The 40,556-nt window shown below is 72.5% G+C and carries 33 protein-coding genes (1 of these 33 running past the window's edge); 25 read left to right on the top strand and 8 right to left on the bottom strand.

Going from position 1 to position 40,556, the window contains the following annotated elements:
* The first annotated feature begins 73 nt into the window (after positions 1 to 73).
* From AB0E14_RS19160 to AB0E14_RS19150, 3 genes are read left to right on the top strand one after another with little or no spacing between them, the layout of a single operon-like run.
* Positions 74 to 964 carry a hypothetical protein gene (locus AB0E14_RS19160; protein WP_362418886.1) on the top strand — a complete coding sequence of 297 codons (891 nt, stop codon included), beginning with the start codon at positions 74 to 76 and terminating at the stop codon, positions 962 to 964.
* The gene (mycP, locus tag AB0E14_RS19155; RefSeq protein WP_362418883.1) at positions 961 to 2,157 is read left to right on the top strand and encodes a type VII secretion-associated serine protease mycosin; all 1,197 of its coding nucleotides are present in this window, start codon (positions 961 to 963) and stop codon (positions 2,155 to 2,157) included. Before AB0E14_RS19160 ends, mycP begins: the two co-directional genes overlap by 4 nt.
* Before the next feature lie 30 nt (positions 2,158 to 2,187).
* A complete protein-coding gene (locus AB0E14_RS19150) occupies positions 2,188 to 2,922 on the top strand; it encodes an SseB family protein (protein WP_362418880.1) in 735 nt (244 codons plus the stop codon).
* 234 nt (positions 2,923 to 3,156) lie between these two features.
* On the opposite strand, the gene AB0E14_RS19145 is transcribed toward AB0E14_RS19150, so the two are convergent.
* Positions 3,157 to 3,516 carry a DUF1844 domain-containing protein gene (locus tag AB0E14_RS19145; protein WP_362418877.1) on the bottom strand — a complete coding sequence of 120 codons (360 nt, stop codon included), beginning with the start codon at positions 3,514 to 3,516 and terminating at the stop codon, positions 3,157 to 3,159.
* A 331-nt stretch (positions 3,517 to 3,847) separates the two neighbouring features.
* Between AB0E14_RS19145 and infC the strand changes: the two genes are divergently transcribed.
* The 11 genes from infC (at position 3,848) to AB0E14_RS19090 (ending at position 23,414) form a co-directional block, all read left to right on the top strand.
* The gene (infC, locus tag AB0E14_RS19140) at positions 3,848 to 4,549 is read left to right on the top strand and encodes a translation initiation factor IF-3 (RefSeq protein WP_362418874.1); all 702 of its coding nucleotides are present in this window, start codon (positions 3,848 to 3,850) and stop codon (positions 4,547 to 4,549) included.
* A 125-nt stretch (positions 4,550 to 4,674) separates the two neighbouring features.
* Positions 4,675 to 4,869 (top strand): 50S ribosomal protein L35, encoded by a 195-nt coding sequence (rpmI, locus tag AB0E14_RS19135; RefSeq protein WP_019884943.1) that lies wholly within the window; start codon positions 4,675 to 4,677, stop codon positions 4,867 to 4,869.
* A 107-nt stretch (positions 4,870 to 4,976) separates the two neighbouring features.
* Positions 4,977 to 5,363, top strand: coding sequence for a 50S ribosomal protein L20 (rplT, locus tag AB0E14_RS19130; protein WP_362418871.1), 387 nt, complete (start codon positions 4,977 to 4,979; stop codon positions 5,361 to 5,363).
* Between the two features lie 176 nt (positions 5,364 to 5,539).
* Positions 5,540 to 6,379: an RNA methyltransferase gene (locus AB0E14_RS19125; protein WP_362418868.1), complete on the top strand. Its 840-nt coding sequence runs from the start codon at positions 5,540 to 5,542 to the stop codon at positions 6,377 to 6,379.
* An 82-nt stretch (positions 6,380 to 6,461) separates the two neighbouring features.
* The gene (locus AB0E14_RS19120) at positions 6,462 to 7,610 is read left to right on the top strand and encodes a PAS domain-containing sensor histidine kinase (RefSeq protein WP_362418865.1); all 1,149 of its coding nucleotides are present in this window, start codon (positions 6,462 to 6,464) and stop codon (positions 7,608 to 7,610) included.
* Between the two features lie 138 nt (positions 7,611 to 7,748).
* Positions 7,749 to 8,876, top strand: a complete 1,128-nt coding sequence (gene pheS, locus AB0E14_RS19115; RefSeq protein ID WP_362418862.1) for a phenylalanine--tRNA ligase subunit alpha — start codon at positions 7,749 to 7,751, stop codon at positions 8,874 to 8,876.
* The gene (gene pheT / locus AB0E14_RS19110) at positions 8,876 to 11,404 is read left to right on the top strand and encodes a phenylalanine--tRNA ligase subunit beta (protein WP_362418859.1); all 2,529 of its coding nucleotides are present in this window, start codon (positions 8,876 to 8,878) and stop codon (positions 11,402 to 11,404) included. Before pheS ends, pheT begins: the two co-directional genes overlap by 1 nt.
* Before the next feature lie 206 nt (positions 11,405 to 11,610).
* Positions 11,611 to 19,992 carry a hypothetical protein gene (locus AB0E14_RS19105; protein ID WP_362418856.1) on the top strand — a complete coding sequence of 2,794 codons (8,382 nt, stop codon included), beginning with the start codon at positions 11,611 to 11,613 and terminating at the stop codon, positions 19,990 to 19,992.
* A gap of 244 nt (positions 19,993 to 20,236) precedes the next feature.
* Positions 20,237 to 21,226, top strand: a complete 990-nt coding sequence (locus AB0E14_RS19100; RefSeq protein ID WP_362418853.1) for a PP2C family protein-serine/threonine phosphatase — start codon at positions 20,237 to 20,239, stop codon at positions 21,224 to 21,226.
* Between the two features lie 259 nt (positions 21,227 to 21,485).
* Entirely contained in the window at positions 21,486 to 22,832 is a 1,347-nt protein-coding gene (locus tag AB0E14_RS19095; RefSeq protein ID WP_362418850.1) for a transcriptional regulator, read from the top strand.
* Between the two features lie 51 nt (positions 22,833 to 22,883).
* Positions 22,884 to 23,414 (top strand): NUDIX hydrolase, encoded by a 531-nt coding sequence (locus AB0E14_RS19090; RefSeq protein WP_362418847.1) that lies wholly within the window; start codon positions 22,884 to 22,886, stop codon positions 23,412 to 23,414.
* 78 nt (positions 23,415 to 23,492) lie between these two features.
* Here AB0E14_RS19090 and AB0E14_RS19085 read toward each other — a convergent pair whose 3' ends face one another.
* Positions 23,493 to 24,353 carry a 3-hydroxybutyryl-CoA dehydrogenase gene (locus AB0E14_RS19085; RefSeq protein WP_362418844.1) on the bottom strand — a complete coding sequence of 287 codons (861 nt, stop codon included), beginning with the start codon at positions 24,351 to 24,353 and terminating at the stop codon, positions 23,493 to 23,495.
* 180 nt (positions 24,354 to 24,533) lie between these two features.
* On the opposite strand from AB0E14_RS19085, the gene AB0E14_RS19080 reads away from it, so the two are divergent.
* The gene (locus AB0E14_RS19080; RefSeq protein ID WP_362418841.1) at positions 24,534 to 25,790 is read left to right on the top strand and encodes a family 10 glycosylhydrolase; all 1,257 of its coding nucleotides are present in this window, start codon (positions 24,534 to 24,536) and stop codon (positions 25,788 to 25,790) included.
* A gap of 18 nt (positions 25,791 to 25,808) precedes the next feature.
* Here the strand turns inward: AB0E14_RS19080 and AB0E14_RS19075 are convergent, their stop codons facing one another.
* Both AB0E14_RS19075 and AB0E14_RS19070 read right to left on the bottom strand, forming a co-directional pair.
* The gene (locus tag AB0E14_RS19075) at positions 25,809 to 26,003 is read right to left on the bottom strand and encodes a DUF1918 domain-containing protein (protein ID WP_361963526.1); all 195 of its coding nucleotides are present in this window, start codon (positions 26,001 to 26,003) and stop codon (positions 25,809 to 25,811) included.
* 96 nt (positions 26,004 to 26,099) lie between these two features.
* Complete coding sequence (locus AB0E14_RS19070) at positions 26,100 to 27,116, bottom strand: DMT family transporter (protein WP_362418838.1); 1,017 nt, start codon at positions 27,114 to 27,116, stop codon at positions 26,100 to 26,102.
* On the opposite strand from AB0E14_RS19070, the gene AB0E14_RS19065 reads away from it, so the two are divergent.
* The 3 genes from AB0E14_RS19065 (at position 27,115) to AB0E14_RS19055 (ending at position 30,610) form a co-directional block, all read left to right on the top strand.
* Entirely contained in the window at positions 27,115 to 28,551 is a 1,437-nt protein-coding gene (locus tag AB0E14_RS19065) for a PLP-dependent aminotransferase family protein (RefSeq protein ID WP_362418835.1), read from the top strand. The two genes, AB0E14_RS19070 and AB0E14_RS19065, sit on opposite strands and share 2 nt — an antisense overlap.
* 267 nt (positions 28,552 to 28,818) lie before the next feature.
* Positions 28,819 to 29,394, top strand: a complete 576-nt coding sequence (locus AB0E14_RS19060; RefSeq protein WP_362418832.1) for a histidine phosphatase family protein — start codon at positions 28,819 to 28,821, stop codon at positions 29,392 to 29,394.
* Positions 29,395 to 29,443: 49 nt separating this feature from the next.
* The gene (locus AB0E14_RS19055; protein WP_362418829.1) at positions 29,444 to 30,610 is read left to right on the top strand and encodes a methyltransferase; all 1,167 of its coding nucleotides are present in this window, start codon (positions 29,444 to 29,446) and stop codon (positions 30,608 to 30,610) included.
* 24 nt (positions 30,611 to 30,634) lie between these two features.
* On the opposite strand, the gene AB0E14_RS19050 is transcribed toward AB0E14_RS19055, so the two are convergent.
* Both AB0E14_RS19050 and AB0E14_RS19045 read right to left on the bottom strand, forming a co-directional pair.
* Positions 30,635 to 32,236 carry an ABC-F family ATP-binding cassette domain-containing protein gene (locus tag AB0E14_RS19050; RefSeq protein WP_362418826.1) on the bottom strand — a complete coding sequence of 534 codons (1,602 nt, stop codon included), beginning with the start codon at positions 32,234 to 32,236 and terminating at the stop codon, positions 30,635 to 30,637.
* 162 nt (positions 32,237 to 32,398) lie between these two features.
* Positions 32,399 to 33,274, bottom strand: a complete 876-nt coding sequence (locus AB0E14_RS19045) for a DUF2071 domain-containing protein (protein ID WP_362418824.1) — start codon at positions 33,272 to 33,274, stop codon at positions 32,399 to 32,401.
* A gap of 167 nt (positions 33,275 to 33,441) precedes the next feature.
* Here AB0E14_RS19045 and AB0E14_RS19040 point away from each other — a divergent pair, with 167 nt between their 5' ends.
* Together AB0E14_RS19040 and AB0E14_RS19035 are read left to right on the top strand one after the other, a co-directional pair.
* The gene (locus AB0E14_RS19040) at positions 33,442 to 33,879 is read left to right on the top strand and encodes a helix-turn-helix transcriptional regulator (RefSeq protein WP_362418821.1); all 438 of its coding nucleotides are present in this window, start codon (positions 33,442 to 33,444) and stop codon (positions 33,877 to 33,879) included.
* A 39-nt stretch (positions 33,880 to 33,918) separates the two neighbouring features.
* Positions 33,919 to 34,335 (top strand): VOC family protein, encoded by a 417-nt coding sequence (locus AB0E14_RS19035; protein ID WP_362418818.1) that lies wholly within the window; start codon positions 33,919 to 33,921, stop codon positions 34,333 to 34,335.
* Between the two features lie 2 nt (positions 34,336 to 34,337).
* Here AB0E14_RS19035 and AB0E14_RS19030 read toward each other — a convergent pair whose 3' ends face one another.
* A complete protein-coding gene (locus AB0E14_RS19030) occupies positions 34,338 to 34,823 on the bottom strand; it encodes a DUF3291 domain-containing protein (protein WP_362418815.1) in 486 nt (161 codons plus the stop codon).
* Between the two features lie 32 nt (positions 34,824 to 34,855).
* Entirely contained in the window at positions 34,856 to 35,554 is a 699-nt protein-coding gene (locus AB0E14_RS19025; RefSeq protein WP_362418812.1) for a helix-turn-helix domain-containing protein, read from the bottom strand.
* A 112-nt stretch (positions 35,555 to 35,666) separates the two neighbouring features.
* On the opposite strand from AB0E14_RS19025, the gene argC reads away from it, so the two are divergent.
* The 5 genes in view from argC to AB0E14_RS19000 are tightly spaced (at most 7 nt apart) and all read left to right on the top strand, a layout consistent with a single transcriptional unit that may run on beyond the window.
* Complete coding sequence (argC, locus tag AB0E14_RS19020) at positions 35,667 to 36,695, top strand: N-acetyl-gamma-glutamyl-phosphate reductase (protein WP_362418809.1); 1,029 nt, start codon at positions 35,667 to 35,669, stop codon at positions 36,693 to 36,695.
* Positions 36,692 to 37,858: a bifunctional glutamate N-acetyltransferase/amino-acid acetyltransferase ArgJ gene (argJ, locus tag AB0E14_RS19015; protein ID WP_362418806.1), complete on the top strand. Its 1,167-nt coding sequence runs from the start codon at positions 36,692 to 36,694 to the stop codon at positions 37,856 to 37,858. The genes argC and argJ overlap by 4 nt, the downstream gene beginning before the upstream one ends.
* Positions 37,855 to 38,763, top strand: a complete 909-nt coding sequence (gene argB / locus AB0E14_RS19010) for an acetylglutamate kinase (protein ID WP_362418803.1) — start codon at positions 37,855 to 37,857, stop codon at positions 38,761 to 38,763. Before argJ ends, argB begins: the two co-directional genes overlap by 4 nt.
* On the top strand, positions 38,760 to 40,022 hold the full coding sequence (locus tag AB0E14_RS19005; RefSeq protein WP_362418800.1) for an acetylornithine transaminase: 1,263 nt from the start codon (positions 38,760 to 38,762) through the stop codon (positions 40,020 to 40,022). Before argB ends, AB0E14_RS19005 begins: the two co-directional genes overlap by 4 nt.
* A 7-nt stretch (positions 40,023 to 40,029) precedes the next feature.
* Positions 40,030 to 40,556, top strand: the 5' portion of a protein-coding gene (locus AB0E14_RS19000; RefSeq protein WP_362418798.1) for an arginine repressor. The gene runs 10 nt beyond the window's last position; the window shows 527 of its 537 coding nt (coding positions 1–527); the start codon lies at positions 40,030 to 40,032; its stop codon lies beyond the right edge, outside the window.

The following is a 40,556-nucleotide window of genomic DNA, read 5'->3' as shown; positions in this document are numbered from 1 at the left end:
GGCCGGCGCCCCCGCGCCCCGCACAGCGCCCCCCTCTGCGCCCACGCCCCGCACTGCACCCCACTCCGCACCCATGCCCCCGCCCGCCGCAGGCGCTGCCGCCGCCACGCCCCCGCGCGCGCAGACCTATGGGACGTACGGCGCCTACCGGGCCTTCACCGCACCGCCCGAGACGCCCGTCGAGACCACCACCCGCCTGCGGCCCATCCGCGAGCGCCGCGTCGGCCGGGTCGTCGCGGCCGGGGCCTGCCTCGTCCTCGGCGTCGGCCTCGTCGGCGGCGCCCTCGCCGGAGCCGTCCTCGCCGCCACCGACGCCGGCGCGCCCGCCGAGCCCATCGGCTACACCGAGGCGGCCACCCTCTGGCACAGCGTCCCCGTCGACACGCTCTTCCCCCGCACCCTCGCCGGTCCCGGCAAGGGACCCGGCGCCGCCGACCGCACCTGGACCCGCGTCGTCGTCGCGCCCGACACCCCCTGCACGGCGGCCGTGCTGCCCGCGAGCGTGCTCACCACGCTCCGCCCCCTCGGCTGCGACCGCGTCCTGCGCGCCACCTACACCGACGCGACCGCCTCCAGCGTCATCACCGTGGGCCTCGTCTTCACCCAGGCCGATCCCACCGCCACCCGCACGCTCGCGACCCGCTCCGCCGCCGCGCTCGCCGCCGACGTGCCGCCCGCGCTCGCCGGCCCCGGCACCGTGGCCGCCCGCTTCGGCCCCGCGCAGCGCGCCAGTTGGTCCACCCACGCCCTCACCGACCTCCCCGTCGTCGTCACCGCCGTCTCCGGCTTCGCCGACGGCCGCGCCGTCGCCGCCCCCGAATCCGCCGCACGGGCCATGGCCGAACGGCAGACCAGCCCCGCCGCCCAGGCCGGCCTCGGCCACGAGGCCAAGGGCGTCGCCGACCAGATCGAGCGCGCCCTGCGCGCCACGGTCGCCACGGCAGCGAAGGACGCCGACACGTGAACCGGACCCTCCGCAACCCCCGCGCCCTCGCCGCGCTCCTCGCCGCCGCCTTCGCCGTGCTCCCCGCCACCACCACACCGGCGTACGCGGACACCATCCGCGCCCGCCAGTGGGGGCTCGAAGCCATGCACACCACCGAGGCCTGGCGCACCACCAAGGGCGAGGGCATCACCGTCGCCGTGCTCGACACCGGTGTCGACGCCCAGCACCCCGACCTCGTCGGCTCCGTCCTCCCCGGCAAGGACCTCGTCGGCTTCGGCGCCCAGCGCGGCGACCGCGCCTGGGCCCGCCACGGCACCGCCATGGCAGGCATCATCGCCGGGCACGGCCACGGAGCCGGCCGTCAGGACGGCGTCCTCGGCATCGCGCCCAAGGCCGAGATCCTGCCCGTCCGCGTCATCCTCGAAGGCGCCGACAAGTCCCGCGACAAGGCCCGCAAGACCCGCGGCACCGCCCTGGCCGAAGGCATCCGCTGGGCCGTCGACCACGGCGCCGACGTCATCAACCTCTCCCTCGGCGACGACTCCAAGTCCGCCCACCCGGACGCCGGCGAGGACGCCGCCGTCCAGTACGCCCTCGCCAAGGGCGTCTCCGTCGTCGCCTCGGCCGGCAACGGCGGCGAGAAGGGCGACCACATCTCGTACCCCGCCGCCTACCCCGGGGTCGTCGCCGTCACCGCCGTCGACCGCTGGGGCACCCGCGCCTCGTTCTCCACCAGCCGCTGGTACGCCACCGTCAGCGCGCCCGGCCTCGACATCGTCATCGCCGACCCCGACCGCCGCTACTACTCGGGCTGGGGCACCAGCGCCGCCGCCGCCTTCGTCTCCGGCGCCGTCGCCCTCGTCCGCTCCGCCCACCCCGACCTGAGCCCGGCCCAGGTCAAGCAGCTCCTCATCGACACCGCCCGCAACCGGCCCAAGGGCGGCCGCAGCGACGAGAAGGGGTACGGCACCGTCGACCCGGCCGCCGCCATCGAGGCCGGCCTCCGGCTCAAGGCCGCCGACCCCAAGAACGCCGCCGCCGGCTACCGCGGCCGCTTCTTCGGCCCCGGCCCGCAGCCGCCCGCCGAGGACGACGGCAAGCCGATCGGCCTGCTCGCACCGGCCGCCGGCGGCCTCGGCGCCGTCCTGCTCGCCGCCGCGGTCGTCCTGTGGCGCGGCGGCCGCGCCACCGGGCCCCGCCCTCCGCGCTGACCGCCCCGACCCGGCGGTTAGGCTCGGTACGTGGCGCTCAAGAACATCCCTGACCCCGGTTTCTCCGACGACAACGGCACCGCCGACCCGCGGCTCGCCGAGGCCCTCGCGGCCTGGGCGACGGACAGAACCGCCCACGGCCCGGTGCTCGCCGCGCTGAAGGAGGCCCGGCTGCTCGTCCCCGTCGTCGCCGTCCTCGGCGAGGTCGAGGAGGACCCCGAGACGGGGCTGCGCCGCGAGAAGACCAGCGACATGGCCGTCCCCACGCTCACCGCCGGAGACCGCCGCGCGCTCCCCGCGTTCACCTCGATCGCCTCGCTCGCGCTGTGGGACCCCGAGGCCCGGCCGGTGGCCGTCCCCCTGCACCAGGCCCTCCAGGCCGCCGCGCACGAGAAGGCGGACACCCTCGTCCTCGACCTCGCGGGCCCCGTCCCCTACGAGCTGTCCGGCCGCGCGCTGCTCGCCCTCGCCGAGGGCCGCACCAGCCTGGACCCGCTGGACGACCCGGCGGTACGGGAAGCGGTGCGCAACGCGGTCGCCGCCGAGCCCGCCGTCCTGCGCGCCCATCTCGGTCCCGGCACCGCCGACGGCACCCTCGCCCTCGTCCTCGCCGAGGACGCCGCCCCGGCGGAGGCGGCCCAGCGGGTGGCCCGTGGCCTCGCCGCCGACGAAACACTGAGGGCCCGCCTGGTGCGCGGCCTCGACCTGGCACTCCTGCCGGCCTCGGCCACGCCTCCGGGCGAGCCCTTCTACGTACGGAACTGAAAAGGGGTACGGGAGCACCCCGTACCCCCGATCGAATCGGCGCAGCGGGCTAGCCGTACACCGGCCCCGTGGCTGCGATCTTCCGGGGGCCGACCCCCGTACCCCCGACGGGCCCTAGCCGTACACCGGCCCCGTGGCTGCGATCTTCCGGGGGGCGACCCCCGTACCCCCGAACTAGCCGTACACCGGCCCCGTGGCTGCGATCTTCCGGGGGGCGACCCCCGTACCCCCGAACTAGCCGTACACCGGCCCCGTGTACTTCTCGCCCGGGCCCTGGCCCGGCTCGTCCGGGACGATCGACGCCTCGCGGAAGGCCAGCTGCAGGGACTTCAGGCCGTCCCGCAGCGGCGCCGCGTGGAAGGAGCTGATCTCCGTCGCGCCGGCGTCGAGGAGGCCCGCCAGGGCGTGGACCAGCTTGCGGGCCTCGTCGAGGTCCTTGTGCTTCTCGCCGTCCTCGGTGAGTCCGAGCTTCACCGCGGCGGCGCTCATCAGGTTCACCGCGACGGTCACGATGACCTCCACCGCGGGGACCTCCGCGATGTCACGGGTCATCTCGTCGAAGTCGGGGGACTCGTTCTGGGGCGTCTCACTCATGCCCACACGATAAGCGGACCGGCGGCCGGCCCCGCGCCCGCTGTCTCTGTTCGCGAACAGAGACAGTCCCTGCTAACCTGGTGTAACGACCGGCCGGACACCTGTGTGCCCGGCCCACAAGTGGAGGCTCCGATCTCCCACCTGGCTGCCCTCGCGGGCGGCGGGTCACCGGTCAGGCGGTCCCCATCGTTCCGTACGGACGATGGAGCCGCCCGATGTGCGCCCCGCGGTTGACCGCGGCGGTGCTCCGGTATTTCCGTGGAGCCCCGCCTGTGTCCCGTCCGGGGCATTTTTCATGTACCGGCGCGGTTGGTCTACTGAACAGACAGACGTGTCCGTCCGCCAGGCGGTCGCGTGGTGCTACTTAGGAGGATCCATCAGCGCCGAGCCCCGCATCAACGACCGGATTCGCGTTCCCGAGGTGCGACTTGTCGGTCCCAGCGGCGAGCAGGTCGGGATTGTTCCGCTTGCCAAGGCCCTTGAGCTTGCTCAGGAGTACGACCTCGACCTCGTCGAGGTGGCGGCGAACGCCCGTCCGCCCGTCTGCAAGCTCATGGACTACGGGAAGTTCAAGTACGAGTCGGCCATGAAGGCCCGTGAGGCGCGCAAGAACCAGGCGCACACGGTCATCAAGGAGATGAAGCTCCGGCCGAAGATCGACCCGCACGACTATGACACCAAGAAGGGTCACGTCGTCCGGTTCCTCAAGCAGGGTGACAAGGTCAAGATCACGATCATGTTCCGTGGTCGCGAGCAGTCTCGCCCCGAGCTTGGCTTCCGGCTGCTGCAGCGGCTGGCGTCGGACGTCGAGGAGCTTGGCTTCATCGAGTCCAACCCCAAGCAGGACGGCCGGAACATGATCATGGTTCTTGGCCCGCACAAGAAGAAGACCGAGGCCATGGCCGAGGCGCGTGAGGCTCAGGCCGCGCGCAAGGCGGAGCGTCAGGGCGGTTCGTCCGACGAGACCGCTGCGGCTCCGGCCACGGAGGCTTCGGCCGAGGCTCCCGCCGAGGCCGAGAACCCCGAGGCGTGACCCGAGGGGCTGCCATCCAGGCAGCCCCGGGCCTCGCCCGGAACCACCACACGAAGAACTGACGCTCCCGGCTGACCCGGTGCCCGCACCGGGGGGAGCGCCACTGACGAGGAGATAACGGCGCGATGCCGAAGAACAAGACGCACTCCGGTGCCAAGAAGCGCTTCAAGATCACCGGCTCCGGCAAGGTGCTGCGCGAGCGCGCCGGCAAGCGCCACCTGCTCGAGCACAAGTCGTCCAAGCTGACGCGTCGCCTCACCGGCAACGCGGAGATGGCCCCGGGCGACGCGGCCAAGATCAAGAAGATGCTGGGCATCTGATCTTGATCTCCCGCCCTCGGCGACGAGGGCATCCGGCCAAGACCGGGACCCATCCGTTTTCCGGGTCGTGTGAGTACCCCCACGGCCCCGCTACAAGGAGTTAAGAAGTGGCACGCGTCAAGCGGGCAGTCAACGCCCACAAGAAGCGCCGGGCGATCCTCGAGGCGGCCTCCGGCTACCGCGGTCAGCGTTCGCGCCTGTACCGCAAGGCCAAGGAGCAGGTCACCCACTCGCTGGTCTACAACTACAACGACCGCAAGAAGCGCAAGGGCGACTTCCGTCAGCTGTGGATCCAGCGCATCAACGCCGCTGCCCGCGCCAACGGCATGACGTACAACCGCCTCATCCAGGGTCTGAAGGCCGCCAACATCGAGGTGGACCGCAAGATCCTCGCCGAGCTGGCCGTCAACGACTCGAACGCGTTCGCCGCGCTCGTCGAGGTCGCTCAGAAGGCCCTTCCGGCCGATGTCAACGCCCCGAAGGCCGCTGCCTGATCTCCAGGCCGCAGATCTTCTGCACCGGACCCGCAGGCCTTCGGGCCTGCGGGTCCGGTCGTGTTCGGAGCCCCGGGCCGGCCTGAGCCGGCCCGGCTCCGGCCACCCCGGACCCCGATCACCGCACCCGGACCCCGATCACCCCGCCCGGACCGCCGAAAAGAGCCACCGACCCCATGGGTACCCCCGAGCTGATCTCCCCGCGTTCGCCGCGTGTCGTCGCCGCCAGGCGGCTCGCCAAGCGCAATTTCCGGGGCAAGGACCGCCTCTTCATCGCCGAGGGCCCGCAGGCCGTCCGCGAGGCCGTCGAGCACCGCAGCGGCTCCGGTGAGCCCACCCTCGTCGAGCTCTTCACCACCGTCGAGGCGGCCGAGCGGTACGACGGGATCGTCGAGGCCGCCCGCGCGGCCGGAGCCCGGGTCCACTACGCCGACGCCGCGGTCCTCGCCGAGGTCTCCCAGACGGTCACCCCGCAGGGGCTCGTCGGCGTCTGCCGCTTCCTCGACTCGCCGTTCGAGGAGGTCCTCGCGGCCCGGCCCAAGCTGGTCGCCGTCCTCGCCCACGTACGCGACCCCGGGAACGCCGGCACCGTGCTGCGCTGCGCCGACGCGGCCGGCGCCGACGCCGTCGTCCTCACCGACGCCTCCGTGGACCTCTACAACCCCAAGTCCGTCCGCGCCTCCGTCGGCTCCCTCTTCCACCTTCCGGTCGTCGTCGGCGTACCGGTCGAGCAGGCCGTCGCCGGACTGAAGAGCGTGGGCGTACGGATCCTCGCCGCCGACGGCGCCGGGCAGGACGACCTCGACGACGAGCTGGACGCCGGCACCATGGGCGGGCCCACCGCCTGGGTCTTCGGCAACGAGGCCTGGGGGCTCCCCGAGGAGACCCGCGCCCTCGCGGACGCCGTGGTGCGCGTGCCGATCCACGGCAAGGCCGAGAGCCTGAACCTCGCGACGGCGGCCGCCGTGTGCCTGTACGCCTCCGCGCGAGCCCAGCGCACCCGAACCTCCCGCTGAGGGGCTCCAAAGCGTCACCCGCACCTAGTAGGGTGACGAATTCGGGGGCCCACTGCGGTACACGGAGGGGTGGGGAACGGGGATGACGGTCGGCACGGACAGTCCCGCACAGGCACGGAGCGCCGCGCCGGATGCCCCGGAGGGCCCGGACGGACCCTCCCTCGCGGCGCCGGGCGTCCACGGCATCGACCCCGACGAGCTGCCCGACGGTCTCGTCGTCGCCGACGCCACCGGGCACGTCGTCTGCTTCAACGCCGCCGCCGCCCGCATCACCTCCGTACCCCCCGGCGAAGCCCTCGGCCTGCCGCTCGACCAGGCCCTGCCGCTCGAGGACCTCAAGGGCCGCCGCTGGTGGACCCTCACCGACCCGTACGGCGGCCTCGCCACCCGGCGCGGCCAGCCCGAGCGCAACCTGCTCCTGCCGGGCGGCCGCGAGGTCCTCGTCTCCGCCCGCTACGTCCGCGAGCACCCCACCGGGCCTGTCCGGCGCGTCGTCGTCTCGCTGCGCGGCACCGAGGCCAGGCGCCGCACCGAACGCAGCCACGCCGAGCTCATCGCCACCGTCGCCCACGAACTGCGGTCCCCGCTGACCTCCGTCAAGGGCTTCACCGCGACCCTGCTCGCCAAGTGGGAGCGGTTCACCGACGACCAGAAGCGGCTGATGCTGGAGACCGTCGACGCCGACGCCAACCGCGTCACCCGGCTCATCGCCGAACTCCTAGACATCTCCCGGATCGACTCCGGACGCCTGGAGGTGCGCCGCCAGCCCGTCGACATCGCCGCCGCCGTCGGCCGGCACATCCAGGCCCACACCACCGGAGGCCAGTCCCCGGACCGCTTCTTCATCCGCGTCCGGCCCCAGCTGCCCGACCTGTGGGCCGACCCCGACAAGGTCGACCAGGTCCTCGGCAACCTCCTCGAAAATGCGGTGCGCCACGGCGAGGGAACCGTCACCATCGAGGTGGCACCCACCAGCGACACCCCCGACGGAGAGAAGGGAACGGCGGTCACCGTGAGCGACGAAGGCCCCGGCATCCCCGAAGAGTCGATGGGCCGTGTCTTCACCCGCTTCTGGCGGGGGAGCAAGCGTGGTGGCACCGGACTCGGCCTCTACATCGTCAAGGGCATCGTCGAGGCCCACGGCGGAACGATCACCGTCGGACGCGGTCCCCGCGGCGGCGCCGAGTTCCGATTTATCCTGCCCGTCGGCGCCCCGGCCTATCTCGCCTGACGAGATCTCGAGCCGCCCGGGCCGCCCACGGGCACATTCGCGTCCCCGCGCCCCGTTAGACTCGACCTTTGGCACGTTTGCGCCCTTGACGTCGAGCGGGGCCGCGCCCAAGCCAGCCAAACGGAAGCACGGGAAGAGATGTCCGCACCCAATAAGTCGTACGACCCGGTTGAGGTCGAGGCCTTGAAACCGGAAGAGATCGAGCGCATGCGGGACGAGGCGCTCGCCGCCTTCGCCGCCGCGGGTGACCTCGACGCGCTCGCGCACGCGAAGGTCGCGCACACCGGCGGCACCTCGCCGCTCGCGCTGGCCAACCGCGAGATCGGCGCGCTGCCGCCGCAGGCCAAGGCCGCGGCGGGCAAGCTCGTGGGCCAGGCCCGCGGCGCCGTCTCCAAGGCCCTCGCCACCCGCCAGGCCGAGCTCGAGGACGAGCGCGACGCCCGCGTCCTGGTCGAGGAGGCGGTGGACGTCACCCTGCCGTACGACCGAGTTCCGGCCGGCGCCCGCCACCCGCTGACCACGCTCATGGAGCGGGTCGCCGACGTCTTCGTCTCCATGGGGTACGAGGTCGCCGAGGGTCCCGAGGTCGAGGCGGAGTGGTTCAACTTCGACGCCCTGAACTTCGTCCCGGACCACCCGGCGCGCCAGATGCAGGACACCTTCTTCGTCCAGGGCCCCGAGGGCACCACGGGCGACGAGTCCGGTGTCGTGCTCCGCACGCACACCTCCCCGGTGCAGGCCCGCACGCTCATCGACCGGGAGCCCCCGGTCTACGTCGTCTGCCCCGGTCGCGTCTACCGCACCGACGAGCTCGACGCCACGCACACCCCGGTCTTCCACCAGATCGAGCTGCTCGCCGTCGACGAGGGCCTGACCATGGCCGACCTCAAGGGCACCCTCGACCACATGGTCCAGGCGCTCTTCGGGCCCGACATGAAGACCCGGCTCCGCCCGAACTTCTTCCCGTTCACCGAGCCGTCCGCCGAGATGGACATGCTCTGCTACGTCTGCCGCGGCGAGTCCGTCGGCAACCCCGACCGGCCCTGCCGCACCTGCGGCAGCGAGGGCTGGATCGAGCTGGGCGGCTGCGGCATGGTCAACCCCAAGGTGCTCGTCGCCTGCGGTGTCGACCCGGAGAAGTACAGCGGATTCGCCTTCGGGTTCGGCATCGAGCGGATGCTGATGTTCCGCCACAACGTCGAAGACATGCGAGACATGGTCGAGGGTGACGTCCGGTTCACCCGGCCGTTCGGGATGGAGATCTGATGCGGGTCCCGCTTTCTTGGCTGCGGGAGTACGTCGACCTGCCGGCGACGGAGACCGGACGTGACGTCCAGGCCAAGCTCATTTCGGCAGGACTCGAGGTCGAGACCGTCGAGCAGCTCGGCGCCGGCCTGACCGGCCCGCTGGTCGTCGGCCAGGTGCGCACCATCGAGGAGCTGACGGAGTTCAAGAAGCCCATCCGCTTCTGCACCGTCGACGTCGGCCAGGCCAACGGCACCGGCGAGCCCCAGGAGATCATCTGCGGCGCCCGCAACTTCGCCGAGGGCGACAAGGTCGTCGTGGCCCTGCCCGGCGCGGTGCTCCCCGGTGACTTCCGGATCGCCGAGCGCAAGACGTACGGCCGGGTCTCCCGCGGCATGATCTGCTCCGGCGACGAGCTGGGCATGGGCGACGACGGCTCGCACGGCATCATCGTGCTGCCGCCCGAGCTCGAGATCGGCATCGACGCCACCAAGCTCCTGGAGCTGTACGACGAGGTCCTCGACATCGCCGTCACGCCCGACCGCGGCTACTGCCTCTCGATGCGCGGTGTCGCCCGCGAGACCGCCATCGCGTACGGGCTGCCGCTGCGCGACCCGGCGCTGCTCGACGTGCCCGCGCCGAACTCGTACGGCTACCCGGTCCAGGTCACCGACCCGATCGGCTGCGACCGGTTCACCGCGCGCACCGTCGTCGGCGTCTCGCCCGAGGCGCGCTCCCCGATCTGGATGCAGCGCCGCCTGCAGAAGGCGGGCATGCGGACCGTCTCGCTCGCCGTGGACATCACCAACTACGTGATGCTGGAGCTCGGCCAGCCGCTGCACGCCTACGACCGCACCCGGCTCGACGGCCCCATCGGCGTCCGCCGCGCCGCCGCCGGCGAGACGATCACCACGCTCGACGGTGTCAAGCGCGTCCTCGACTCCGGGGACCTGCTGATCACCGACAACAGCGGGCCCATCGGTCTGGCCGGCGTGATGGGCGGCGCCCACACGGAGATCGCCGACCCGGTGACCGACCCCGAGACGGGCATCGTCACGGGCACCACCGAGATCGTCATCGAGGCCGCGCACTTCGACGCGATCTCGATCGCCCGCACGGCCCGCCGGCACAAGCTGGGCTCCGAGGCGTCCCGGCGCTTCGAGCGCGGCGTCGACCCGCAGGCCGCTTCCGCCGCCGCCCAGCGCTGCGTCGACCTGCTGGTGCTGCTCGCGGGCGGCACGGCCGAGGCCGGGGTCACCGAGATCCTCGCGCCGTCCGCGCCCCGCACGGTCACCATGCCGGCGGACCACCCGGACAAGGTCGCGGGCGTCGCCTACGGCCGGGAGACCGTCGTCCGCCGCCTCCAGGAGATCGGCTGCGACGTCTACGGCCAGGACGAGCTGGTCGTCACCGTCCCGTCGTGGCGCCCCGACCTCTACGTGCCGAACGACCTGGCCGAAGAGGTCATCCGGCTGGAGGGCTACGAGAACCTGCCCTCGACGCTGCCCAAGCCGCCCGCCGGGCGCGGCCTCACCGAGCGCCAGCGCACCCACCGCCGGGTCGGCCGCGCGCTGGCCGGCGCGGGCTACGTCGAGGCGCTGAACTACCCGTTCATCGGCGCGCAGGTCTTCGACCAGCTCGGCCTCGACGCGGACGACGCCCGTCGCCGCGTGGTCACGCTGGTCAACCCGCTCTCCGACGAGGAGCCCGCGCTCCGTACGACGCTGCTGCCGGGCCTGCTCGGCGCGCTGCGCCGGAACAACGGGCGCGGCAGCCACGACCTGGCGCTCTTCGAGACCGGTCTGGTCTTCCGGCCGGGCGAGCAGCCGGGGGTCGCCGTCCGGCTGCCCGTCGACCGCCGTCCCACCGCCGAGGAGATCGCCGGCGTCAACGCCGCGCTGCCCGCGCAGCCGCGCCGTGTGGCCGTCGTCCTAGACGGAGCACTCGAGCAGGCCGGTTGGTGGGGCAAGGGCCGCCCGGCCGACTGGGCCGACGCGATCCAGGCCGCGCGCACGGTGGCCGCCGAGGCCGGTGTCGAGCTGCTCATCAGCTCCGACCAGCACGCCCCGTGGCACCCGGGCCGCTGCGCCGCGTTCCACGTGGTCGTCGCCGGTGAGAAGGTCCTCGTCGGCCACGGCGGCGAGCTGCACCCGCGCGTCGTCAAGGCGCTCGGCCTGCCCGACCGCACGTGCGCGATGGAGCTGGACCTGGACCTGGTGGAGCAGGCCAACGAGGGCCCCCTGAAGGCCCCGGCCATCTCCTCCTTCCCGGTCGCCACGCAGGACGTCGCCCTGGTCGTCGACGCCTCGGTCCCGACCGAGACGGTCGAGGCGGCGCTGCGCGACGGCGCCGGTGAACTCCTCGAGGCCATCAGGCTGTTCGACGTGTACACCGGCGACCAGCTTGGTGAGGGCAAGAAGTCCCTGGCGTACGCCCTGAAGTTCCGTGCCGGAGACCGCACGCTGACGGTCGACGAGGCCAGCGCCGCGCGCGACGCGGCCGTCGCCCTGGCGACCGAGCGCACGGGCGCCGTGCTGCGCGGCGCCTGACGGCGGAAGCCGAGGGGCTGTGCCCGGTCACCCGACCGGGCGCGGCCCCTTTCCGCATTCCGGGATCATGACGTGTCGTCAGGTCGGTAGAATCGCCTTCCCGTCGCCGAGCTTCCCACTGCCGCCAACTGTCCGTTTCGCGGCTGCGGTTGTGCGCTGCATGACGCTGCGGGGAAGAGTCCGGAGTCCAGTGGGGAGCATCTACGGTGACTGCGATCGAGGGTACGGGCGGGGCCGAGGCCTCGGTGCCGGATGCTGCCGGTGAGGCAACGGCCCGGTTCATCCGGCACTCTCTGAGCGGCGGCGCCGGCATCGACCGGCAAGTGCTGAGATCGGCCGCACCCTTCGTCGTCCTGCTCCATCGTCGATCCGCCATCCTCGCCTCTGCCATTGCGCCCCCCGACCAGCGCGCGACCGAGAGCGCGCTGGTCGCGGAACTCGTGTCACAGCTCGGCACCGCCGCGCTGGAGGCCGAGGACATCGCCCTCGCTCAACTGGTGAGCTGGGCGCGGCAGGCGTGGTCCGGCCGCAGCTACGACGTCTTCGACGCGGAGCGGACGCTTCCGGCGCACCTGACGCACCGACTGTCGGAGTTGTTACGCTCCGCGCCTTCCCCGGTCATGCTCCAGGCCACGGGAACGAGGCTGCTCCGAAGTCTGGCCGAGGAACTGCGGGTCTGCGCGGACGAACACGTCAAGATCGATCGTCTTCTCGGCCCGGAACTCTTCACTCGACCCGTCACGAGCCTGCTCGACGGCCTCGCAGCCGGTGCCTCAAGGGACGAGGCGTTCCTGGAGCAGACTGCTGACGAACGGGTGAACCGGGCGCTCGACGCAGTCGGCGGCTCGGCAGTGCACTACCAAAGCGCTGCCGGCGCCGCAAAGTGGCGGCGGCTGACGGCAGCTGCCGACGAGGTCACCGAACGCGCGCGGCGCATCGCGGAACTCGCCGCCGAGTTCCGCTGGCGGCAGTTCGACGTGCTGGACCCGGACCAGCTGGGGCACGCAGATCTCGACCCCGAACTCGTGCCGGTCCTCCTGGCCGCGCTGGAGAGCGACCCGGCCCCGGGAGCGCCGCACACACCGGGCGGGGAATCCCTGCTTTCCTGGATCGCCGCCGAGGCGCTCGCCTCGGCCGACCCCCACCACCGTCACCAGATCGCCGTCGTCGCACGATTCACCGAAGTCGACCCGAAGTCACTCGAGGCTGCCCTGGCCCCGCTGGAACGGCTCCGGGAACGTGGCGAGGAACTGCTCCGCGACGCGGGCGAAGAGGGCACCCGGATCCTCGGTCCCCTGGGGGAGATGGTCATCGACGCGCTCGCCCGAGGTGACGTGGAGGAGGCCGGCCAGGGCGTCGAACTGCTCGCCGAGGCTCGCGCCGAGTTCGATGTCGCCCACGGGCTGGAGAGGATGCGTGCGGAGCTCAGTGGCCTCGCCACGCCCGACGCCGACGTAGCCCTGGATGTACGGACCGCGGAGACCTACTTCGCGAACGGCGAAGTGGAGGCCGCTGCGGAGTACCTCCGGCGCGCGGAGGACCGGTTCCGTGCCACGGGAATCACCGACGACGACGCGGAAGAGCGGTCCGACACCACGGACGCCCCGCCCGCCGGATCGCCGGAGGGGGACCCCGACCGGTCGGCGGAGCCCTCTCCGCCCGACGGCGCGGGCGTGCCGAACCAGCACGACGGCGCCATCGCCACGATTCAGGAGGGCTGGAGCCCGGATGCCTCCCCGGATGCCCGGGCGGCGGCGCGGGCGTCGCTGCGCCAGTTGGCCGCGGAAGGCTCTTTCCAGGAGGTGAGCCGGGTCGCGCGACGGCTGACCTTCACGGTCCCCGATGCCGCCGCGGAACTGTTGGAGGCCGCCGGCCCGCGATTCCCCCGGCAGACGCATCCCGCCATGTGGCAGTTGCAGGAGCAGGCTCTCCGCGCGGCCGGGCGGCACATGACCGCCGACGAAGTGTTCCACAGGGGACACCCGCCCCTGCCGCCGCCCGACCTGCTGTCCGCGCTTCCCGTCACGCCGGTCGCTCCGCTCCCTCCCTGGCTGACACCGCCGGACGGTGCCGCCCTCGCCAACCCGGCCATGGCCGAGGCTGTCCGTAGCGCCGCCGCGAACGAATCGGCCGACGCCGCCCGGGCCTTCACCACCGCCGCACGTACGGGAGCCAAGATCGCGCTGGGGCCGGCCGTGGGCTGGCACGTCGCGGCCGGCAGCCCGGCAGCCGCGCTGGAGGTCTACCGCGATCTCGCCCCACGGCAGTACATGAATGCCGCGGTCGCCTGGAACGTCGCCTGTGCCTACGCCGCCGTGGGTGCCGACCGTCTCGCCGTGGAGTCCCTGGGGGTGATGGCCCGGATCCTGCCCGGACGCCCGAACCAGGCGCAGAAGGCCGCGGCCGACGCCTACTGCGCGCGCCTGCGTGTGCCTTCCCCTCTTGCGGAAGTCGAGATCCGGCAGGTCCCGTCGACGCCGGGGATCCGCGAGCAGACGCGTGAGTCCGTCGCCAAGCAGATGTACGAGAGCGGGGACGTCCAGGGAGCCGCCCGGGAACTCGAGGACCTGCTGCGTGAGAACCCGTCGTCCCCCGGGGCGTTCCTCATGCTCCGCATCTGCCGGGAGACGGGCGACCTGCTGCGCGCCCAGGCGGTCGTCCAGCGCATCTCCGAAGCGCGCGGTGCACTGAGCTGGCGACACCACATCGAGCTGGCCCGCACCGCGCTGGACAGCCGGTGCGCGGACTACGACGTGGCCCGCCGCGAACTCGACCGGGCGCGGGAACTCCGTGCCACGGAGACCTGGATCGGGCCGCTCGAACAGCGGCTGAGGGAACTGACGACGGCCGGGACCACTCCCGACCATCAGGGCGCCGGTCTCCCCGGGACGGGGCAGCCCCGACCGGCGTGGTCGGGTGACCGGGGCGCGTCGAGCACCGGGTCGAGCAGGCCCGCGTACGGCAGTACGGAGCCGGCGGCCGTTGTGTCGGCCCTGCGCTCGGGCACCTTGCCGCCGCCGTCCGAGACGGAGCTGGGGGACTTGCACGACGCGGTCGCCGCCAGCCACGACGACTACCTCGTCCGCGACTTCGCCTTCTGGCTGATGGACTCGGGACGTCCCATGGAGGCCGTACGGCTCCTGGAACGCACCCTCGTCTGGACAGCACCCCAGAGGATCCCGCGCGTCCTGCTCGTCCGGGACCGAGCGGCCGCCGCGGCAGGTGCCCCGACGTCCGTACTCCGGCCGCCGAGCGCTCCCCGGCTCGTCGACGCCGGTCCGCCGGCACCGGGTCGGGCCCACCACCTCGACGTCCACCGCACACAGATCATCGGGCCGCCTGCCACCCAACCCGCCATCCGGGCCGCTCAGCAGCCGCTCCCCGGAGCCTCGGCCGACGACGTGGCCGATGCGTGGGTGTGGGCAGCCCGTTCGCACCCCGTGGCCACCGGCAACGCGCTGGCCGAGCTCACCGGCGCCGGGCGGGCAGAGGAGGCGCTGCGGTTGCACAGCGAGCTCGCCGACACCCGCTGGCTGGGTTCGGGGGCCGCGTGGAACCTCGGCTGCGCGTATGCGGCGACCGGCCGTCTGGAGGCTGCGGCAGCCACTTTCGAATATCACGCGCGCGTGTCGACCCGTCGGTACGACGACCAGCAGGCTGTCGGGCTTCGTGCGCTCTTCGCCGCCGTGGGGCGCCCCGTGCCCACACCGGCGACGGGCGGACCGGAAGCGATCCTCCAGCCGGTTGTCCACTCCCCGGCCGCCATGGGGCAGCATCCCGCGCGGCCGTCCGGAGTCTGGAACCCGACCCGACCGGCGTACGCGCAGACGCCGACGCAGACCTCCGCGTCCGTGCGATCCTCGCGCGCCCTGGAAGAGGCGGAGTCGAACGCCGCGCAGTTGATCGCCCAGTGTCGCACCGAACCGACCTCCCACCACTTCCGTCTCGCGGCTGACGCCGCCCGTCGCGCCATGCGGGCAGGCGGCTCGTCGACGGCGGGCCGTTACGTCGCGACCATGCGCGAACTGTTCACGTACCAGCCGGATCCGCAGCCGGACACGGCCGCCTCCTTGGCGATGGTGCTGGAGGCAGCGGAGCGGTACGAGAACGCCTGGGACCTGCTCACGGAATGGATCGGGCGCAGCGACGCCAACGCCGAACTGCTCGCCCCCGCCGTCCGGGTGGCAAGGCTGCTCGGTCGTGTCGAGCAGCTTCACCAGCTTCTGCTGACCCACGTCACATCCGACAGCGGCTTCGAACTGCACCTGAGCATCGCCAAACTGGCGCAGACCCTGAACCGCAAGGACGAACTCGTCCACCACGCCGAAGAGGCGCTGCGGCTCAACGCCAACTGCGCGGAGGCGGCGAGTCTCCTGCGCACTGTCGCGGGCGGGCTGCCCCGCCGCGACCACCAGCAGGCCGTCGGGTTGCGGCAGCGGCTCGCCGCAGCACAGACCACGCGCCGACAGGCCGTGGAGATGCTGCGGCACGAGTACGGTGATGCGCTCGCCGCGCTCCGTGTGCAGGCACTGTCGCGATTCCGGCCGGAAGTCAGCCGGAACACCTTGAAATCGTTGTTGGGCGCCACGTGGCGGGAAAGGGCCACGGACCTTCTCGCCGCTGCGGAGGACGACTGGGAACTCGCGGCGGACCTCGCGCGCAAGCTGCTCGACGAGTCCCCCAGGACGAGCTCCCTCATCCAGGCCGCCGCCGACTGCCTGATCGAGGCGGAGCGCTACGACGAGGTCCGTACGGTCGCGGCTCTGCCGGGCTCGGAGGCGAAGAGCCGCGAGATCCTCGTCCGCCTCGCCTGCGCGCAGGGCGACCACGCCGAGGTCGGACGCCTGATGTCCGGCGTCGAGGTGTGGCACAACGACAGGGCGACGCTCCTCGCGCACGTGGGCGTCCTGGCCGAACCGGACATGGGCGCAAGTCCGGCCGAGGCCGCCCGACTCCTCCTCGTACACGCCCGGTTGACGCCCCGCAGCGAGAACCTGGCTGGATTCGCGGCGCTGCTGGCCGACCGTGCCGGGCGCACGGAACTGGTCGACGAGGCGATCGAGCTCCTGCGACGGGAGGAGATGCCGCCCTCGCAGGCTCTGGTGGACAGCGCCCTCGCCGCCCACGTTCCCGAGGCGTTGAACTCGATCAGCCGGCCCCTCGGCGCGGACCAGCTGGGCGCGATCATCGCGTCCATGGGGGCCGACCGGGAACGCGCCGTCCGCTTCCTTTCCCACCCGGGCAGGAGGGGGACCGGTCCTGCCTACGTCACGGAACAGAGGGTCCGCAACCGCATCCGCGGCCGGATGTATGCCGAAGACGGCATGGTCGGCCGGGCGCTGGAGGCATACCGCAAGGCCCTGGAACTGGGCGAGGGCCAGGAGGCTGTCCTGCCGGACCTCACCGCACTGTGTGCGGAATGGGGTGCGCCGGATCCGTCCGGCGCGGCGGCGGGACTGCTCGCCGGCGGCACGGTGGGCGAGGTCTGGGACGAGGCCGACGTGACGCCGGATGCCGCCCACCTCCTGGCCGGGCTCGTGGAGCGGCCTGGACGGCCCGGTCCGGAACTGGCTGGAGCAGTGGAACAGGTGGCTCTGGCCTTCGCCGCCGGCGCCGCAGGCCCCGACGCCCTGCTGTGCCGACGGCTCGGGGAGCGTTGGCGGCGGCTCGTCGAGATGATCGAGGACGTCTACGCCCGGGGCGATGCGCCGCTGCCACCGATCAGCGCCGCGCCCATGGACGTGAACGTGACGATCAAGGAGGGAAGGGAGTGGGCACTCGCGCTCGCGTCTGCCGCGCTCCGCGACGCCGCACTCCACGTGCAGCAGGTCCTCCAGCAGGTCTGGGAGTCGGCGGGACACGAGCGACTGCGCGCCGACGCGGGCAACCAGGCTCCCCTCAGTTGGCGGGAGAACAGGACGACGAGGCTCGACGGCGGGCCGGTGGAACTCCGCCTGAAGCTCAGGGCCGGATCCGAGCCGCTCGCTTCGGTGACCGTACGGGTAAGGGGAACGAAGGTCGTCCACGTACTCGGCCGTATGGAGCCGGAGTCCGTCGCCTCCTTCTTCCTCGCTGTCCCCTGGCCGGGCGATCAGCTCGTCATCGACGCCGCAGGGGTCCTGCCCGACCAGAGCATCGGCCGGGCCAGGGAATTCGCGGTGAGAGTCGAGCCGATCACCCGCCGCGAGGGACTCTCCTCCCGTTTCCGGCCCGGCGATCCCGTCAACACCAGGATGTTCGCGGGCAGGGCCGCCGAGATGGACCGGTTGCGAGCAGCCTTCGGCGATGCCTGGCGCGAGTCCGTCCCGCTGGTGTGCATGACCGGGTCACGCAGGGCCGGCAAGACATCCCTGGTTCGTCAGTTGACCAGGCTGTGGGGTGGTACGCCCGAGACCCTGCTCCAGCCCGATCAGTGGCGTATCCCGCAGGTCTTCCCGGTGCTGCTGGACGGCCAGTCGGTGGACCCGTGCTCACTCCCACTGCTCACCTGGATCGCCAAGGAGGTGCGCGACCGGATCGAGGAGCATTACGACACCGACCCCGGCGTCCTCACCCTCCCCGAAGAACCCCACGCGGTCGAATTCCGGCGCTGGTGGCGAGGGGTGCGGCGGGCGGTCTGGCAGGACCGGAAGGTGGGACTGCTGCTCGTCGTCGACGAGTCCCAGGAAATCCTGCGCCGCTACGAGGACTCCGCGGAACTGTCCCGCAAGTTCGGTGATCTCCGACGGCTGCGCCAGGACGGCACGCTCGCTCTGCTTCTCGTCGGCTCCGACACGGCGGCGCAACTTGGGCGGCGGCTGGACGGCACACTGTCCCGTCAGGACCTCCTGCACCCCCTACCACTCGGACCGCTCGACCGGCAGGCCACGCTCCAGGTGATCCACCAGGGCTTCTCCGGGACAGGGGTGGATGTGCGGCCGTCCGCCGCCGAGCTGGTCTTCCAGTACACCGCGGGTCACCCCCAGCACGTTCACATGGTGGGGCGGGCCCTGTGCGAGCTCCTGGAGTCCACGAACCGCGCGGTCGTCGACGACGATCTGGTCGATGAGGCGTTCGACCGGATGACGCGGCAGGACGAAGCTGTGCTCGGGCTCCTCGATCCGTACGCTCCGTCGGAGGGAGCGTCGGACGTTCTCTTCCGGATCGCTCAGGAGCTCGACACGGACCCCGACGAGAAGGCCGTGAGGGCCGCACTTGTCGAGGAGGCACATCGCTGTCGGCTCGACGACTACCTCGACTACGGCCTGCTCGTGCGCAATGGCACCGATCTGACCTGGATCAACAGCGTCGTGGAGAGGTGGCTCGGTCGGCAGACCGCTCCCTGGGACGACGGCAAGGCAAACGTCCCCGAGCACGAGAAGGAGCTGCGTCCGCAGTACGAGGTCACGTTTCGCTACGAGGACTCGCCGGCGAACGCGTGCGAGGTCCTGCGCCTCCCCGTCCGGGACGTCACGTACATCGCCAAGCAGTATCCGGCTGCCTCGCAGCAGACCCTGCGACGTGTCGAGGAACTCTTCGACGGCCTGTCGGGAGTGGCGGTGGAGGGCCTGCCGGATGGGTGGAAGCGCAACGGCAGTTGGTTGCTCCACCGCAAGGTCGCCGGGCGGTCTTTGGCCGACTTCGTTCGCCAGGGCAGTGCTGTGCTCCCCTTCGAGGCGGCTCGCATGGTGATGGGGGCGTGCTACACGGTGCGCCAGGTGTGGGAGAGCCGGAAGACGTCACACGGCGACATCCGTCCAGGGAACCTCATCGTCGCCGAGGGCGGCGAAGGAGCGCGGATGTATGTCGTCGGCTGGGGGCACGGCGGCGAGTACCAGGACGGGCGGCTGGAGCAGCTGCTGCCGGGGACCCCATCCGGCTACTACCCCTGGGCCGCGCATGACGGGCGCACCCCGACGCTGGAGGACGACACCTTCGCACTCGCCGGGGTTCTCTACACCATGCTCAGCGGCACGGAACAACTGCCCTGGGACGGACCCGCGCCGGCGGACGGGGAAGCCTACAGTCTGCGCTTCCACCCCACGGTTCCGGAGCCGTTGCAGATGCTGCTCCACCGGGCACTCGGCACGTCGGTGGCGAACCGATACCGCTCGCCGGGCCAGCTCGCGGAGGCACTCAAGTCCATCCTGCCCTACGGACCGTCGGAGAAGAAGGCGCCGGAATCCAAGGTCAACCTCAGCAACAACATTTCCATCAACACGCTGGCGAACGCGGAAGGACTCAAAATGGGCGACAAGTTCGAGAATTCGGGCACGATGATCAACGCGGCCCTGGGCAAGGACATCGACAACAGCAACAACTCCTCGTCGCAGGGAGCCCCGGCCGTCTCCGCCACGGCGAGTCTGGCCGACCTCGTGACGCAGCTGAGGGCGGAACTGGACAGCATTCGACCGACGTTGGCGCCCGGTGACGCGGAGGACCTGGACGGCAACGTCAGTTCTCTTGCGGCCGAGGCGGCCAGCGAGACGCCGGACGCCCGCCGTGTAGGACGCCTTGCCGGATGGGTCCGGGGCATTCTCCAGGGGGTCGGTGGCGCTGCCGCCGCCATCACGGTGGTCGACGCGATCAACGGACAGTTCGGGGCCTGACAGCCCGTCCGATCCGAAGTCTCACTCCTTCGGGTGAGACTTCGGATCGACGAACCCTTCGGGTCGGCTCGCGCGCAAGAATCGACGCGGCCACAGGGGCGGGCCTGTTGCCGCAGGGCCTTCGGGCGCTGCAGGGCCTCAGGAAGGGCCGTGCATGATCCGTACAAGGACGTCGCTCTCCGATGGTTCCCGGCTGCGCGGGCTGGGGCCCCTCGCCCTTCCCACCCTCTGGGGTGCTGTGGCCATGACCTGGAAGCTCTGTTGCCCGCTGGCCCAGCAGCCGGGGCTGCCGATGCGGATCGCGACCAGCGTGGTCTTCTTCAGCGTCGGCACCGGGCTGATCCTCGGTATCCGCCGGGGGCTCTCGCGCGAGCTGGAGCGCGTGCGGGCCATCGCCCAGGCCACCCAGCAGGTCCTGCTCAGGCCACCCCCGCCCCGGCTCGACGGTCTCTCCGTCGCGGCCGGTCAGCTCTCCGCCTCCCGGGGCGCGTCCGTCGGTGGGGATCTCTACGAGGCGGTGGCCACACCCTACGGTGTGCGGATCGTCATCGGGGACGTCCGGGGGCACGGGCTCGCCGCCCTCGGCGCGGTGGTCGCGGTCCTCGGCAGCTTCCGCGAGGCCGCGCACGACGAGCCGGAGCTCGGCGGGGTCCTGCGGCGGCTCGACCGGGCGCTCGCCCGCCATCTGCGGGAGCGGGCGCGCGAGGAGCATCCGGCGGCCTGCTCCGGACGGGAGCCGGAGCACCCGGCGGCCGAGGAGTTCGTCACCGTACTGCTCCTGGAGATCGGCAAGGACGGAGAGGTGTACGCGCTCAACTGCGGGCATCCGGGTCCGTACCGGATCGGCCACCGCGTGGAGGTCCTACCGGTCGGCGATCCGCATCCCCCGCTCGGCACGTTCCCGCTGTCCGCCGACCTCTCGCCGTACCCCTGCGGCCGTCTCCTGCCGGGCGAGGCGCTCGTCCTGCACACCGACGGCGCGGAGGAGGCGCGGGACGGGGCGGGCCGCTTCTTCGGCCTCGAAGCCGTGCTGGCCCAGGCCGCCCGTGAGGCGGCGCTCGCCCCGGCGGCGCTGGTCCACCGGGTGCATGCCGCCCTGCTGCGGCACACCGGCGGCCGACTCGCCGACGACGTGGCCCTGTTGGTCGTGCGCAACGACCGGATGCGGGTGCCGGCGCAGCCCGCCGAACCCGGGCTGCGCCGTACCCGACCTGAACCCTCCCCTCACTGTTGAGTGGACAGGCCCTGAGTCGGCGCCGCCCGGACCGCCTGGGAGTGTCGGGCAGGTCGGCGGGCGGGCGGCGCGCTGCGGGCCGCCGCACTGTACGAGGGGGAGCCCGGCGGCCCGGGTCGCCTTGCGGCGAGGGGCTCAGTCAACCGGTCCCGGGCGGGCGGCGGCAGAGTGCACGGACCGGAAGAACGGGCACTTCATTCACACCCCGTGCGAAACCGCCCACCACTACCCTGGGCGGACCGATCCACCGGAGGGGCCCATGCACCCCAACACCCTGCTGGACGCCCTGCTGGACGAGGCGGGCATCTCGCACGCGGGCCTGGCCGCCCATGTGAACCGGGCCGGCCGCGCCCGGGGCCTTGCCCTGCGGTACGAACACACCGCCGTGGCCCGCTGGCTGAAGGGGCAGCGGCCGCGCGGCCAGGTGCCCGACCTGATCTGCGAGGTGCTCGCGGCGCGGCTGCACCGGGCGGTCACCCTCGACGACATCGGTCTGGGTGTCTCCGGCTCCACCTCCGCCGCCGTCGCCCAGGGCTCTCCGCTCTCCGCGTTCGTCGAGCGGGCCACCGCCCTGTGGCGCTCCGACGAGCAGCAGCGGCCGCACGTCCAGGGTGTGCAGGCGGTCACCGGCACCCCGGCGGTGATGCCGGTGTGGGAGTGGGAGAACCCGCCGGAGGACTCGGACGTCTCGCGCGACGGCCGGACCCGGGTCTCGACCGCCGACATCGCGATGCTCGGTGCCGCCCGGGCGCACTACGAGCAGATGTACCGCAAGACCGGAGGGGTGGCGACCAGGCAGCGGATCGTCGGCTTCCTCCATTCCGAGACGGCGCCGCTGCTGCGCGGGGCGTACGGCGACAGTCTGGGCCGGCAGTTGCACCGCGCCACGGGCGCGCTGGTGGCCGTGGCGGGCATCTGCGCGTACGACTCCGACGCCCTCGGCCTCGCCCAGCGCTACTTCCACCAGGCGCTGCGGCTCGCGAAGGCAAGCGGGGACCGGGGCCTCGGCGCGTACGTGGTCGCGCTGCTCGTCAACCAGTCGCTGTTCATGGGGGAGTACCGGCAGGCGGTGGCGTTCGCCGAGGCGGCGCTGCGGTCGGCGGGGGAGCGGATCACCCCGGCGCTCGCCGCCGACCTCACCGCGATGCAGGCGAAGGCGTACGCCCATCTCGGCGACGGGGCCGCCGCGTTGGCCGGTATCCGGCGTGCGGAGGCGGAGGCGGAGCGGATCAGGCCGGGGCACGAGCCGGCCGAGACCGGCTATGTCCAGCCGGGCCTTGTCAACGTGCAGGTCGCCGAGGCACTGCTCAGTCTGGGTGACCTTCCGGCGGCCCGGGAGCACGCGCGGGCCGCGGTGGAGACACCGGCGCACGACCGGGGCCGGGTGCACCGGCTGGCGATGCTCTGCCAGATCGAGCTGCGGCAGGGGGAGGCCGACGCGGCCGCGGCGACGGCGGTGGAGATGACCGAGCGGGCCCGCGGGATGGAGTCGCAGCGGCTGCGCGACCGGCTGCGCCTGGTGCGGGAGCACCTGCTCGCGAGCGACTGCGGGGACGCGCGGCAGGCGGCCGAACTCATCGACGGGGCGCTACGCGTTCCCCTGTGAGCCAGGGACTGGTCCTATGTTGCCACCGACCAATCGGAAGGTGGCAGAAACGTGCAGTGGACGAAACTGAGTGAACAACCTGTCTATGAGAACCGCTGGTTCCGGGTGAACCTCGCGGACGTCGAACTCCCGGACGGCCGCCACCTCGACCACTATCTGATCCGACTCCGTCCCGTCGCCGTCGCGACCGCGGTCAACGAGGCCAACGAAGTCCTCATGCTGTGGCGGCACCGCTTCATCACCGACAGCTGGGGCTGGGAGCTGGCCGCCGGCGTGGTCGAGGACGACGAGGACCTCGAGACGGCCGCGTCCCGCGAGATGGAGGAGGAGACCGGCTGGCGCCCGGGACCCCTGCGCCATCTCCTGACCGTGGAGCCCTCCAACGGCCTCACCGACGCCCGGCACCACCTCTACTGGGCCGAGGAAGCCACGTACATCGGCCCGCCCGAGGACGACTTCGAGTCCTCACGGCGGGAGTGGATACCGCTCAAACTGATCCCGGACATGATCTCCCGGGGCGAGATACCTGCCGCCAACATGGCGGCCGGGCTGCTCATGCTCCATCACCTGCGGCTCGGCTGACCGTGGGGCACGGACGGGGGAGAGCCGAACGGCCCGTACCTGTGCGGGTGTACGGGCCGAACGGTGGTCGCCGGTGGTTCAGGCGTAGGGGTAGAAACCCGAACCGGTCTTACGGCCGAGACGGCCCGCGTCCACCATGCGCTGGAGCAGCGGGGGAGCGGCGTACAGCGGCTCCTTGTACTCGGTGTACATCGAGTCGGCGATGGACACGATCGTGTCCAGACCGATCAGGTCGGCGAGCTTCAGCGGGCCCATCGGGTGGGCGCAGCCGAACTCCATGCCGTTGTCGATGTCCTCGCGGCTCGCGATGCCCGACTCGAACATCCGGATCGCCGAGAGCAGGTACGGCACCAGCAGCGCGTTGACCACGAAGCCGGACCGGTCCTGGGCGCGGATCGCGTGCTTGCCGAGCACCTTCTCGGCGAAGAGCTGCGCGCGGCTGATCGTGCCCTCGGACGTGGTGAGCGCCGGGATGAGCTCCACCAGCTTCTGCACCGGGGCCGGGTTGAAGAAGTGGATGCCGATGACCTGGTCGGGGCGGGACGTGGCCACCGCCAGCTTGACCAGCGGGATGGAGGACGTGTTGGAGGCCAGGATCGCGTCGGACCGGGTCATGACCTGGTCGAGCACCTTGAAGATCTCGGTCTTGACCTGCTCGTTCTCCACGACGGCCTCGATCACGAGGTCGCGGTCGGCGAACTCGCCCAGGTCGGTGGTGAAGCTGAGACGGGCGAGCGCGGCATCGCGCTCCTCCTCGCTGATCTTGCCGCGTTCGGCGGCCTTCGCGAGCGAGTTGTAGAGCCGCGTACGGCCGATCTCCAGCGCCTCGCCGGTGGTCTCGGCGACCTTCACCTCAAGACCGCTGCGGGCACACACCTCCGCGATGCCCGCGCCCATCTGGCCGCAGCCCACCACTCCGATGCGCTCAATGTCGGCCATGGAGTCCGTCACCTCGTGCCTTTCGCTCTTCACTGGCGGCGGGCCCCGTGTGATTCCGGTGCGTCCGCCTCGACCCCCACGACGTTACCGCTCATTAACCGATGATCGATCGTCCGGGTCGGGCATGCTCTGCCTGTGGGTGTGACGTATCCGACACAGGACGGACGGCAAGGACGACATATGGGTCTGATCGGGAGAAGGGGATTCGTGGCGGGCACGGCCCTCGCGATGCTCGCCACGACGGGCGCGAGCGCGCGCGAGGACGCGGGTACGCGCACGGAGGCCGATGCGGCGGAGCCCGGGCGGCGGTCGGCGGGGGCGTTCCGCGGGATGTGGATCGCCACCGTCTTCAACCGCGACTGGCCCTCCCGCGCGGGCCTGGGGGCCCGGGAGCAGCGGGCCGAACTCCTCGCCCACCTCGACCGGGCCGTGGACCGCCGGCTGAACGCCGTCCTCCTCCAGGTGCGGCCCACCGCCGACGCCCTGTGGCCCTCGCCGCACGAGCCGTGGGCGGAGTGCCTGACCGGGGTCCAGGGCCGCGACCCCGGCTGGGACCCGCTGGGGACGGCCGTCGAGGAGGCCCACGCGCGCGGTCTGGAGCTGCACGCCTGGTTCAACCCCTACCGTGTGGCGAACCACACGGACCCGACCCGGCTCGCGGCGGGCCATCCGGCCCGGCGTCACCCGGAGTGGATCGTTGCGTACGGCGGGAAGCTGCACTACAACCCCGGGCTGCCCGAGGTCCGCCGCTTCGTCCAGGACGCGATGCTCGATGCCGTCGGCCGGTACGCCATCGACGCCGTCCACTGGGACGACTACTTCTACCCGTACCCGGTGGCCGGGCAGGCCTTCGACGACGACGACGCCTACGCGTGGTACGGGGCGGGCTTCCGGGACCGGGCGGCCTGGCGGCGCAACAACGTCGACCTCCTGGTCTCCGAGGCCTCTGCCCGGATCAAGCAGCTCGCCCCCCGGGTCGCCTTCGGCATCAGCCCCTTCGGGGTCTGGCGCCACGCCTCGACCGACGCCAAGGGCTCGGACACCCGATCGGGCGTGCAGAGCTACGACGACCTGCACGCGGACACCCGGAAATGGGTCAGGGAGGGCTGGATCGACCACGTCGTCCCGCAGCTGTACTGGCACATCGGCAACGCCGCCACCGACTACGCCAAGCTTCTGCCCTGGTGGGACGCGGTGGTGCGGGGCACCGGGGTGGGGCTCCACATCGGTGAGGCGCTCTACAAGGCCGGTGACCCCGCCCAGCCCGCCGCCTGGCAGGACCGGAAGGAACTCTCCCGCCATCTGACCCTCGCCGCGCGGTACCCGGGAGTCGGTGGGCACTGCTTCTTCGCGGCGAAGGAGGTCGGCAAGGACCGGATCGGGGCGATGGCGGCCGTGGTCGCCGATCACTACCCGACCGCGGTCCGGCTCTCCTGACGCCTGCTCGTTCTCTCGTTACGACTTCTCGTGGTGGCGTACGACGGTGTCGGGGCCCGGAGCCATCAGGGCCTCGTGACCGTCGTCGTCGAACTTGACGCGGTACGGGGGATTGCCGTTCTCGCCGAGCACCTGAAGGACCTCGGCCGTACGGTCGTGCTGACCGACGGTCCGGCCGTGCACCAGCAGTTTGTCGCCCACGCGCGCTTCCATCGGGGTGACCTCCTCGCGGCCGTGCTTGTCCTCGATCCGAGTCTATGTCCGCCATTGTGACCCGCGTCACCCCCGGGCGCGCGCCAGGGCCGGGCGTCAGCTCTTCGCGCGCTGGGTCACCGCGATGCAGACGAGCACGGCACAGGCCGCGAGGGGCGCGGCGGGCGAGAGCGACTCGCCGAGCAGGGTCACCGACCAGAGCAGGGTCAGCAGCGGCTGGGCGAGCTGGAGCTGGCTGGCCCGGGGGATGCCGATGGCCGCCATGCCCCGGTACCAGACGTACAGGCCGAAGAAGGTGGAGCCGGCCGCGACCCAGACGAGGCCGATGACACCGTGGGCGTTCAGGTGGACGGGTTCGAGGGAGAGGGCGACGGCCGCGCCGACGACCATGAACGGCAGGCACAGGACCAGGGCCCAGCCGACGACCTGCCAGCCCGGCATGAGCCCCGCGAGCCGCCCGCCCTCGGTGTATCCGGCCGCGCAGACGATGAGCGCGCCGAACAGGTACAGGTCGCCCGTGGAGAGGGCTCCGCCGCTCTCCTTGAGCGTGAAGGCGAGGATCACCAGCGCGCCGGCGACGGCCGCGAGCCAGAACCGGCGGGAGGGCCGGCGGCCGGTGCGGATCGCGGCGAAGGCCGCCGTGGTGAGCGGCAACAGACCGACCACCACGGCGGCGTGCGAGGTGGTCGAGGTGCGCAGGGCGAGCGTCGTCAGGAGCGGGAAGCCCGCCACGACCCCGCCGGCGACGACGGCGAGGCCCGCCCAGTGGCGGCGCTCGGGCAGCGGGACCCTCATCGCCAGCAGGAAGGCTCCCGCGATGAGCGCGGCCAGGGTCGAGCGCACGGCGACGAGCGACCAGGGGCCGAAGCTCTCCAGACCCCAGGCGGTCGACGGGAAGGTGAGCGAGAACGCGACCACGCCCAGGCCGGCCAGGAGGGTGCCGCGGGTCTGCCGCGAAGGCGCCACCGAGACCGCGGCCGGTACTGCCTCCGAGGCGGTCTTCGAGGCGGGTGCCTGGGCGGTCGTCGTGGCCGCCGTCGAGACCACCCCGGTGGGCCCGCCGAGACCGACCGCTATCGTCGAGGGAGTAGTAGCGCTATCCTGTGCTGTCATGCACGAGCGTAGCAGCGTCGCTGAACTGGCCGCATCCCTGAAAGCGGAGCTGGACCGCTACTCACCTGGTGGAAAGCTTCCTTCCAGTCGAGCCCTCGTCGAGCGGTACCGCGTCTCCCCGGTGACGGTCACCCGCGCACTCGCCCAGCTCGCCGCCGAGGGTCTCGTCGTCACCCGGCCGGGAGCAGGGGCGTACCGCGCCGAGCCGCGCGAGCGGGCGACCGAGACCGGCGACACCTCCTGGCAGGAGGTCACACTCAGCGCCGACGCGGCGACGGAGCTTGTCCCGCGCAGCGTCGACGCGTCCGGAGTCCTGGCGACCCTGTCGGCGCCCCCGCCCGGGGTCGTCGAGTTCAACGGCGGCTATCTGCACCCCTCGCTCCAGCCGGAGCGGGCCATGGCCGCCGCCCTCACCCGGGCGGGCCGCCGCCCCGGCGCCTGGGGCCGGCCGCCCACCGACGGACTGCCCGAACTCCGCGAGTGGTTCGCCCGCGAGATCGGCGGCACCGTCTCCGCCGCCGACGTCCTCGTCACCGCCGGAGGGCAGCCCGCCATCGCGACCGCCCTGCGCGCGCTCGCCCCGCCCGGTACGCCCGTGCTCGTCGAGTCGCCCACCTACCCGGGCATGCTCGCCGTCGCCCGCTCGGCCGGGCTGCGTCCCGTGCCCGTACCGGCCGACGCCGACGGGGTCCGCCCCGAACTCCTCGAAGCCGCCTTCCGGGCCACCGGTGCCCGGGTCTTCGTCTGCCAGCCGCTCTTCCAGAACCCGACCGGCGCCGTGCTCGACGCCGAGCGGCGGCGCGCCGTCGTCCGGATCGCCCGGGCCGCGGGGGCCTTCGTCGTCGAGGACGACTTCGCCCGCCTGCTCGTCCACGAGGACGCCGGACCGCTTCCCGTACCGCTGGCCGCCGAGGACCCCGACGGTGTCGTCGTCCACATCCGCTCGCTGACCAAGCCGACCTCGCCCAGCCTGCGCGTCGGCGCCCTCGCCGCGCGCGGCCCCGTCCTGGAACGGCTCCGCGCGATCCAGGTCGTCGACAGCTTCTTCGTTCCGCGTCCCCTCCAGGAGGCCGCACTCGAACTCGTCGGCTCGCCCGCCTGGGGCCGTCATCTGCGGTCCGTGTCCCGGGAGTTGAAGGACCTCAGGGCCGCCATGGCGGGCGCGCTCGCCCAGCACCTGCCCGAACTGGCCCTGCCGCACATCCCCGTGGGCGGCTACCAGCTCTGGCTCCGGCTCCCCGACACCCTGCCCGAGGCCGCCCTCGTCGCGGGCGCCCTGCGAGCCGGGGTCGCCGTCGCCGCCGGCCGCCCGTACTTCAGCGCCGAACCGCCCGCCGGGCACATCCGCCTCAGCTTCGCGGGCGTGGCCGGGCCCGCCGAGATCGCCGAGGGAGTGCGCCGGCTGCGGACGGCCGTCGACGAGCTGACCGGCTGAACGGTCCGCCGACGGGTCACCGTGCCGACACGGTGGTCCGCCGACGGGTCACCGTGCCGACACGGTCGATCGGTGCCTCCTAGAAACCTTCCGGCCACGGACGATGCGCGTGGTGTGGCCGGAGAAGGCCTGATTCGATCCCCGGTGGATTCCGGACAAGCGGCCGGTTGTCGGACAGCGGCGGCCCCCGAGCGCGCCGGTGTCCTGACCGGAGCCCGCGCATATGCCCTCTTGACCTGCCAGTCGTCCGGCCTCACGATCGCGCCCATGGGTCTACGGGTCACGCTCGTCGCAGCGGCGCGCAGCTCCTCCCTGCTCGCCGAGCGCTTCGACGACGACCGGCCGCTCGACGAGGCCGGCTGGTACGAGGTGCAGCTCGCCGCGCACTCACTGGTCCCGCTCGGCGCGGCCGAGCTGCGCTACTGCTCCCCGACGCCCCGCTCCAGGGCGACCGGCACCGCGCTCGGCTACGCCCCGCTCGCCCAGCCCGCCCTGCGCGAGTGCGACATGGGCCGCTGGCGCGGACTGACCCTCGCGGAGGTCGCGGCGCTCGAACCGGCCGCCGTCGACGCATGGCTCACCGACCCGCGCATCGCCCCGCACGGCGGCGAGACCCTGCTCGCCTTCATCGCGCGGATAGGGAGCTGGCTCGACACCCGCCCCGCCGACGACGGCGCCATCGTCGCCGTCGCCGAACCCTCCGTCGTCCGGGCCGCCCTCGTGTACGCGCTCAAGGCACCGCCCACCACCTTCTGGAACGTCGACGTCCGCCCGCTGTCCACGGTCACCCTCACCGGCCGCCCGGGCCTCTGGCACCTCCACCTCCAGGCGGCGGTCGGCTGAGGCCGTGGCGGACCGGCCGTGCGCGGCGACCGGCTAGCCTGAGAGCACGATGAACCGTTTGACCACGTCATGGGGCGAGTTCCCGCTCACCCGCTTCCCCGAGGACCCGCGCGACCCGCTCCGCGCCTGGGACGCCTCCGACGAGTACCTGCTGAGCCACCTGGCCGAGACGGACACCGACCTGTCCGGCACGGTGGCCGTCGTCGGCGACCGCTGGGGCGCCCTCGCGACGGCGCTCGCGGCCCGCCGCCCCGGCGCCCTCGCGCAGATCTCCGACTCCTACCTCGGCCGCCGGGCCACCACGGAGAACCTGGCCCGCTCGGGCGCCGCCCAGGACGCGGTCCGGCTGCTCACCACCCAGGACGCGCCGCCCGAGCGGATCGACGTGCTGCTCGTACGCGTCCCCAAGAGCCTCGCGCTCCTGGAGGACCAGCTGCACCGGCTGGCCCCCGCCCTGCACGAGGGGACCGTGGTCGTCGGGACGGGCATGGTCAAGGAGATCCACACCTCCACGCTCCAGCTCTTCGAGTCGATCCTGGGCCCCACCCGCACCTCGCTCGCCGCCAAGAAGGCCCGCCTGATCCTCTGCACCCCGGAGCCCCGCCGGGAGCGGGCCGCGAACCCCTGGCCGTACCGCTACGACCTCCCCTCCGACGCCGGGACCGTCGCCGGGCGGACCGTCGTCAACCAGGCCGGTGTCTTCTGCGCGGACCGCCTCGACATCGGCACCCGCTTCTTCCTGAAGCACCTGCCGACCGGCCTCGGCCGCGCCCGGGTCGTGGATCTGGGCTGCGGCAACGGCGTCGTCGGCCTGGCCGTCGCGCTCGCCGAGCCCGAGGCCGACCTGGTCTTCGCCGACGAGTCGTACCAGGCCGTCGCCTCGGCCGAGGAGAACTTCCGTACCCACGCCGTGCCCGGCCGCACCGCCGAGTTCCTGGTCGGCGACGGAACGGCCGGGCTCGCCGCGGGCTCGGTCGACCTCGTCCTGAACAACCCGCCCTTCCACAGCCATCAGGCCACCACCGACCGCACCGCCCGCCGGATGTTCACCGACGCGCGGCGCGTCCTGCGGCCGGGCGGCGAGCTGTGGGTGGTCGGCAACCGGCACCTCGGCTACCACGTCACGCTCCGCCGGATCTTCGGCTCCTGCGAACTGGTCGCGAGCGACCCGAAGTTCGTGATCCTGCGGGCGGTCAAGCGCGGGGGAGCGGCCTGACCCCGGTACGTACTCCCGTACGCGTCAGGCCAGGGTCACCAGCTCCCGGTACTCCTCGCTCCACAGGTCCTCCTCGCCGTCCGGGAGAAGCAGGACACGGTCCGGCTGCAGGGCGTCGATCGCCCCCTCGTCGTGGGTGACCATCACGATCGCGCCCGGATACGTGGAGACGGCGGCCAGGACCTCGTCGCGGGAGGCCGGGTCCAGGTTGTTCGTCGGCTCGTCGAGCAGCAGGACGTTGGCGCCCGAGTGGACCAGGCCGGCCAGCGCGAGCCGGGTCCGCTCGCCGCCCGAGAGCACCCCGGCCGGCTTGTCGGCGTCGTCACCGCGGAACAGGAACGCCCCGAGCACCCGCCGTACCTCACCGTCCGTCAGATGGGGCGCCGCCGCGGCCAGGTTGGCGCGGACGGTGCGCGTGGGGTCGAGCGTCTCGTGCTCCTGCGCGAAGTACCCGATCCGCAGCCCGTGCCCGCGCACGACCCGCCCCGCGTCGGGCACCTCGACCCCCGCGAGCAGCCGCAGCAGGGTCGTCTTGCCCGAGCCGTTGAGGCCGAGCACGACGAGGCGGCTGCCGCGGTCCACGGCGAGGTCGACGCCGTCGAGGACCGGGCGCCCGCCCTCGTAGGACTTGGTCAGCGACACCGTGCCCAGCGGCATCCGGCCGCACGGCGCGGGCTCGGGCAGCCGGATCCGCGCGACGCGCTCGGCCTGCCGTACGGGATCGAGCCCGTCGAGCAGCCGGTCGGCCCGGCGGGCCATGCTCCGGGCGGTCGTCGCCGTCGACGAGCGGGCCTTCATCTTCTCCGCCTGGGCGTGCAGCGAGGCCGCCTTGCGCTCGGCGTTGGCGCGCTCCCTGGTCCTGCGGCGCTCGTCGGCGTCCCGCTGGGCGAGGTACGCGGCCCAGCCGGTGTTGTGCACGTCGATCGTGGCGCGGGCCGGATCCAGGTGGAAGACCCGGTTGACCGTGTCGGCCAGGAGCGCCACGTCGTGGCTGATCAGGACGAGACCGCCCTGATGCGCCGCGAGAAAGCCCCGCAGCCAGCCGATCGAGTCGGCGTCGAGGTGGTTCGTCGGCTCGTCGAGCAGCAGGGTGCCCTCGCGGCCGTGCCCGGCGAACAGGATCCTGGCCAGCTCGACCCGGCGCTTCTGGCCGCCGGAGAGCGTGCCGACCGCCCGGTCCATGACGTCGGCGGGCAGCCCCAGACCTGCCGCGACCCGGGCGGCCTCCGCCTCGGCGGCGTACCCGCCCCGGGCCTCGAACTCCGCCTCGGCGCGGGCGTACGCGGCCATGCGCCGTGCGTCGGGAGTCTCGCCGAGGGCGACGGCGGCCCGCTGCAGCGCGCGGCCGGCCCGGTCGAGGCCGCGCGCGGAGAGGATGCGGTCGGTGACCGGGACGGCCGGGTCGGCGGCGCGGGAGTCCTGCGCGAGATGGCCGATCTCGCCGGTACGGGTGAGGGTCCCGGCGGCCGGCGGGCGCAGCCCGGCCAGGGTGTCGAGCAGGGTGGTCTTCCCGGCTCCGTTGCGGCCGACGAGGCCGATCCGGTCGCCCGGGGCGACGTGGAACGAGAGATCGGACAGCAGGAGGCGGGCGCCGGCGCGCACGTCGGCGGCACGAACGGTGATCATGGAGTAACGCTCCGAATAAGCAGAAGGACACACGGGTGGCGTGGAAGTGGGTCCTTGAGCTAGGAAATTCGGGGCGTAGACATGTCTACGAGGCTAAGGGAGCCCCCGGAGCGGGCGCATCCCGATTTCCGGAGCGTGCCGGAGGCTCGCCGGCGAGGCTCCTCAGCGGGAGGGCCCGCGTGGGTGCGGCACGGTCGGGGCGGACCGGGACGGCCGGCCGAGGCGGACCGGGACCCCGGGGGAGTACAGGACGCTGACCGGGGCCTCCTGAGGCGTCGGCAGCCCGGCCGCGGCAAGCAGGTTCTCCTCGCAGGCGAGCAGTTCGGCGCGGTACAACGGCCAGCGCGGGTGCGCGTTGGGCAGGTACACCGACGTGCCGAAGAACGCGTTGTGCAGTCCCCAGCGGGCGGTGAGGAAGTGTTCGAGCTCGGTGGGCTCCTCGACGCGCTCGCCCCGTTCCACCCTGAGGCGGCTGTAGGCCCCGCGCGGGCCCGGCCAGCGGCGCGAGCTCGTGTAGTCGACCGTCCGGCCCTCGGTACGGACGCTCATCCGGGACCACAGGTACGGCAACCGGAAGCCGAGCCGCCCGAACACCACGGGGATCAGCCGCGACGCGTCCATCGACCGGAAGACGACACCGCGCCGCCCGTGGGCGTCGACGGAGTACAGGCGCACGTTGGTCTCCGGGAACGAGCCGAGGTACGGGATCCCCGGCAGCCGCAGCCAGCCGACCTTGTGCATCCGGAAGGCCACGAGCCCGACGTACGTGAGCCCGTCGCGGGTGTCCGGCACGGTTCCGCTCGGCAGGAGCGGGGCCACGACGTCCGGATCGACGGCCCAGTGGACGAAGGCGAGGTCGAGCCACTCCTGCGTGAGGAGCGGGTCGCGTATGCGCGTGGGGGCGTCGGGAACGACGGCCTCGGGTGCGACTGCCTCGGGCACGACCGTCTCGGGCACGACGGGCTCGGGAACGACGGGCTCGGGTGCGACGGCCTCGGGCGCGACGGATGGGGGCATGAACGGCTCGGGCTGCGGCACGGCGCAAGAATGGCAGAACGCCGCCCGCCCGAAGCCGCCGCCCCCGTGCTCCCGCCCCCCGTGCTCCCGCCCTCCGTGCTTCCGCCCCCCGTCGTCCCTCCGGGCACTCCCCGGGAGCGCGCTGTGATCCCCTGCTCGCTGTCCGACCCGTCTGCGATGCTGGTGACGTGACGCTCGAAGACCTGGTGCGCCTGCGCCGCGCACGCGACGCGATGGACCGCGACTACGCGCAGCCGCTCGACGTCCCGGCGCTCGCGCGCATCGCCCTCATGTCGGCCGGGCACTTCTCCCGCAGCTTCCGTGCCGCCTTCGGGGAGACGCCGTACAGCTATCTGATGACCCGTCGCGTGGAGCGGGCGAAGGCGCTGCTTCGCCGCGGAGACATGAGCGTCACCGAGGTCTGCTTCGCCGTCGGCTGTACGTCCCTGGGCTCGTTCAGCACACGCTTCACCGAGCTGGTCGGCGAGAGCCCGAGCGCCTACCGGGCCCGCTGCCACGAGGCGGGCGCGCCGATCCCGGCCTGCCTCGCGAAGATCCACACACGCCCGGTCAGGAAGGGCGCGCCGGTTCACGTCCCGTCATCACCGAGTCCCCGAGTCCCGTAACGGAAGCGGAATCCGGCACCGGCTCCTATCGTCGGAGCCATGACCATCAAGCTCGCACAGTGCTTCATCGCGGTCGACGACCACGACAAGGCGCTCGCCTTCTACCGTGACGTCCTCGGCATGGAGGTCCGCAACGACGTCGGCTTCGAGGGGATGCGCTGGGTCACCGTCGGCTCGCCCGAGCAGCCCGACGTGGAGATCGTCCTCGAACCGCCGCTCGCCGACCCCAACGCCTCACCGGCGGACCGCCGGGCGATGGCGGAGCTGCTCGCGAAGGGGCTGCTCCGCGGGGTCATCTTCCAGACGGACGACGTCGACGCCACGTTCGAGCGTGTCCGGGCCGCAGGGGGAGAGGTCCTCCAGGAGCCGGCGGACCAGCCGTACGGCGTCCGGGACTGCGCCTTCCGCGACCCCTCGGGGAACATGCTCCGCTTCAACCAGCCCCGTACCTCCTGACCTCACCGCCCCTGAAGGTGGGCGGCGGCCTCGTCGGCGGTGTACGAGGAGACGAAGGTGAACGCGCGCGGCGACGGTCCGTGCGCCCGCAGCTCCGCCAGCCGCTCCAGGGCCTCGCCGACGGTCGGGACGGTTCCGGCGGGGATCCACCAGAGCACCATGTGCGCCTCGACGTGCCGGGCGAACCAGTCGCGCCGCCGCCGCATCACCTCCAGGTGCCCGCTGCGGTACGCGAAGTCCCACAGGGCGTCCTGGCTCTCCCACACGGACAGGTTCACGATGACGTCCTCGCCCGCCGGGCGCAGGGCCGTGGCGTCGGGCGCCCCCTCCTCGACGAGCCGCCAGACGAAACCGGGCGCGCCGTCGGCCGCCGCGTTGACCGGGTCGAGCATCTCGACGAAGGGCGCGAGGCGGGGGTCGTCGAGGGGGTGCAGGAGCGTGGCGACATTGAGCTGGGCGAGGTGGAGGGCGCGCGGGGACGAGGTCATGGCGTCATCCCAGCACGGCCGAGTTTTCTATGTCAATCACCGTTGTTTTTAGAATCCTCGACCACGACGCAGCACTCGCCCGGTCGGGCGTCCATCCGTGCCCTGAGGGGGCCGTCCGTGCCGAGCAGGCCTTCCAGGAGTGCGAGGTTCATGCCGCAGACGAGGGGCGGGAAGCGTTCGGCGACGGCGTGGAAGGGGCAGTTGCGCATGCGGACGACCCGCCCGGAGCCTTCCGCCCCCTCCGTGCCCTCCGCCGCCCCCTCGGCGTCCTCCCTGTGCGGTTCGTACCCGCGGGCGGTCAGCGTCCGCACGGCCTCGTCGAGGTCGCCGCAGGGTGCCGCGGAGCCGCGCAGCTCCTCGCCCCGGCGGCGGGCCGCGGCGCGGAGTTCGGCGTCGAGCCCGGCCCGCTCGGCGGTCTCGGCGAGCAGCTCGGCGGCGGTGCGGTAGTCGCGGGAGGGCAGTGCCACCGACCGCTCGGCCCGCGCCCGCGTGTACACCTTGGCGGGTCGCCCCGCCCCCGGCCCCGAGCGCCCGGTCAGGCGCCGGCTGCCGCTCTCCAGGAGTCCGGCCTCGGTCAGCCGGTCCAGGTGGTGCGCGGCGAGCGTGCGCGCCACGCCGGCCGCCTCGGCCGCCTCGTTCCGGCCGACCTCCCGCCCCTGGGCTGCCACGTACTCGTACAGCCGTCGCCGCACCGGGTCCTGCAGCAGGGCGATCGCGTCGATGTCCTCCATCCGGCCAGTCTAGGAACAATGGGGGTTGTGGATAGAAGCGGCGACGCTTCAGCGCGCTTTGCATAAAACTGCGAAGCTGCGTATAGTCATGCCATCCATGAGGAGGGTTCTGATGACGGTACGAGCAGCAGTGGCGGGCGCGAGCGGATACGCGGGCGGAGAGCTCCTGCGTCTTCTCCTCGGCCACCCCCACGTCGAGATCGGCACCCTGACCGGCCACTCCAACGCCGGTCAGCTGCTCGGAGGTCTGCAGCCGCACCTGCTGCCGCTCGCCGACCGCGTCCTCGCGCCGACCACCCCCGAGGCGCTCGCGGGCCATGACGTCGTCTTCCTCGCGCTGCCGCACGGGCAGTCCGCCGCCGTCGCCGAGCAGCTCGGCCCGGACACGCTCGTCGTCGACATGGGCGCCGACTTCCGGCTCCAGGACTCCGCCGACTGGGAGGCCTTCTACGGCTCCCCGCACGCCGGCACCTGGCCCTACGGCCTCCCGGAACTGCCGGGCGCCCGCGCCGCGCTGGAGGGGTCCAAGCGCATCGCGGTGCCCGGTTGCTATCCCACCGCCGTCTCCCTCGCGCTCTTCCCCGCGTACGCACACGGCCTCGCCGAGCCCGAAGCGGTGATCGTCGCCGCGACCGGCACCTCCGGCGCGGGCAAGGCCCTCAAGCCGCACCTGCTCGGCAGCGAGGTCATGGGCTCCATGTCGCCGTACGGCGTCGGCGGCGGCCACCGGCACACCCCCGAGATGATCCAGAACCTCAGCGCCGCCGCCGGCGAGCGCGTCGGGGTCTCCTTCACGCCCACCCTCGCGCCCATGTCCCGGGGCATCCTCGCCACCTGCTCCGCCAAGGCGAAGCCCGGGGTCACCGCGCAGAGCGTGCGGGCCGCGTACGAGAAGGCCTTCGCGGACGAGCCGTTCGTCCATCTGCTTCCCGAGGGGCAGTGGCCCGCGACCGCGTCCGTATACGGTTCCAACGCCGTTCAGATCCAGGTCGCCCACGACACCTCGGCCGGCCGGATCATCGCGATCAGCGCCATCGACAACCTGACCAAGGGCACCGCGGGCGGTGCGGTCCAGAGCATGAACATCGCCCTCGGGCTCCCCGAGGACACCGGACTTTCCACGATTGGAGTCGCTCCATGAGCGTCACAGCGGCGAAGGGATTCACGGCGGCGGGCATCGCCGCCGGGATCAAGGAGAACGGCAACCCGGACCTGGCCCTCGTGGTCAACACCGGGCCGCGCCGCGCCGCCGCGGGAGTCTTCACCTCCAACCGCGTCAAGGCCGCGCCCGTCCTCTGGTCCCAGCAGGTCCTCACCACCGGCGAGCTGGCCGCCGTCGTCCTCAACTCCGGCGGAGCCAACGCCTGCACCGGCCCCCAGGGCTTCCAGGACACCCACGCGACGGCCGAGAAGGTCGCCGAGGTGCTCACCGCGCGGGGGACGGCCATCGGCGCCGGCGAGGTCGCCGTCGCCTCCACCGGTCTCATCGGTCTCCTCCTGCCCATGGACAAGGTCCTGGCCGGTGTGGAGAAGATCGCGGGCGAGCTCTCCGAGCACGGCGGCGAGAAGGCCGCCATCGCCATCAAGACCACCGACACCGTCCACAAGACCGCCGTCGTCACGAAGGACGGCTGGACCGTCGGCGGCATGGCCAAGGGCGCGGGCATGCTCGCCCCCGGCCTCGCCACCATGCTCGTCGTCCTGACCACCGACGCCGAGGTCGCCGGCAAGGACCTCGACACCGCCCTGCGGCAGTCCACCAAGGTCACCTTCGACCGGGTGGACTCCGACGGCTGCATGTCCACCAACGACACCGTCCTCCTCCTCGCCTCCGGCGCCTCCGGCATCGCCCCGGAGCAGGCCGAGTTCGCCGAGGCCGTGACGGAGGTCTGCCAGGACCTCGCCCGCCAGCTCATCGGCGACGCCGAGGGCGCGAGCAAGGACATCCGGATCGAGGTGATCAACGCCGCGACCGAGGACGACGCCGTCGAGGTGGGCCGCTCCATCGCCCGGAACAACCTCCTCAAGTGCGCGATCCACGGCGAGGACCCCAACTGGGGCCGGGTGCTCTCCGCGATCGGCACGACCGCCGCAGCCTTCGAGCCCGACCGGCTGAACGTCGCCATCAACGGCGTCTGGGTCTGCAAGAACGGCTCGGTCGGCGAGGACCGCGACCTCGTCGACATGCGGTACCGCGAGGTCACCATCACCGCCGACCTCGCCGCCGGCTCCGAGACCGCCGTCATCTGGGCCAACGACCTCACCGCCGACTACGTCCACGAGAACAGCGCGTACTCGTCATGACCAGGACCAGGAAGCACACCGCGCTCCCCAAGGCCGAGATCCTCATCGAGGCGCTGCCCTGGCTGACCCGTCACCACGGCAAGACGGTCGTCATCAAGTTCGGCGGCAACGCGATGATCGACGACGAGCTGAAGGCCGCCTTCGCCCAGGACGTCGTCTTCCTGCGCCACGCCGGCCTCAAGCCGGTCGTCGTGCACGGCGGCGGCCCGCAGATCAGCGCCGCGCTCGACCGGCACGGCATCGTCAGCGAGTTCAAGGCCGGACTGCGGGTCACCACCGAGGACGCCATGGACGTCGTACGGATGGTGCTCGCGGGCCAGGTCCAGCGCGAGCTGGTCGGGCTCCTCAACCAGCACGGCCCGTTCGCCGTCGGCTTGACCGGCGAGGACGCGCACACCATCAGCGCCACCAGGCACCAGCCGGTCATCGAGGGCGAGCAGGTCGACATCGGCCGGGTCGGCGAGATCACCGCCATCGACACCGGCGCCATCGAGGCACTCCTGGAGGACGGCCGGATCCCGGTCGTCTCCTCCATCGCCCGCTCCGAGGACGACGGACATGTCTACAACGTCAATGCTGATACGGCGGCTGCGGCTCTCGCTGCGGCGCTGGGCGCCGAGACCCTGATGGTCCTGACCGACGTCGAAGGCCTCTACGAGGACTGGCCGAACAGCGACGAGGTCATCAGCCGGCTCACCGCGAGCCAGCTGGAGAAGCTGCTGCCCGAGCTCTCCAGCGGGATGGTCCCCAAGATGGAGGGCTGTCTGCACGCCGTACGGAACGGGGTCCGCACGGCCCGCGTGATCGACGGCCGGGTCCAGCACTCGATCCTGCTGGAGATCTTCACCGACTCGGGCATCGGCACGATGGTCGTGCCCGACGACACGACGGGGGACGGGAAATGAGCGACGCGGACCTGAGCGACGCGCACGAGAGCACCGCGGACGCGAGCACCGCGGAGTCCGGCAACGCGGGCCTGAGCGCCCGCTGGCGGGGCTCGCTCATGGACAACTACGGCACGCCGAAGCTGTCCCTCGTCCGTGGCCAGGGCGCCAAGGTCTGGGACGCCGACGGCACCGCGTACCTCGACTTCGTCGGCGGCATCGCGGTCAACGCGCTCGGCCACGCCCACCCGGCGATCGTCGAGGCCGTGTCGCGCCAGATCGGCACGCTCGGCCACGTCTCCAACCTCTTCGTCGCCGAGCCGCCCGTCGCGCTCGCCGAGCGGCTGCTGCAGCTCTTCGGCCGCCCGGGCAGGGTCTTCTTCTGCAACTCCGGTGCCGAGGCCAACGAAGGCGCCTTCAAGATCGGCCGGCTGACCGGCCGCACCCACATGGTCGCCACCCGGGGCGGCTTCCACGGCCGGACCATGGGCGCGCTCGCCCTCACCGGCCAGCCCGGGAAGCAGACCCCGTTCCTGCCGCTGCCCGGCGACGTCACGCACGTGCCGTACGGAGACGTCGAGGCGCTGCGCGCCGCGGTCACCGAGGAGACCGCGCTCGTGATCATCGAGCCGATCCAGGGCGAGAACGGCGTGGTCGTGCCGCCCGCCGGCTACCTCCGGGCCGCCCGCGAGATCACCCGGGCCACCGGCACCCTGCTGGTCCTCGACGAGGTCCAGACGGGCATCGGCCGGACCGGGGGCCACTGGTTCGAGTACCAGGCCCACGAAGGGGTCGACCCCGACATCGTGACCCTGGCCAAGGGCCTCGGCGGCGGGCTTCCGCTCGGCGCGACCGTCGCCTTCGGCGCGGCGGCCGAGCTCTTCGCACCCGGTCACCACGGCACGACCTTCGGCGGGAACCCGGTCGCCTGCGCCGCCGGACTCGCGGTGATCGACACCCTCGCGGCCGCCGGAACCCTCGACGAGGTCAAGCGGCTCGGCGAGCGGCTGCGGACCGGAATCGAGGGCCTGGGCCACCCGTTGGTCTCCCATGTCCGTGGTGCGGGCCTCCTGCTGGGTATCGTGCTCACCGAGTCCCTCGCGCCCCAGGTGCAGCAGGCGGCTCAGGACGCCGGTCTCCTGGTCAACGCGCCCGCTCCCGATGTCGTACGGCTCATGCCGGCACTGATCATCACCGACGCGGAGGTGGACGCGTTCCTGGCAGCGCTGCCCGGTGTCCTCGACGGAGCGGTGAACGGGCAAGCACGAACCGGAGAATGAGACGACGATGACCGACGCGCAGGAAACCGAGCACGGCGGGCCGTCCGTTCCGCAGACCCGTACCGCACGCCACCGCAGGATCGTCGACATCCTCAACAGGCAGCCGGTGCGCTCGCAGAGCCAGCTCGCCAAGCTCCTCGCGGACGACGGGCTGAGCGTCACCCAGGCGACGCTCTCCCGCGACCTCGACGAGCTCGGCGCGGTGAAGATCCGCAACACGGGCGGCGAGCTGATCTACGCGGTCCCCAGCGAGGGCGGCTTCCGCACCCCGCAGGCGCCGCTCGGCGAGTCCGCCAAGGAGGAGCGCATGCGGCGCCTCTCCGGCGAGCTGCTGATCTCCGCCGAGGCCTCCGCCAACCTGGTGGTCCTGCGGACCCCGCCGGGCGCGGCCCAGTTCCTCGCGTCGGCCATCGACCAGGCCGAACTCCGCGCGATCCTCGGCACGATCGCGGGAGACGACACGCTGCTGCTGATCTCCCGCGACCCGTCGGGCGGCCAGGCGCTCGCCGACCACCTGCTCCGCCTCGCACAGAA

The organism is Streptomyces sp. NPDC047981, from assembly GCF_040653315.1.
Taxonomy (GTDB): domain Bacteria; phylum Actinomycetota; class Actinomycetes; order Streptomycetales; family Streptomycetaceae; genus Streptomyces.
Note: the sequence above shows the minus strand (reverse complement) of the source record. Positions and strands in the feature narration are given on the sequence as shown.

Excerpts from the sequence above, each read along its gene's own strand:
- AB0E14_RS19160 (WP_362418886.1), top strand. The coding sequence starts at position 74 with ATGCCCCCGCCCGCCGCAGGCGCTGCCGCCGCCACGCCCCCGCGCGCG.
- AB0E14_RS19145 (WP_362418877.1), bottom strand. The coding sequence starts at position 3,516 with ATGAGTGAGACGCCCCAGAACGAGTCCCCCGACTTCGACGAGATGACC.
- rpmI (WP_019884943.1), top strand. The coding sequence starts at position 4,675 with ATGCCGAAGAACAAGACGCACTCCGGTGCCAAGAAGCGCTTCAAGATC.
- AB0E14_RS19125 (WP_362418868.1), top strand. The coding sequence starts at position 5,540 with ATGGGTACCCCCGAGCTGATCTCCCCGCGTTCGCCGCGTGTCGTCGCC.
- AB0E14_RS19120 (WP_362418865.1), top strand. The coding sequence starts at position 6,462 with ATGACGGTCGGCACGGACAGTCCCGCACAGGCACGGAGCGCCGCGCCG.
- pheS (WP_362418862.1), top strand. The coding sequence starts at position 7,749 with ATGTCCGCACCCAATAAGTCGTACGACCCGGTTGAGGTCGAGGCCTTG.
- pheT (WP_362418859.1), top strand. The coding sequence starts at position 8,876 with ATGCGGGTCCCGCTTTCTTGGCTGCGGGAGTACGTCGACCTGCCGGCG.
- AB0E14_RS19100 (WP_362418853.1), top strand. The coding sequence starts at position 20,237 with ATGACCTGGAAGCTCTGTTGCCCGCTGGCCCAGCAGCCGGGGCTGCCG.
- AB0E14_RS19095 (WP_362418850.1), top strand. The coding sequence starts at position 21,486 with ATGCACCCCAACACCCTGCTGGACGCCCTGCTGGACGAGGCGGGCATC.
- AB0E14_RS19085 (WP_362418844.1), bottom strand. The coding sequence starts at position 24,353 with ATGGCCGACATTGAGCGCATCGGAGTGGTGGGCTGCGGCCAGATGGGC.
- AB0E14_RS19080 (WP_362418841.1), top strand. The coding sequence starts at position 24,534 with ATGGGTCTGATCGGGAGAAGGGGATTCGTGGCGGGCACGGCCCTCGCG.
- AB0E14_RS19075 (WP_361963526.1), bottom strand. The coding sequence starts at position 26,003 with ATGGAAGCGCGCGTGGGCGACAAACTGCTGGTGCACGGCCGGACCGTC.
- AB0E14_RS19065 (WP_362418835.1), top strand. The coding sequence starts at position 27,115 with ATGCACGAGCGTAGCAGCGTCGCTGAACTGGCCGCATCCCTGAAAGCG.
- AB0E14_RS19070 (WP_362418838.1), bottom strand. The coding sequence starts at position 27,116 with ATGACAGCACAGGATAGCGCTACTACTCCCTCGACGATAGCGGTCGGT.
- AB0E14_RS19060 (WP_362418832.1), top strand. The coding sequence starts at position 28,819 with ATGGGTCTACGGGTCACGCTCGTCGCAGCGGCGCGCAGCTCCTCCCTG.
- AB0E14_RS19055 (WP_362418829.1), top strand. The coding sequence starts at position 29,444 with ATGAACCGTTTGACCACGTCATGGGGCGAGTTCCCGCTCACCCGCTTC.
- AB0E14_RS19050 (WP_362418826.1), bottom strand. The coding sequence starts at position 32,236 with ATGATCACCGTTCGTGCCGCCGACGTGCGCGCCGGCGCCCGCCTCCTG.
- AB0E14_RS19035 (WP_362418818.1), top strand. The coding sequence starts at position 33,919 with ATGACCATCAAGCTCGCACAGTGCTTCATCGCGGTCGACGACCACGAC.
- AB0E14_RS19030 (WP_362418815.1), bottom strand. The coding sequence starts at position 34,823 with ATGACCTCGTCCCCGCGCGCCCTCCACCTCGCCCAGCTCAATGTCGCC.
- AB0E14_RS19025 (WP_362418812.1), bottom strand. The coding sequence starts at position 35,554 with ATGGAGGACATCGACGCGATCGCCCTGCTGCAGGACCCGGTGCGGCGA.
- argC (WP_362418809.1), top strand. The coding sequence starts at position 35,667 with ATGACGGTACGAGCAGCAGTGGCGGGCGCGAGCGGATACGCGGGCGGA.
- argJ (WP_362418806.1), top strand. The coding sequence starts at position 36,692 with ATGAGCGTCACAGCGGCGAAGGGATTCACGGCGGCGGGCATCGCCGCC.
- argB (WP_362418803.1), top strand. The coding sequence starts at position 37,855 with ATGACCAGGACCAGGAAGCACACCGCGCTCCCCAAGGCCGAGATCCTC.
- AB0E14_RS19005 (WP_362418800.1), top strand. The coding sequence starts at position 38,760 with ATGAGCGACGCGGACCTGAGCGACGCGCACGAGAGCACCGCGGACGCG.